The sequence below is a fragment of the Nocardioides speluncae genome (assembly GCF_003121585.1).
GTDB classification, from domain to species: domain Bacteria; phylum Actinomycetota; class Actinomycetes; order Propionibacteriales; family Nocardioidaceae; genus Nocardioides; species Nocardioides speluncae.
In genome coordinates this window covers 1-54594 of record NZ_QEOO01000023.1, presented here as the reverse complement: position 1 = coordinate 54594, position 54594 = coordinate 1, and the positions used below count along the sequence as shown (strand labels likewise).

Here is a 54594-nt window from a genome sequence, read left to right as displayed (position 1 = left end):
CAGCAGCTCCTCGCCGAGGGTCCGGCCCAGCTCGTCGACGTGCCGGTCGAGCGCCCAGCCAGCCTGGGAAAGCAGCACATGCCGGACCAGGGAGTAGCCGTTGGAGTGCAGCCCGCTGGCCTCCATCGCGATCACCACGTCGCCGGCCCGGACCCGGCCGGACCCGAGCACCCGGTCGGCCTCGACCACGCCGGTGGTCGCGCCCGCGACGTCGTACTCGTCGGGATCGAGCAGGCCGGGGTGCTCGGCGGTCTCGCCGCCCAGCAGCGCGCAGCCGGCCGCCACACATGCCTCAGCGATGCCCTTGACGATCGCGGCGATCCGGTCGGGTACGACGCGGCCGGTGGCGATGTAGTCGGTCATGAACAGCGGCTCCGCGCCGCACACCACGATGTCGTCGACAACCATCCCGACCAGGTCGAACCCGATCGTGTCGTGCTTGTCCATCGCCTGGGCGATGGCGACCTTGGTGCCGACGCCGTCGGTGCTGGTCACCAGCAGCGGCCGGTCGTAGGCCTTCAGCGCGCTCGCGTCGAACAGCCCCGCGAAGCCGCCGATGCCGCCGACCATCTCCGGCCGACGGGCCTTCTCGACCCACTCCTTCATCAGCTCGACGGCTCGGTCGCCGGCCTCGATGGACACACCGGCGGCGGCGTACGCGTTCTCGGTCACGATTCTCCTGGGTTGGGGGATGAGGCTGATCCTACGGTCATCGCTGCCGGTTGATCAGTACTGCCGGAGGTCGTTCGTCAACCGGCACGTGACGCGTCCGCCAGCCGACCTCGCAGGATCGATCGTGTTGGTGCAGCCGCGGCGTCACCGTTGTGCGATCCAGGTCACCGCCGGGCAGCCTGCGTAAGGCTGTTGCCAAGATCTCGGCGGCCATCACACCAAGGTCCTGGACGTTCTGCTGCCGGTCCCCCCGCCGGCCGAGATCGACCTGCGCGATGGCATTCAGGCCGTGCAGCGCGTAGGTATCGGTGAGCGTGGCGAACTCGACCCCGTAGCCGACCGGCACCGACAAGGTCTGCAGCAGGCTGCGCCGAATCGCCCACTCACCCGCCAGGGGCTGTACGACGCCAGCCAGCTCGGGCCAGTACAGGTTGAGCAACGGCCGGGCCACCAACTCAGTGACTCTGCCGCCTTGCGGCACTCGCTCCCCTGACGAGGCGGGATGCCCATCGGCAAGCCGGTCGTAGAAGCCCTTGACCAGCAGCACGCTCTCGTCGGTCAGGAGCGGACCGATCAGGCCCGTGACGAAGTGCGGACCCCACGCCGTCAGGTCGGCGTCGATGAAGGCGAGCACGTCACCTGAGGTGACGAACTGCGACTTCCACAGCGCCTCCCCTTTGCCCGGCAGGGGCGACGTTCCGGCCTCGATGGTGTGCGCGGCGTACACGGTCGCGCCCGCTCGCCTAGCGACGGCAGCTGTGCCATCGGACGAACCGGAGTCGATCACGACGAGTTCATCCACCAGCCCGGTCGTCAGCAGCGAGCTCCGAAGCTCGCTGACGACCTCGCCGACCGTGTCCGCCTCATTGCGCGCCGGTACGACGACGCTCACGCGGATGTTCTGCTTCGCGTCACGCAGAAGCTCCTCACCGAAGTCCTCGGCGGACCAGCGGCGCGCAGCGAACCAGCGTCGTGCAGCGTCGTCCATGGTCGCCGACCGTAGCCCTCTCACACCTTTCCGTATCGCTAGGATCGCCGCCCGTGACCACTGAGTCTCCGTCCGTCTCGGCTTGGACCGTCAGCTGGTTTCGCGCCTACGACCTCGGCGATCTGGCGATACGGCAACCCCGCGAGGTGCTCGCCAGCGGCCAGCCACCAGAAGCGCGGAACCGCGACCTGGCACTGAACGAGTGCTTCGACGTCCAGGCGCTGCGTCAGGGCCACGCCGCACGGGCGTTGCTGAGGCACGTCGAGGTCACCGGCCTCCCGGGCCTCGATCCTGGGGTGACCGGCCGGGTTGCGGTGCATGGGCTCGTGCATGCCTCCGGATTCCTGGGGCTCCGGCCCACGGTGGTGTCGAGCACGCTGAGCGCCGAGGTGAGCGACGTACGCACACTGCTCGCCGCCCTGGATCAGGCGTTCTGGAATCTGGACCAGCCGCTCTCGTGGCATGTGGGCGAGGGCACTTCCTTCGTCGGAGGCGTCCGGGCGCTGATGAACTGGGTCTTCCTCGACATCTACGAGCGAGCTCACGGCCGCACGCCGACCAGTGGCCAGCTCAGCTCCTGGGCCAGCGAGGGCCAGCACGGCTGCGAGCGCCTGCACGAGCTGACCGTGCAGCGCCGGCTGCACTTCCCGTACCCGGTCAGCTTCGGCACCCAGTTCGAGGTCGTGGCGCCCGACATCAGCGGACCGCAGCGGCGTCTGCTCGCTCGCGCCCTCCTGCACCCGGAACAGCCGGCTGCCGACATCGCGCCGATGAACCTAGCCGGGACCGCGGCCGCCCAGTGGTACCTCACCGAGAACCACGCGCTGACGCTGGCCACCCACGGCGAGGTGTCGCCCACGCTCGACGTGATCGGAGTCGACCGCACCCAGCTCCTGGAGGCGCTGACGATCCGGCGCGGCGCGCTGCGCGGCGTACAACGAGATACCCAGCGCGTGCTCACCGAACGACGGCGGGTCTCGCTGGACAAGGTTGACCGGTGGCATCACGTGGTGGCGAGTACGACGGACAACTACGTGCTGCACGACCGGCTGGCACGCCTGATCGAGCCGGTACGTCGGCACAACGTCGAGCAGATCCTGATCCGCGACATCGGCGACCTCGAGCGCCAGGTGCGCGACAACCTCGCGTGGTTCCAAGGCCGCATCGACGCGCGGTCGGACTGGACGAGCGCACTGGTCGGGGCATCGGTCGGCACCGCGGCGATGGTCCTCAGCCTCCAGGAACCCATCAAGGCGCTGATCGGCCGGACCGCAGGCGGCACGCCCGAGCAGGCCGTCGCCGACCATGCCGTCATCTTCGTGGTCGTGGTGGTCGCACTGATGATCGTGTCGTTCGTCGGATCGGCGTGGCTGATCCGCAGGCTGACCGACCAGTTCAGCCTGTTTCCCGCGACCCGGCCGATGGACTAGCGAGTTTGGCTAAGGCCGGTTGAGGGCGTCGGTGGCACCGCCGCCCGGCACCGAGACGGCCAGACCGTCCGCGTCCAGCCTGACCTGGTCGACGGGCAGCGGCTCGGCCTCGAGGAGGTTTTTGCCGAGCAGCTCGGGCTCGGGAAGCGGGATGGGGTACTCGCCGGTGAGGCAAGCGGCGCACAGGCTGGTCTTCGGCAGCGTGGTGGCCTCGACGAGGTCCTCCAGCGAGATGTAGCCGAGGGAGTCGGCGCCGATCGAGCGGCAGATCTCCTCGGTGGTGAGGCCGTTGGCGATCAGCTCGGCGCGGGTGGCAAAGTCGATGCCGTAGAAGCACGGCCACTTGATCGGCGGGCTGGAGATCCGGACGTGGATCTCGCGGGCCCCGGCCTCTCGCAGCATCCGGATCAGCGCGCGCTGGGTGTTGCCGCGCACGATCGAGTCGTCGACCACGACCAACCGCTTGCCCTCGATCACGTCGCGCAGCGGGTTCAGCTTGAGCCGGATGCCGAGCTGCCGGATCGTCTGGCTCGGCTGGATGAACGTACGGCCGACGTAGGAGTTCTTGACCAAGCCGGTGCCGTACGGGATGCCGGACGCCTCGGCGTACCCGATCGCGGCGGGGGTGCCGGACTCGGGCACCGGGATCACCAGGTCGGCGTCGGCCGGGAAGGCCTTGGCCAGCTTGCGGCCGATCTCGACCCGGACGCTGTGCACGCGCTGGCCGCTCATCACCGTGTCCGGGCGGGCGAGGTAGAAGAACTCGAAGAGGCAGTGCTTGGGCGCCGGCTCGGCGAACTGGCGGCTGCGCAGGCCCTCCTCGTCGATCGAGATCAGCTCGCCCGGCTCGACCTCCCGGATGAAGCTGGCGCCGACGATGTCCAGCGCCGCGGTCTCCGAGGCGACCACCCAGCCGCGCTCCAGCCGGCCGATCACCAGCGGCCGGATGCCCTGCGGGTCGCGGGCGGCGTACACGGTGTTCTCGGTCATCCACACGAACGAGTAGGCGCCCTTGACCTTGGGCAGCAGCTCCGCGGCGCGCTCCTCGACGGTGGTCCCCGGGTGGTGCGCCAGCAGCGCGGTGACCAGGTCGGTGTCGTTGGTGGCACCCATGTCGGGAAGCCGCATGTGCAGGTCGAGCTCGCCGGCCAGGCCGATCTCGTCGACCATCTTCGCCAGCTCGGCGGTGTTGATCAGGTTGCCGTTGTGGGCCAGCGCGATCGAGCCGTCCGGCGTCGGCCGGAAGGTCGGCTGCGCGTTGTGCCAGGTGCTGGCGCCGGTCGTGGAGTAGCGCGCATGGCCGACAGCGACGTGACCCTTGAGCGCCTCCAGCGTGGACTCGTCGAAGACCTGGCTGACCAGCCCCATGTCCTTGTAGACCAGGATCTGGCGGCCGTTGCTGACCGCGATGCCGGCCGACTCCTGGCCGCGGTGCTGGAGGGCGTAGAGGCCGAAGTAGGTCAGCTTCGCGACGTCCTCCCCCGGCGCCCACACTCCGAAGACGCCACAGGCGTCCTGGGGTCCAAGATCGTGAGGATCGAGGGCAGCGGTCAGCCGCCCGTCTCCTCCCTTGCGCGCGCTACTGGGTGTGGGCACGACCCTGATTCTAGATTGGCGACGGGTGGTACGCCGATTCGGCGCGGCCGCAGCCTCCCACCAGCCCACCCCACCCTGTTTACCTATGCGAACGTCTGGGAAGGTGTCCGCGCCGTCAGCCCGCTATCTCGGAACGGAACCGATCCTCGTGCGTCGTCGTACCACCACGATGTTGTCCACACTGACCGTCGCGGTCGCCCTGCTCGTCTCGGCCTGCAGCGGCGGCTCGGAGGACAAGCCGTCCCCCGACAAGACGCCGCCGGCCGGTGCGGCCACTCTCGAGCCGGCGTGGGAAGAGTCCGGCGGGCAGCCGGTCTGGCTCACCGACGACTTCGTCGTCACCAACAGCCAGAACACCCTCGTGGCGCTCGACCTCGACGACGGCACCGAGCAGTGGAGCACGCCCGCACCGGACGGCCTCACCATCTGTGCCACCTCTCCCGAGGTGAACGACGACGGGCTCGCGGGCCTGTTGCTCGGCAACCCCGGACAGGCGTGCGAGACCGCCGCCGCGATCGACACCTCCACCGGCGACGTGAAGTGGACACAGCAGTTCGAGAACCCACTCGATCTGGAGCAGCCCACCGACGCGGTTAGCGTCGGCGACGACGCACTCGTCGCCGTGTCGTGCGCAACCGCACGGTTCTCGCTGGCCGACGGCGGCGAGCTGGAGCCGTTCTTCGAGGACGACACAGAGTGCGTCTACCACGAAGCGGTCGCTGCCGAGGGAACGGTGATCATCAAGGAGCCCGACGGCGGGGAGAGCAACATCGACCTCGTGGCGTACGACGGCGATACCGGCGAGGAGCTGTGGCGGCGGCCGGCCGACCGCTCCGACGAGCCTTACGAGATCGTCAACCTCGAGCCGCTGGTACTCGACATCCTTGAGGAGGGCGTGCCAGCTATCCGCACGGTGGATGACGAGGGCAACCTCGGCGCCGAGCTCGGTAGGCAGAACGAGGGCTACAGCGGGCAGCGCGCGGGGATCGCGAAGGTCATCGACAACAAGGTGGTCGTCGCAGAACTAGGAAAAGGCGACCGCTCGATGACCGTCTACGACATCGCCACCGGCGATGAGGTCGGGTCCCGCGCACTGGGCAAGGACGAGCGGCTGATCGGACTGTACGACGACGGCATCCTGACCGAACGACCGGCGGCCGACGACTCCCTTTTCGCGGCGGAGCTTCTCTACAGCGAGCTGACGGACCTCGATCAGGTGAGCCTCCTCGGCAGAGGCGACTGGCGACCAGGCTTCTCGTCCTACGCCGTGGCCGGCGACCGCCTGATCGTGTCGCCACCCAACACCATCGCGGCAATCCCGATCCCCGCTGAGGAGGGGCGGAAGCCGGTCGACGCCCCCTAGGTGACCGACCAGGCTTGGTTCGGTGCCCGGGTGCAGGTCCACAGCTGCAGCCGGGTGCCGTTGGCGCTGTTGTTGCCGGTGACGTCGACGCACTTGCCGGACACCGGGTTCACCAGCTCGCCGACCGCGGACCGGGTGAACCGCTGGTTGGCGCCGCCGCTGCACGACCAGATCTGGAGCCGACTGCCGTTGGCCGTGCCGTGGTCGACGACGTCGAGGCACTTGCCCAGCGCCCGGATGGTGCCGTCGCCGGGCAGGGTCCACTGCTGGGCGCCGGTGCCGTTGCACTCCCACAGCTGTACCGCGGTCCCGTTGGCGGAGCTGGCGCCGGCGACGTCCATGCACTTGCCGGCCAGTCCGGTGATCTGGTCCTGGCCGGGGCTCGAGGCGGGCGTCCCCGACCAGGTGAAGGTGGCCGTCGTACGCGCGGGCAGGGTGTAGACGAAGGACTGGTTGCCCCAGTTGACCTTCACCGACTGGGCCGAGGTACCGCCGTTGTGCGCGATCAGCGCCTTCGAGCCGTCCGGGTTCCGGTAGGCGACGTTCCGGATGGTCGCGTTGGCGGTCGAGGCGATCCGATAGGCGCCGGGGCGGACGAACTTCGTCAGGTGGCCGGTCGTGTAGTACTCGACGGTGTAGTCCACCTGGCCCGCTCGCGGGCCGCCCTCCTGCACGGTGATCAGGCCGGTGCAGACTCCACAGCCGCCGTTGTGCGGGCCTTGGAACTGGTTCAGCGCAAGACTCCACTTGACCAGGCTGCTGCTCCAGTTTCGCGCGTAGCTGACGATGTCGGTGAGGTCCTCGTTGTGCTGGTTGGCGATCCAGTTGCCGCCGGAGTGCTCGGTGCTGAACTGCCTGACCTGCGGGTACTGGTCGTGGACCTGGCTGCCGGTCGCCGGGTCGCCGAAGTAGCCGTGCCAGGCGATGCCGCCGAACAGCGGATCGTTGCGCACCCCGGCGTCGGCGAGGATCGGGGAGCCGAAGTTGGGGTAGTCGCCGTAGTTCCAGTCGTGGACCAGCACCTTGGCGTCGATGCCCGCCGCACGGAACGCCGGGTACACGTGGTTCTTGGTGAGCTCGACCAGGCCGGAGGCGTTCCAGCTCATGCCGGGGTAGTTCATCGCCGTCGGGTTGCCGGCCTGACAGCAGTTCGGCTCGTTCTGCACCGAGATGTAGTCGACGGGGACGCCGGCAGACTCGTAGCTCTGGATGTACTTGACCAGGTACGCGGCGTACGTCGGGTAGTGCTCCCACTTGAGCCAGCCCATCTGGTCCATCCGCCCGTTGTCCTTCATCCACCCCGGCGCGCTCCACGGCACGCCCTTGACCCGCAGCGCCGGGTTGAGCTGCTTGGCCTGTTGGGTCAGCAGCCGGACGTTGGTGTCGTAGCCGTTGCTACCGAAGTCGCCGAGGTCGCAGCAGGTGTCGTCGAGCGAGACCATCCCCGGCCGGGACAGGTCGGAGGCGCCGATCGGGTTGCGGACGAAGGAGAGCCCGATCCCGTCGGTCGGCGAGAACAGCTTGCGCATCACCTCGTTCCGGGTCGCCTCGCTTACCGCGCCGCCGCGCAGGAGGTACGCCGTGGTGTCGGTGATCGACGCGCCGCCGCCCTCGAACTGCTGGTACGTCGTGTTCTCGTCGACGGTGATCGTGTGCGCGGCGCTGCCGCCGGACCCGAAGGTGATCGGGGTCTGCCGCTCCAGTCCGCGGGTGACCGTTCTGCCTCCGGTGTCGGACGTCGTCGTGAGGTGGATGTTGACGGTCTCCCCCGCCGCCGCAGCGGGCGGGGCGGAGGTCGTGGCGACGGCGGTCAGGGCGGTCGCGGCCAGGGCGGTTGTGGCACCGAAGCAGGCGACCCGACGCAGGGTCGTGGGCATGGGCGGACTCCTAGAGAACTGTCCGGGACCGGCGCGCGCACATGGCGGACCGGTCCCGCCGAGAGGGACAAGGTCTAACTAGAAACGGGAGCGAATATCCGCAGGAACAGAGGACCACCTGGCGAAATTCAGCGTCAATGCCCCACGAGGCATGAGTTCGTTCTGCCTACGTCAGAACTAATAGGCCGACGGTCACGTCACGGTGAGGTCGGCCAGAGGCCGACGACGGCGCCCATGTCCTCGAACAGGGTGCCGAGGTCGGTGCCGAACGCAAAGACGCCGGCGACGATGACGAGCGCGATGAAGGCGACGAGCAGCGAGTACTCGGTCGCGGTGGCGCCCCGCTCGGACCTGCGCTCGGCACGCACGTCGGTCAGGAACAGGTGGATCTTCTCGAGCATGGCAAGCCTTTCCGGTTCGCTTGTCTGTCCAACAAAGATGGCCGGCCACCGCACCCCCTGCGATGACCGGCCACGATCGTGGTCTCCCGAATCAGGGAGCGACCCAGGTCTCGACCTCGTTGCCCAAGGCGGTGAACCAGGCGCTCAGGTCGTTACCGAAGGCGGTGACGCCGACGATGATGATGAACGCGATGAACGCGACGAGCAGCGAGTACTCGGTCGCGGTGGCGCCTCGCTCGGTCTTGCGCTCGGCGCGCAGATCGGTGAGAGACAGGGTGATGAAAAGCAGCTTCTCGAGCATTGGAAACCCCTCCGGATTGTCGTTCTCTGACGAGATCTGAGATTGGGCCCCACGCCCAACTACAACCAGTCTTGGTCGTCGGGCTCGTTGCCGGTATCGGTCGATCGGTCCGTGCCGCTGACCGAACGGTCGGCTCCTGGCCCCAAGTGACTAGGCCGGCCTAGTCATCCGCTCATCGGCGTGAGCAGGCCGGCACGAACGGCGTGCATGATGGCCTGCGCGCGGTTGGCGGCGCCGAGCTTCTCGTAGATCCGCGAGATGTGGGTCTTCGCGGTGGACTCGGAGATGTAGAGCTGGCGGGCGATCGGTCCCACGCCGAGGCCCTCGGCAAGCATGACCAGGATCTCCTGCTCCCGCGAGGAGAGCACCGGGCCCCTCGGCTCGGCACGGCGCTGCATGGCGCCGGCCAGGTCCCGGGTGGTGAACGAGCGGGGTGCGACCGCGGCATGCCGGGCAGCGGCTACCACGTCGTCGCTCGGCGCGGCCTTGCTGACGAACGCGGATGCGCCCGACTCGAGGGCGGCGAAGAGTGTGTCGTCGCCGGCGTACATCGTGAGTACGACGATGCCGATCGACTCATCCGCCTGGCGCAGGGTGCGGGCGAGGTCGATCCCGGTGCCGTCAGGGAGGTTGACGTCGGTGACGACGACCTGGGGCCGGGTCAGGCCGGCCAAGCGGCGGGCGTCGGCCACGGTGCCGGCCTCGGCGACGACTTGGAAGCCGTTGCGTTCGAGTGCCCGGCGCAGACCCTGGCGGATCAGCTCGTGGTCATCGACGAGCAGCACGGTGATCGGCATGGTGTTCTCCTTGGGCGGGTGCTGCTTGGACGCGGGACTGCACGGTCACGGCCGTGCCGCCATCGGGTCGTTCGCTGATCGTTAGGTCGGCGTCGATACGCTCGGCGCGCTCGCGCATGGTGTGCAAGCCGTAGTGACCGGCCCGCGGGGCCGGCGAGCCGACTCCGTCGTCCTCGATCGCCAGGCGCAGCCGGTTGTCCTGGGTAGTGAGGGTGACCCAGAGGTTGACGGCGTTGGCGTGCTTACGCACGTTCGCGATCGCCTCCTGGGCGATCCGGAGCAGCTCGTCCTCGGTGCGGGCGGGCAGCGGCGCGCCCTTCTCGTCGAGAAGCAGGTGCACCCGGAGACCGCTGCGCGTGCATACCTCGCGGACGTACTCCGCGAGGGCGCCGGAGAGGCCGCCGGCCTCCTCCACGCCGTGCCGCAGGTCGAAGATCGACTGCCGCAGCTCGTTGCCGATCCGGGTGACCTCGCGCCTGAGGTCGGCAGCGGCCCGCAGCGTGGCCGGATCGTCGGTCTCGGCCGCGAGCTCGTCGACCAGGTAGCCGAGCGAGGCGACCTCCTGGCCGACGCCGTCATGGATCTCCCGCGCCAGGCGGTTCCGCTCGTCGACGGTGGCCAGCGACCTGACGTCGTCGAAGAGCATCGACGTGTCGAGCCGAAGGCCGTGCTCATCGACCATCCCCTGCAGGCCGGATAGGCCGCGGCGGTGTTGGCCGGGATCGCAGAGCACCACGGCGCCGAAGGTGTCCTCGGCGACGCGGACCGGCAGGGCCACCATCCGCCCGGCCTGTACGGCGCGGCCGGTGCGCGCGCAGCGGCGAGCGATCCCCTCCTCTCCGAGCGGCCGATCCGTGCCGGTCGCAGCGAGCGCGACCAGCTCGGCGCCGTCGACGCGAACCAGGAGTGCGGTGCGCACGGCACCGGAGTCGGCGTGCAGCCGGTCGACGAGATTGCGAGCGACGCTGGCGGTATCCAGCCCCCCTGGCAGATTGTGGGCCACCGTGTGCAGCTGGCTGAGCAGCCGGTGCGCCTCGACGTACGGCGCCTGAGACTCCTCGAGAGCCCGGACCGACCGGGTCTGCCGCGCCGCCAGCAGGCCGGCGCCGAGGCCCAGCACCAGCCAGGGGACCGCGGCCGCGACGTTCGGCGCCGAGATGTCCAGCGCCCGCGCCCCGAGCACCTCCCCGATCAGCACAATGCCCATCGCCAGCGAGGTGTTGGCGACCGTGACCCAGCCGGTGCGGAGGCCCGCAACGACGGGCGGCACCGCAAGGTAGACCAGCAGCGGGGTCGCCGCGGCGCCGGCGCTGACGGTCAGCGTCGTAGCCAAGACGCCCTCCCCGATCGGGGCCAGCCGGGCGGTCGTGGGCGACGGATGCAGGTCGAGGGCGCACGCCGAGGCGGCCAGCACGCCGAGCGCGATCAGCACGACGGCCGCGGGCTCGAGACTGCCTGCGCTCAGCGCCTGGCCGATGGCGAAGGCGAGCGCGAACACTCGCGCAGCTGTGGTCAGCCGCCACGAGCGCGCAGGGGGCGGCGTGGTCGGGCGCTGGAACACGGGCAGGGTGGTCATGAGCCGAAGAAGTCCGTGATTTCCATGGCCACCGGTCCGATGATCACGATGAATAGGCAAGGCAGGATGAAGAAGATCAGCGGGAACAGGATCTTCACCGGCACCTGCTGGGCCTTCTCCTCGGCGCGCTGCCGCCGCTTGGTGCGCATCTCCTTGCTCTGGACGCGCAGCACCCGGGCGATCGGGATGCCCAGCGCGTCGGCCTGCACCATGGCCAGGCAGAAGGACTTCAGGTCCTTGATCGTGGTCCGCTCGCCCATCGCCCGCATCGCCTCCATCCGGCCGACCCCGATCTGGATCTCCTGCAGCAGCCGGGAGAGCTCCTGGGCCAGCGGGCCCTTGGTGTTCTTGGCCACCCGGTCGAGGGCCGCGTCGAAGCCGAGACCAGCCTCGACCGAGATCGTGAGCAGGTCGAGCGCGTCCGGCAGCGCGTTCTGCATCAACAGCTCTCGCTTCTGGCCGGCATTATTGAGCAGGATGTTCGGCAGCACGAAGCCGAACGCGCCCGCGCCGACCGTGATCAGGACCAGCTTGGGAAGCGCCGTACCTTGGCCGATCAGGTAGACGAACCCGACCCCACCGATGACGGCCATCGCGAGCACCTTCAGCCCGATGATCCGGTTGACGTCCCAGCCGGGCGGGTTGCCGGCGACGTCGAGCTTGTGCCGGATCCGGTCGGCCGTGTCGGCGCGGGTGAGCTTCTTACCGATGCCGACGAGTCGCTCGCCGAGCGGGGCGATCACCCGCTCGGAGAACGGGCGCTCGAGCTCCTGCTTGAGTACGTCGGGTGCCTTGTCCATCGCCTGGATCGCGGCCAGCGAGCGAGCCACGCCGCGCTTCTCGGTGGTCAGGACTCCCACGATCGACAGAGCCAGGGCAGCGCTGGCGAAGAGCAGCGCGCCGCCGAGGAGCAGGATCAGGTTTGCGGACATGTCAGACCTCGACCTTCACGAGCCGGGACAGGGTGAAGAAGCCCAACATGAGCAGGCCGATTGCTGTGGCCAGCAGCACCAGTCCCGTCAGCTCGGTGTACAACGGGCGGACGAACTCGGGCCGAACCAGCAGCATGTAGACGAACATCACCGGCGGCAGGGCGCCGAGGATCCAGGCCGAGAACCGCCCCTCGGCGCTGAGCACCTTGACCTGGCGGCGCAGGAACTCCCGTTCCCGGAGGGTGTCGGCGACGGTGTTCAGCAGTTCGGCAAGATTGCCGCCCACCTCCCGCTGGATCCGGAGCGCCATCACCACCCAGGAGAAGTCCTCGCTATCCATTCGCCGGGCGACACCGTCGAGCGCGTCCGCGATGTCGACCCCGAGCCGCGATTCGGCCAGCGCCCGGCGCAGCTCGCCGGCCATTGGCTCGTGCCCCTCGCGGACGACGGTGTCGACCGCCTGGGGCATCGAGAGGCCGGCCGACAGGCCGCCCGCCATCAGGGTCAGCGTCTCCGCCAGCTGGGCGTTGAACGCCGCCAGCCGACGGCCGTGTTTGACCTTGAGATAGACCCATGGCAGCAGCCCGCCGATCACGAGGAGCACCAGGGCGAGTGCCGCCCCGCGAATCACGAAGCCGACAAATGCTGCGCCGACGGCGATGCCGGCGTGCAGCAGCAGCCACTCCGCAGCGGAGATCTTGCTGCCCGCGCCGTACAGCTTCGTGGCGAGCCGGGTCTCGAGGTCGCCCTTGACCAGCTTCTCGGTCAGCGACACCGCGCTGTCCTTGAGGCTGGGGGCCGTCGGGCCGGGGAGGCTCCGGACCGACTTCCCACCGTGCTCAGCCTGGCCGGAGAAGTAGGCGATCTGCTGCTGGACCAGAGTCGGCCTGCGCGCGCCGATCAGCACTACGGCCAGGATGCCGGTCAAGCCGAGACCGAGGGCCAGGCCGCCGACCAACAGGCCTGCGGGCCCGATCAGCGGCTTGACGCTGGGCAGCGCGCTCGCGCCTGTGTCGATGGACGCCAGGGTCACGAACGCGCTGTCGCGGTAGGTCGTACCGCCGGCGGTCACTGTGACCGCCACAGACGCCCCGCCACTCGTGCCCTTCGGCTGCGGGAAGGTGACCAACAGCTGGCTGGACAGCGCGTAGGCCTGGGCGGTCAGCACCTTCGCGAGCGCGGACTGGTCGGCGTCCACGACGGCGCCGCCACTGCTGTCGGCGATCCGGGCGAGCAGCGCCAGGTGCTCGGGTGCCTGGTTGATGGCGACGGCGTCCACGACCACCGCGTTGTCGGTGGCTGCCTTGATCGCGTCCTCGATCGGCGCGCCGCGGCCTTCGTCCTGGCCGTCGGACAGCACCAGGACCGAGCGGGCGCCGTCGTTGCCGGCGACCTCGACCGCCTCGACCACGGCGTCGTACACCTGGGTGCCGGCGGTCAGCTCGATGTCGTCGATGGCCCCCACGAGCGCGGCGTGGTCGGCGGTGGGCTGGCTGACCACCCGAACGTCGCCGGCGAACGTCACCAGGCCGATCCGTACGTCGGACGGCGCGGCGGCGAGGAACGCCTTCGCGGCGGCCTTCGCCGCATTCCAGCGCGGCCCGCGCATGCTGTTGCTGGCGTCCAGCGCGAGGACGGTGGTGCGCTCGATCTCGCCGGCCTTGACCTGCTTGGCGGTGGCCGTGACGGGCGTGCCATCGACCGTGACCTCGACGCTCCCTGGCTGCGGCTTGGCCCCCGCGGGGATCCCGTCTACCGCCAGCAGGACCGACACGGTGCCGTCGACGGCGACCTCGACGTGGTCGATCTGCGTCTCGTCCGCGGCGTACGACGGGCCCGCCAGGCCGCAGAGCGCTGCGGCCGCGGCAGCAGCGACCGCGCGGAGAGCCCCTCGCCTGGTCACCGGTAGGCCCTCTCGTTCAGGAAGATCGTCGGGTCGACGGACACGTTGTGGTCCTGGAGCCGGTCCAGGAACTTCGGCCGCAGCCCGGTCGACTGGAGGTGGCCCAGCGCCCGGCCGTGCTCGTCGAAGCCAGCGCCATAGTCGAAGAGGAAGACGTCCTGGAGGGTGATCATGTCGCCCTCCATGCCGACAACCTCGGTGATCGCGGTGATCCGCCGGGTGCCGTCCTTGAGCCGGGTCTGCTGGAGCACCAGGTCGATCGCGCTGGAGGCCTGCTCCCGGATCGCCCGGACCGGCAGCTCCATCCCGGCCATCATCACCATCGTCTCGACGCGGGCCATCGCATCGCGGGGAGAGTTGGCGTGCACGGTGGAGATCGAGCCGTCGTGACCGGTGTTCATCGCCTGGAGCATGTCGAGCGCGGCGGCGTCGCGGATCTCGCCGACGACGATCCGGTCGGGCCGCATCCGGAGCGCGTTGCGGACCAGGTCGCGGATCTGGACCGCGCCCTTGCCCTCAATGTTCGCGGGGCGCGACTCGAGCCGGAGCACGTGCTCCTGGTGCAGCCGCAGCTCGGCGGCGTCCTCGATGGTCACGATCCGCTCGTCGGACGGGATGAACGACGAGAGCACGTTCAGCGTCGTGGTCTTGCCGGCGCCGGTGCCGCCCGAGACCAGGATGTTGAGCCGGCCCCGGACGCACGCCTCGAGCAGCGCGGCCGAGCCGGGCGTCAGGGTGTCGAACGAGATCAGGTCCTCGACCGTGAACGGGACCGCCGAGAACTTCCGGATGGTCAGCTTCGAGCCGTCCAGGGCGAGCGGCGGGATGATCGCGTTCACCCGGCTGCCATCGGGAAGCCGGGCGTCGACCATCGGGCTGGTCTCGTCGACCCGACGCCCGATCTTGGCCACGATCTTGTCGATGGTGCGGCGCAGGTGCGCCTCGTCGGTGAAGGTCGCGCTGACGCGCGAGAGCCGGCCGTCGCGCTCGACGAAGATGTCGTGGGCGCTGTTCACCATCACCTCGGTCAGCGCCGGGTCGTGCAGGAACGGCTCTAGCGGGCCGTAGCCGAGGATGTCGTCGGCGATCTCCTGGGACAGCCGGGTCCGGTCGGCCCCGGACATCGGCCGCTCGGAGGCGGACATGGCGGTATGCAGCGCCCCGCGGACCAGCAGCTCGAGCTCCTCCTGGGTCATGTTGATGTCGTAGAGCTTCGGGCCGAGGGACTCGACCAGCTGGGCGTGTACGACGCGCTTGACATCGGCGAACGGGTCGGTGGGCGCACGGTGCCGGGTTCGGCGGGCTGCGGTCGCCGCGGGGCTGCCGTTGGCCGCCGAGCGGGCGTCCGCGAGTCCGTTCTGGGCTTGTGCGATGCGTTCGGAGAGGGTCATGATCAGTGCACCTGCTTCGACCGGAGCCGGCGGGAGCCGCGGCCCTTGGAGCTCTCGGGATGGTCGGCCGGCGGCCGCTCGACCAGACTTCGCGCCAGCGCGATGAAGGTCCGGCTCACCGAATGCTTAGGTTGTGCCTGGACGATCGCCTCGCCCCGGTTGACGGCGGCCAGGATGTCGCGGCTGGACGGGATCGACGCCACGATCTCCAGCCCGAGGGTCTCCTCGACCTCCTTCGGGGAGAGGCCGACTTTGGCGTCGGCGCGGTTCAGGACCAGCCGCCAGTCCTCGCGCGGGATGTTGAGCAGGTCGAGGGTGCCGGTCGCGAGCTTGAGGTTCTTCAGCGACGGGATATCCAGCGTGCCGACCAGGACCAGGAGGTCGCTCTGGTCGAAGGCGTCCAGCGCGAAGTCGTCGAACTGGCCCGAGGTGTCAACGACCACCACGTCGAACAGCTGCTTGAGCATGTGCAGCGCCGGGGTCACCGCCGCGGCCGAGACCTGGTCCTTGGCGTCGATGGTGAGCGGTGCGGCCAGCACGCAGAGCCGCTCGGAATGCTCGGTGAGCACCGACTCGACCCCGCCCTGGTCGACCGTGCTCAGGCTCGCGAGGTCGGACAGCGACCGGGTCGGGAACAGCTGCAGCATGATCGCCACGTCGCCGCCGTGGACGTCGAGGTCGACCAGGCACACCCGGTGCCCGTGGTCGGCGAGCGCGGTGCCGAGGTTGGTGGCGACCGTGGTCTTGCCGACCCCGCCCTTGGTCGAGAAGACCGTGACCAGGGTGCCGGTCGGCCCGGGAGCCGGCTCGGCCGCGCCCGGGGTGGCCAGGCCGGCGACCGCCTGCGACACCTCGTGCACACGGCGTACGGCGACGGCCAGGCCGGTCAGGTCGCGAAGCTCGACCACCTCCCGCATCCCGGATCGCAGCGCGTCGCCCAGGATGTTGCTGTCGACACGGGAGCGGACCAGGATCACGCCCAGCGCCGGGCGGGTGATCCGCTGGTTGTGGGCGAAGCCGGTCGCGGCGTCTAGCTCGACGCCGGCGCCGAGCACCACGGCGTACTCCCGCGGGTGTGCGGCCAGGTGCCGCTCGACCGCGTCGAAGCTGCCGACCACGGTCGCGCCGCCGCCGAGGGCGGCCTGGAGCTGCTCGGCCTGGTCGGGGTCACGCTCGAGGATGACGGTCATGACAGGCCTCCGAATGCCTCGGGAAGGATGTCGATGGCGGTGATGCCCCGGGCATCGGAGACCTTCGACTTGTCGTTCAGCAGAGCGAAGGAGAGCTCGCCGTTGCGGGCGGCGAAGATGACCTTCTGCGCCTGCTTCTGGTCGGCAGCGAGCGTGAGGATGGTCCGCGGGATCTCCTCGGTGGTCTGCTCGCCGTCCTCGTTGGTCGTGGTCCTCGACGAGACGGTCGTCGTACCGACGCCGATCACCTGGATGTCGGGCAGCAGCAGCCGGGTGACCGGCGGGAGCTTCTGGGTGCTGCCGTCAGCCCTGATCAGCTCCGGGTCCGCCGACACGAAGATCGCCACCCGCGAGCCCGGGTTGACGAAGCCCGCCACCCGCGCGGGGTTGGTCAGCTCGACGCTGATCGCCAGCTTGTCGTCGGGGATGCGCAGCGTCTCCTCGGAACCCGGGTCGCCGAACTTCTGGCTGATGATCTGCTCGCCCGGGAAGATCGAGCCGACGGCGACCTGGTCGTCGATCGACGACACCGAGGTCAGCGCGCCGTCGACCATCGAGTCGCGGGCGACCTTGATCTTCTCGAACTTGCCCGCGCCCTGGGCGTCGGCAACGGACTCGCCCGGTTCGATCGTCTCGGTCGCCGTGAGCACCTCGACCAGCTCCTGGCCCTGGGTGGCGCGAGCGTTGATGCCCGAGACGTACATCAGGATCAGGGCAGTGCCGAGGCCGGCGATGAGGAAGGCCACCAGAAGGAGGATCGGTCGTCGTGCCATGAGAGGTTCCTTACCTTGCGTTGTTGCGGTGGTGGCGTCAGTCCGTGAGGACGATGACCTTGGTGCCGACACCGAGGTAGTCCATGACCGGACCACCGGAGATCGACTCCGGAAGGGCCTTGGGGTTGAAGAACACGACCTTGACCGAGCGCAGCGACTTCGCGCTGCCCTGGGTCTTGAAGCCGAGTCCGTTGTATTCGTCGGGACCGTCGGGTCCGGTGATGAAGGCCGGCCGAAAGTCGATGATCTGCCAGCGCTGGCTGCCGCCCGGGCTGGCCGCGATGCCGAACACCGGCACCCAGAAGTACCTGGGCGAGGCGAAGATGTCCTTGGAGATCACCGCCGGGCCGCTGTACCCGGGCGTCTGGTACGACGTCGTCGCGCCACTGGCGACGAAGCAGGCCAGCGTGTCGTTGTTGAATGTCCTGGAGCCGATGCTGCCGCCGAAGTCGATGGTCTGGTCCGGGCGGCCACAGTCGGGGTTCGTGGGCTTGGCCAGCCGCGCCGGCGCCGAGATGCCCTTGCCCGTGAGCAGCCCGGCCTCGGTGTCGGAGGCCGGCAGACCGGTGTCGGTGTCCACGCAGTTGGTGCCGTCGTTGGGCGCGAGTACGGCGCTGCCGTCGCCCGCGGAGCAGGTCCAGCCCGGGTGCGGGTTGGGGTAGGTGGTGAGCGTGAAGTCGAGGCTGGTGGCGATGTTCATCGCCAGCCAGTCGCTCGGGGTGCCGCTGTCGCGCGGCAGCCTGAGCGCGCCGAAGTTGCCGTCAGTCACCGTCGACGCGCATTCGAGGATCGACTCACCGACCTGGAACGGCAGCGCCGCGGACCAGGTGGTCCCGTTGTCCTTGGAGACCCGGACGTACCACGTCTCCTGGATCGAGCGCACGGTCGCGGGGATGTCGCTCAGCGTGACCAGCTTCTTGGCCGCCGTGGTCCTGGGCACGGTGATGTGATGGTTCGACCCGTTCTCCGGTGTGCTGAACGCGATCGTGGTGACGTTCTCGAGGGCGTTGTTCCCAGTGATCGACAGCGCGATGGTGCCCGGCTGGTTGAGGTCGATCCGGTCCGGCGTCAGCGAGTCGATAGTGAGTGTGTTGTCGATGGGGCTGTCCTGCTGCAGGTCCGGCGTGGGCAGCGGCGTCGTCCCGCCCGGCGAGTTGTCGAGCAGGGTCTGCTGGCCGTAGTCGCAGCCCGCGGCCGCGAACGCCGGCATCATTCCGCTGGCGGGCGAGTAGACGCCGGCCTCGGCGTACGCCGGGACGTCCACGCCGTCGTTGTCGGGCGACAGCGCCTTGGCCAGGCCGAAGTTCACGCGCGCCGCGGGCGCCCACAGCTCGACCTTCCAGCCGTCGCACTGGATGAAGCCGTCGCCGTCGTCGCTGGAGCCGCCGAGGTCCACGTCGAACGGGTCGCCGTCCTGGTCGATCCAGTTCTCCTCGAGGTAGCTCTCGGCGGCGGCGACGGCCTCCGCGGAGCAGTCGCCCGAGCCGTCGAGCTTGGCGGCAGCGGCGAGCACGGCCAGGTCGGCGGCGCTCTGGAGCGAGGACCGCTTGGCGTAGACCTGCCCCATGTCGATCGCCACCGCGCCGACGCCGAGCAGGACCAGCGCCAGCACCGCCACGAGGACCGCAGTGGCGCCACGCTCGTCGCGCTGCGCGCCCATCCGGGCGGTCACGGCGTGCACCCCGAGACGTCTTCGACCCGTGCTGTCGCCGACTTCGTGATGGCAGGCAGCGAGATCAGGTCGCCGATGTTGGGCGCGGAGTAGGTCACCGTCACCGTGACCGAGTCGCCGGTCTCGGGGCCGGCGCCGGTGTTGCCGCTGCCCTTCGCGAAGCTGGATGACACCCCCGGCGCGTTCGCGGCCGCGGCGCCGATCCGATCCACCACGAGCGCGTTGTTGGCGGCGGAGTCACACGGCTGTACGGCGTACCGGCGGGCGCCCTCGCGCGCGGCGTGCGCGCCTACCTGGTAGGACCAGAAGTAGATCGCGAACTGGATGATCCCGATGAGCAGGGTCAGCAGCACCATCGCCACCAGCGCAAACTCCACCGCGGCTGCTCCGGTCTCCCGGCGCGCGCGTGTCAAACGTGCAGCACCCATTGCTGTACCCCAGTTCCCAAGGCCCCCCGGCCAGTCGCCAAGACGCTAAGTCGGGAACGGTGCGACTGAAAGGGTTATGACGGAGTTCAGGCCGGAACAGTGTGACAACCATCACTTGGGACTACCTCGGGGCCCTGGGAGTAGTCCGAACGTGTCAGTTGAACATCAACTAACGGTCAGGCCGTCCCAGCCGTTCAGTTGGCGCGCGCCGACCGCGCGTCGACCTGGCTAGTGGTCGTCTCCCGAAGTTCTTCGAGGGAGCACCCCACTCAAGAACGGTCGCGAGTTGCGTCGACGTGCGGCTCGAACCAGCTCCTGCACCTGCCTCGAGAACGATCGAACCCGTCATGCGGTCGCGCGGGTGGATCGAGCCTGATCGCCGAAGGCTCGGTCGAGCTCGGACTCGGCCCAGTCACGGACCTCGTCCGGCGGCGCCCCCCGGTCGGCATCCCACTCGGCGAACAGGGCATCCATGATCATGCCCGGCTTCAGACGGTCGGCGATGTACGACGACACCGACCGCGCCTCGCCGTCGGCGACTGCGGCCTTGATTGAGTCGATCAGGTCCGCAGGCAGGGTGATCGAGATCTGCCGGGTTTCACTCATGAGGCCATCATGATGGCCGCGGTCTCAGCCGGCGAGGTTGCGGAGCAGGAAGGTCTCGGCGAGGCAGACGCGTTCGAACTCGGCGAGGTGGAGACCCTCGTTGGCGCCGTGGGCCCGGGTGTCGGGGTCCTCGACGCCGGTGACCAGCACGCTGGCCTGCGGGAACGCCTCCAGGAACTCCGCGATGAACGGGATCGAGCCGCCAACGCCCATGTCGATCGGGGCGGTGCCGTCCCAGGCCTCGGTGAAGGCGGCGCGGGCGGCGTCGTACGCCGGGCCGGTGGCGTCGATCTGGGTGGCCTCGCCGGTGTCGACGACGGTGAAGGTGAGGGTGGCGCCCCACGGCACCCGGGCCTGGAGGTGCTCGCGGAGCCGCTCGACGGCGTTGGCGGTGGTGTCACCGGGCGCGATCCGCAGCGAGATCTTGGCGCGGGCCGTCGGGGTTAGGGTGTTCGAGGCGCCGTCGACCTTGGGCGCGTCGAGGCCGGTGATGGCGAGGGCGGGCTTGGTCCACAGCCGCTCGACGGTGGAGCCGGTGCCAATCCACTCGATGCCGGGCGCGGCGCCGGACTCCGCGCGCAGCCGCTCCTCGGGGTACTCCACGTCGGCGGCCGGGCCGCTGTGCAGCCCCTCGATGGCGACGTTGCCGGCGTCGTCGTGGAGGGTGGCGATGAGTCGGCTCAGCGTGATCAGGGCGTCCGGGACCAGGCCGCCCCACATGCCGGAGTGCACGGCGTGGGTCAGCGTGCGGACCTCGATGTCGGCGCGGACCAGGCCGCGCAGGCTGGTGGTCAGCGCCGGCTCGCCGATGTCCCAGTTGCCGGAGTCGGCGATCACGATCACGTCGGCGGCGAGCTCGTCCTTGTGGGCGGCGAGCAGGGCGGGAAGAGTATCGGAGCCGACCTCCTCCTCGCCCTCGATGAACATCGTGACGTTGACCGGCAGGTCGTCGCCGTACACGCGGACCGCCGCCAGGTGGGCCGCGATGCCGGCCTTGTCGTCGGCCGCCCCGCGGGCGTAGAGCCGGCCGTCCCGCTCGGTCGGCTCGTACGGCGGGGAGTCCCACTCGGCGTGGTCGTTCTCCGGCTGTACGTCGTGGTGCGCGTAGAGCAGGACGGTGGGCGCACCCTCCGGTCCCGCCTTGTGGGCGATCACGGCCGGCGCGCCGCCCGCGCTGACGATCTTGGCGTCGAAGCCCTCCTTGGCGAACAGGTCGGCGACCGCCTCGGCACTCCGCTGCACCTCACCCGCCCGCGCCGGGTCGGCGCTCACGGACTCGATCCGGACCAGGTCCTCGAGGTCCTTGCGGATGCCGGGCAGTACGTCGCGCACCTTTGCGCGGAGCTCGTCAGTCATGGCGCCCACTGTAGGACGGCGCTCTGCACGACTCAGCCGCGGGCGGTCGCGACCACCGTCCCCTGAGCGATCGCGCAGACGGTCGTGGTGCCGTCCGGCGCAACCATGGTGAGCTCGGTCGTGCACACCGCCTGGCGGGAGTTGCTGTGGGCAACCCGGGCGTGGGCGCGCAGGGTGCCGTCGCGGGCCGCCCGCAGGTAGCTGATCGTGAACCCGCCGAGCAGCACGCTGGCGCCCAGCCGGGTGCCGCCGGCGTACGCGAGCGAGTTGTCGGCGAGGCAGGCGAGCACGCCGCCGAACACCAGGCCGTACTGCTGGCGGTGCCGATCCTCGATGTCGACCTCGAGCACCGCCTCGCCGTCGCGGAGCGATGTCAGCCGGGCTCCGATGTGCTCGTTGAACGGCTGCGCCGCCAGCACCGCCTGGCCCTGCTCGAGCGTGATCTCACCAGTCATCCGCCGTCTCCTCGTTTCTAGAGTGTCCTCTCTAGAACTCTAGCGCGGCGCAACCACCTTGGCGGCAACCCGGGCAACCAGATCCCGGGCGCGCGCCGGCGGCGCCTCACCCCGCCCGAGGTAGCGGCCCATCACGGCGTACGGGAGGTCGAACATCACCAGCGAGATCTCGTCGGCCGGTACGCCGCCGGCCGAGAGCTTCTTGACCAGGGCTGCAAGCGTCCGGTCACGACCCCGGTCGTGTTCCGCGAGCTCCGCCTGCGCCTCGGCCGACCAGGTGTCGGGGCTGAACGCCTGCGGGCCGGCGTACAGCACGATCGCCTCGCCGAGGTTCTCGCGGCTCCACTCGATCGCCCAGGTCGCCGCGACCACGGCCGCGTCGGCCGCCGGCACGCTCTCGATCGCCGTGAGTACGCCGTCCTCGAACCGGCGCACCGTCCGCAGCCAGAGCGCGGCGAACAGCGCCGGCCGGTCGGCGAACCGGTGGTAGACCGAGCCGCTCGGCGCTCCCGTCTCGCGCGCGACCGCAGCCATCGTCACCGCGCGGGCGCCGCCCTCGGCGAAGAGACGCGTTGCCGCGTCCAGGAAGCTGTCGACGGTGTGCGTCGCCGGTCTGCCCATGAGCCGAGAGTATGGTCTACGCTAGTTTTAGAGAACACTCTCTAGAAAGAGGTGGCCATGAGCCCGCAGATCTTCAACACCCATGCGCGTCCGATCGAGGCGCCCGCAGCGACCGTCGGGGCGCTGATCGACACCTTGGCGTCCGACGACGATCAGCTCTGGCCGGGACGTGGCTGGCCCCGCCTGCGACTCGACCGCGGTCTCGTCCTGGGCTCAACCGGCGGTCACGGCCCGATCGGCTACCGCGTCGCCGGGCACGAACCGGGCCGCAGCGTGACCTTCGAGTTCACCGGACGTCCGGCCGGCCTGCGAGGGACCCACGGCTTCGTCGTCATCGGCGACGATCAGCGCTGTGTGCTGTGGCACCTGGTGCGGATCCGCCCCACGGGACTGACCCGGCTCCTCTGGCGGCCACTGTGGGGACCGCTGCACGACGCGCTGATCGAGGACGCGCTGGCCCGGGCGGACTTTGTCGCCACCGGCTCGGACGACCGACCGGCGTGGAGCGGCTGGGTGCGGCTGCTTCGTTACGGGATTAGGTTGCGCAGCGGCCGGCCGGCGGCGTACCGGCTGACCTGATCGCGCACCAGCGCGGCCATCCGCGGCAGCATCGCGGTGGTGCCGCCGGCGATGTGCGGCGTGATGAGTACGCCGGGCGCGGACCACAGCGGGTGGCCGTCGGGCAGCGGCTCCGGGTCGGTCACGTCGAGGGCGAACCGCAGCCGGCCGGCATGACGCAGAACCGCGTCGGTGTCGAGGACCGGCCCGCGGGCGACGTTGACGACGAGCGTGCCGTCGGTGAGCTGGCCGAGGAAGTCGTCGCCGACGTAGTGGTGGGTGGCGTCGCTGAGCGGGAGTACGACGACCACCACGTCCTGATGCGGCAGCAGGCCGTCGAGATCGCCGGGCCCGCGGACCTCGCCGAGCAGGTCGTCGCCGCGCGGACGGCTCGCCACCCCGGTGACGTGGGCCTTGCACGCGAGCATCCGCTCGGCGACCGACCGGCCGATCGAGCCGTAGCCGAGGATCAGCACCCTGCTGTCGGCGAGCGAGCGGCGCCACAGCGCCTGCTGCCAATTGCCGTGATCGCGTACCGCGTCGTCGATGCCGCGCAGGCTGGCGATGGTCAGGCCGAGGGCAAGCTCGGAGGTCGCATCGTCGTGGACGCCGGCGGCGTTGGCCAGCGCCACTCCCTCGGGCAGCAGCTCCGGGATGCCGTCGTACCCCGCCGCCTGGAGCTGGGCGACCCGCAACCGCGGGAAGGCAGCGATGTGCGCACGGAGCGCCGGGCCCGCGGGGTAGGGCGTCACGAGCAGCTCGACCTCGTCGACCTGCTCCGGCGCGCGGGAGCCGTCCCAGAGCACGAAGCTGACGCCTGGGACCTCGCCGACCGCGTCGCGGAGCCGGGCGGTGGGCAGGCAGACGACCGTCATCGTGACGCCTCCAGGGGTAGATAGGGAGTGAGGTCGGCACGCTCACCACTGGCGTGGACCCGGCCGGCCTGCTCAGCGTCGGCCCAGGTCAGCGAGCCGGTGGCCAGCTCGACCCAGACGTCGGCAGCTAGCTCGACGACCGCGGGCGGCGTACCGCGGGTGTGCCGGACGCCCTCGACCACCTGGACCGCGGCGTACGGCGGCACCCGCACCTCGACCGAGGCGCCGGGCGCGCGCTCCTGGAGCAGCGCGAGATAGTGCTTCACCAGCAGCCGCAGCTGCGTGGAGTCCCGCTCACCCGCGCGCCAGCCGTGAAGCGCGGCGGCCACCGCGGCCGGGTCGGCGGGAGCGAGTCGGCGAGGCACGCAGCCATTCGACCACGGACGGGCAAGAGGTCAGGGGTCAGTCAGGGGTGATCCCGGTTGCCGAGCGAGACCGGTTTCGGTTCACTTGAGCACATGGCTCTGTCGACCATCCCGTCCGCCGCCGCCATCGACGAGTATGCCGACTCGCTCGGCGCCGCGCTCGTCGGTCCGCGCCGGGTCAAGCGAGGGATGGTCGACGAGGCTCGCGACCACCTGGTGGACGCCACCGACGCCTACACCGACGCCGGGTACGACGAGCACGAGGCCGCCGAGATGGCGGTGGCCGACTTCGGTCCGGTCGAGGAGATCGCGCCGGCCTTCCAGACCACGCTCGCGGTGGCCGAGTCCCGGCGTACCGCCTGGGTGATGCTCGCGATCCTGGCCGCCCAGCCGTTCATCTGGGACGGCGGCATCAAGCTGGCCGAGAACGCCAACGCGCACCCGCCGTCGATGGCGCTCTACGCGTTCCTCGACGCCGCGATCGAGATCGTCGGCGCGGTGATGATCGTCGGCACGATCGCGATCCTGGTGCTGACCACGATCGGCAACCGGTGGTTCCGGGCCGGCAAGGCGATCGCGCGGGGCACGGCGTTCTTCACGATCGCGTCGTGTGTGACGCTGCCGGTGTTCGCGGTCTCGATGAGCCTCGCATCCGACCAGCTGGTCCCGGCCCACGTGGTGGGCGCGCTGGTGCCGTTCCTGGTCGCGCCGCTCTCGGTCGCGGCGATCTCTGCGCGGCGTACTCTCGCCGCCTGCTAGCGCGGCTTCAGCACGCCTTCGATGACCCCGGAGAAGGCCACCCACTCCTTGCGCTTGCCGTTGAGATGACGGCGGCCGGCTGACGAGAGCGTGTAGGTACGCCGCTTGCGGCCGCTCGTCTCGGACCACGCGCTGTCGAGGTAGCCCGCGGACTCGAGCCGGCGCAGCGCCGGGTAGATGGTGCCGGTCGGCAGGTCGAGCTCGCCGCCACTGCGGATCTGGAGCGCCTCGATGATCGCGTAACCGTGCAGCGGTTCCTTCTCGACCACAGCCAGGATCAGCGAGTCGAGGTGTCCACGCAGGGCATCGGCCTTCATGTAGACAGGCTACACAACACGTTGTTAAGTTGGCTACCTACCTGTAGACGCGCTACCTATAGATTCGCTACACAAGGGGCTGACGATGACCACTATTGAAACACCACGAACGGCGGCCGTGCCGCCGGACAACCGGATGCAACGACTGGCCGGCTGGGCGCAGCGACACCGCTGGACCGCGGTCCTGCTGTGGGTCGTCGCCATGGTCGGGATCACGGCGGGCTCGATGGCCGTCGGCGACGCGTACGAGATGGACAACAGCATCCCGGGCTCGCAGTCGCAGAAGCTCGTGGCGGCGATGGAGCGGCACCAGCCGGAGGCCGACGGCGACACGATCATGATCGTGCTCTACGACGAGGGCGGGCTGGACGCCGACCAGGCGGCGATCAAGGCGCTGGTCGACGACGTGGCCGCGCTCCCGCACGTGGCCTCGGTGACTGCGCCAGATCCGCGCGGCGGCACGCTGTCGCCGGACGGTACGACGGGCATCGCCGACGTCGTACTCGACGAGGTCGCCACCAAGGTCGACATCTCGGACATCAAGGCGATCATCGACACCGCCAAGGACCACGAGAAGGGCGGGTTCGAGGTCGACCTGACCGGCGACTCGGTCCGCGAGGTCCAGGAGAGCGACGCGGGCGGCGGCGGTGAGGGCGTCGGCATGCTGGCTGCGCTGGTCATCCTGCTGTTCATGTTCGGCTCGCTGCTGGCCGCGAGCCTGCCGCTGATCACCGCGATCTTCGCGGTCGGCACCACGCTGAGCCTGGTGATCCTGGCCTCGCACTTCGTCAAGATCCCGGACTACACCGCGCCGGTGCTGATCCTGGTCGGGCTCGGCGTCGGCATCGACTACGCGCTGCTGGTGTTCTCGCGCTTCCGCTCCGAACTGCTGGCGGGCGCTGACCGTGACCAGGCGACCAGGACGGCGCTGGACACGGCCGGGCGGTCAGTTCTGTTCGCCGGCGCGACCGTGATCATCGCGCTTCTCGGGCTCTATGTGCTGGGGCTGGGCGCGATCCAGGGAATCGCGGTCGGGGTGACGATGACCGTGCTGCTGACGATGGTCGCCTCGCTGACGCTGCTGCCGGCGCTGCTGTCGCTGTTCGGCAACCGGATCGAGAAGGTGGTCCGCAAGCACGCTGCCAAGAAGTCGCGGCCGTCCGGGCACGGCTGGCGGGTCTGGGCCGGCTGGGTGCAGCGCTACCCGTGGCCGGCGCTGGTGGTCTCGGTGGCCGCGCTGGGCGCGCTGGCGGTGCCGGCGTTCGGGATGCAGCTCGGCTTCGCCGACGCTGGCACCGACCACCCGAGTACGTCGAGCCGGCAGGCCTACGACCGGGTCTCCGAGGCGTTCGGTCCGGGTGCCAACGGCCCGCTGTTCGTCGTGACCGAAGGGACTGAGACGCAGGCGCAGGCGGCGTACACGAAGCTGGACGGGTTCGAGGGGATCGCCGAGGTGACCCCGCCGCAGCCGTCGGAGGACGGCGAGATGTACACCTCGCTGGCCTTCCCGACCACCTCGCCGCAGGACACCGAGACCGCCGAACTGGTGAAGTCGGTCCGGTCAGAGCTGGGCGACGAGCACCTGGTTGGAGGTGCGACGGCGGCCGCGATCGACTTCTCCGACGCTGTCGACCGGAAGTTCCCGCTGTTCGTGGCCGTGGTCGTCGGCATGTCGGCGCTGCTGCTGATGATCGTGTTCCGGTCGATCCCGGTCGCGATCAAGGCGGCCTGCCTGAACCTGCTGTCGATCGGCGCGGCGCTCGGCGTGATGAAGCTGGTCTTCCAGGACGGGCGGTTCGGGGCGCAGGAGGGTCCGATCGAGGCGTTCGTGCCGGTGATGACCTTCGCGATCGTGTTCGGCCTGTCGATGGACTACGAGGTCTTCCTGATGTCGCGGATGCACGAGGAGTGGACCCGGACGAAGGATGCGACGCGGGCGGTGCGCGAGGGGCTGGCCACGACCGGCGCCGTGATCACCGCCGCCGGGGCAATCATGATCGTGGTCTTCGGAGCCTTCCTGCTGGCGCCGGACCGGTTCCTGCAGCAGTTCGGGCTGGGCCTGTCGGTCGCCGTACTCCTCGATGCGGTGCTGATCCGCTGCCTGGTCGCACCCGCGATCATGCGGATCCTCGGCGAGCGCGCCTGGTGGCTGCCTGGGTGGTTGGACAAGATCCTGCCGCACGTCGCCATCGAGCGGCCTGAGCTTGAGAAGGCCGCCGAGACCAAGCCGGCCGGGGTCTGAATCGGCCACCTGGCAGGCACTTCCTGCACTGGGCAGGCGTTGCAATGCCTGCCCAGTGCAGGTTTCCCCGGGCGCCCGGGGAAACCTGCACCAGCTCCCACGACTCAGGTGTGCTGGCCTTCAGGCGGAGGCGGCGAGGCGGGCGGCGGTGGCGGTGACCAGCTCGCGGAGCTCGGCCGGCTCCTCGACGGTGAAGGGGGCGTCGATGCCGGCGATCATCATCAGCGGCCAGTCGAGGTGGTCAGCGTTCATGATCATCACGCTGCCCTCGCTGGACGCCTCGACGGTGGCCCAGTGGCCGGTCGCGGCCTGGATCGTCTCGACGGGAGCGTCGAACCACACCCGGACGGCGTACCGCATCGGCATGCTGGCGATGCCGCCCTGGACGTACTCCAGCGCGTCGGTCGCCGGCAGCTCGCGCTGCCGGAACCGGGCACCAGTCAGCTCCGGGTCGGACAGCCGGTCGACACGGAACGAGCGCCAGTCCTGCCGGTCACGGTCGTAGCCGACCAGGTACCACCGCCGGCCGAGCGAGACCAGGCGATGCGGCTCGACCCGGCGCTGGGTCCGCTCACCCCCGCGGGCGGTGTAGCCGAAGCGCACCTCCTCGTCGTCGCGGCAGCCCTGCGCGAGCGTGGTGAGCGCGCCGGCGTCGATCGTCGGGCCGCGCATCGGCGCCGGGACCGTGTACGACTGCAGCGCGTCCATCCGCCGGCGCAGCCGCGGCGGCATCAGGTTGAGCACCTTGGTCAGCGCGTGCACCGAGGTCTCCTCCAGCCCCTGTACGGCGCCGGCCGCGGCCGTCCGCAGCCCGACCGCGATCGCGACCGCCTCGTCGTCCTCCAGCAGCAGCGGCGGCAGCGACCCGCCCGCGCGCAGCTGGTAGCCGCCCGCGACCCCGCGGACGGCGTCGACCTGGTAGCCGAGCTCGCGGAGCCGGTCGATGTCGCGGCGCAGGGTGCGCGCGCTGACCTCGAGCCGATCGCTGAGCTCGGTGCCGGGCCAGTAGCGGTGGGTCTGCAGCAGCGAGAGCAGCCGCAGCATTCGTGCGCTCGTGTTCGCCATGAATCTCAAACTAAATCAGATTGAGGACAGAAAGTGGCCTAAAGCGATTCCAGACTGAAGACATGACGAACTCAAACCTGACAAACACCGTGGCAGGACCCGTGATCCAGCCTGTGATTCAAACTAGGGGACTCACCCGGACCTTCACGGCGCGCAAGCAGACGGTCGAGGCGGTCCGTGGCCTCGATCTGGAGATCGCCCAGGGCGAGCTCGTGGCCTTCCTTGGACCGAACGGCGCAGGCAAGTCGACCACCCTGCGGATGCTGACCACGCTGCTGCCGCCCACGTCCGGCTCGGCGAGCGTCGCCGGCTTCGACGTGGCGACCCAGTCGCGACAGGTGCGGCAGAGCATCGGGTACGTCGGCCAGGGCAACGCCGCCGGCCACCAGCAGCACGGCCGCGACGAGCTGGTCAGCCAGGCCCGCGCGCACGGACTGAGCCGGATGGAGGCCCGGGCGCGGGCCGAGGAGTTGATCGCCGACTTCGACCTGGCTGCCTGCGCGGACCGCAAGGTCTCCACGCTGTCGGGCGGCCAGCGCCGCCGGATGGACATCGCGATCGGGCTGGTGCACCGGCCGCGGGTGCTGTTCCTCGACGAGCCGTCGACCGGCCTGGACCCGCAGAACCGGGCCAACCTGCAGACCCAGATCCAGCGGCTGCACGCCGAGACCGGCTCCACGATCGTGCTGACCACCCACTACCTGGAGGAGGCCGACGCGCTCGCCGGCCGGGTGATCGTGGTCGACCACGGACAGGTCATCGCCGACGACACGGCGTACAACCTGAAGAGCTCGCTCGGCGACCTGATCACGCTCGGCTTCTACGACCAGGCGACCGCGGCCGCCGCCGCCCATCGGGTTCGCCGTAGCGCGCCCGAGGCCCAGATCAAGACTCTCGGCGACGAGGTCACGATCCGGGTGGCCGGTGGCCGCGAGCTGGCGCCGGCGCTGGTCGCCGACCTGGCCGTCGCGGGCGACCGCGTGCACCGGATGGAGGTCGCCGGGCCGACGCTCGACGACGTCTTCCTCAACCTCACGGGCCGCAGCCTGCGGGAAGACAACGACACCGCGACTGACACCGCCCTGGCCAGCACCGACGAGACCCTCGAGGAGATCGCAGCATGAGTACGACCTTCGCCGCCGACACCTGGAACGTGATGACCCGCGAGCTGAAGCCGATCAAGCACGAGCCGGCCTCGATCCTGTTCGCGATGGTCCAGCCGCTGGTCTTCCTCGCCCTGTTCGCACCCCTGCTGCCGAAGCTCGAGAGCGGCTCGGCACTCCAGTGGTTCGTGCCGGGCATCATCGCGATGACCTGCCTGATGGGGGCGTCGTTCACCGGCGCCAACCTGATGGAGGAGATGAACACCGGCTCCCACGAGCGGCTGCTGGTCTCGCCGCTGTCCCGCCCGGCGCTGCTGGTCGGCCGGGCTCTGAAGGAGGTCGTGCCGATGCTGGCGCAGACCGCGATCATCCTGGTCGTGGTCACGCCGTTCAGCTTCGACCTGCACGTCGGCGGCGTACTCGTCGCTCTTGGGATCCTGGCGGTCTTCTCGATCGGGGTCGGCGCACTGTCGTTCGCACTGGCGCTGGCCTCGGAGGGGCAGGACTGGATGTTCTGGACCATCCAGCAGACGCTGCTGTTCCCGGTGCTGCTGCTGGCCGGGATCATGCTGCCGATCGACGGCGCGCCCGGCTGGCTCCAGGTCGCCTCCGACCTGAACCCGCTGACCTACGTCGTGGAGGCCGGCCGCGAGCTCTTCGCCGGCCAGTACGACCTCTCCACGATCGCCTCCGGCCTCGCCGGCGCCGCCGTCGTCGCCGCCCTCGGCCTGGTCGTCGGCGTCCGCACCATGCAGAAGTCCCGCTGACCAGAGGCAGGCTGTGGTTTAGACCCGCGTTTGGTCTCGACCGCATCAAGCTCACGGTGACCCGGCCCGTGTTGACGCTCCTGCCGTCAACACGGGCCGGGTCAGCGCGAGTCGAGGACGGCGAAGGTGCGGGTCCAGGCCTCGGAGTCCGGGTCGAGCATCACGAAGTGGTCGCCTTCGACCTCCACCAGCTCGGCCTGGGCGCCAGCGGCGGTCGCCCGCTTCACGTAGTCGCTGGACTGCGACAGCGGCACGATGTCGTCGGCGCGGCCGTGTACGCACCAGACCGGTACGTCGAGCGGCAGCTGCTGCGTCGGGTCGACGGCCGCGTCGTCCGCGGTGGGCGGCCGGCCCAGGAGCGCCTCGACCGCGCCGCCGCCCAGCCGGTCTGCGTGCGCCTGCCGGAGGTCGAGCACTCCGGCGTGGGAGATCACCGCGGTCACCGGGACCCGCGCCGGCTGCCACTGCTCGAACCGGTCCCGCCCCGCGGCCCACGCGGCCAGGTGTCCGCCCGCGGAGTGACCGATGGTCACCACTGTCGACAGGTCCAGCCCGTCGACGTCGGCCAGCGCGTCGATCCCGGCCGCGACGTCGTCGAACGTCGCCGGCATCCCTCCGCCGTTGCCGACCCTGCGGTACTCCAGGTTCCACGCCGTCCAGCCCTCGGCGGCCAGACGCCGGGCGAGCGGGTCGCCCAGTGAGGCGTCGTACATCGACTTCCAGAAGCCGCCGTGGATCACAACCGCGACGCCGCGCGAGTCGCCGTCAGGGCGATGCAGCTGCGCGTACTGCGCCGGGTCGTCGCCGTACTTGATCCGCTCCATTGACGCTCCCCTAGATGGCTCAGGACGCTCGGGCCGGTTGTCGTCGCCGCAGGCCGCGAGCGCGCCCAGTCCAAGCGCGCCCAGAGCGATACGACGGGTCAGCACCGCCTCAGGATGGCAGGTGGATCCGGGGTCAGACCCGCGCCTTGATCTGCGCCGCGTGGTCGGTGAGCGAGTACAGCACTTCCTTGCCGACCCGGCGCCGCTCCACCAGGCCGCCGCGGTGCAGTCGGCTGAGGTGGTAGGACACGGTCGCCGCGGAGACCCCGAGCCGCGACGCCAGGGCGCGCCCGGAGTGCGGCTCGGTGAGCGCCTCAATCACCCGCAGCCGGGTGGCGCCGACCAGGTCGCTGAGGCCGGCGTCGACATCGATATCGTCCGCCCGGCCGCTGCTGAACGGCCCGGTTGCGACGCCGTGCCCGCGACACGGGTAGCCGAGGTAGAGGTCGTTCGGCGTCGGCGCGCATAGCAGCGCCAGCGGCGGCAGGGCGTCGAGCACGCACGGCGCGAAGACGATCACTCCCGTCCGGTGGCTCAGGTCGGCCTCGAGCGGGGTGTCCAGCTCGAGGGTGGAGCCGTTCCAGCGGTCGCCGCCGAGCAGGTCGAGCACCGCGTCCTGAACACCGCCGACCGAGATCTGCCGGACCCGGTACCAGATGTCGGCGTCGAGTACGCCGCGCATCAGCGGCCAGCTGGGTTCCATCAGCAGCGACCACGCCTCGGCGAGCGCCTCGGCCGTCGGCTCGGTCAGCGCCCGCGGGTCCTCCCAGGCCGCTCGCTCCAGCTCGGTGGGAGTACGCCGCCGGGCGTCCGCCTCAGCGACGGTCACGCCGCGCGCGGCGGCGTACTCCGGCGTCACCGGACCCAGCCGCACCGCGCGGCCGAGCTCCTCGCGCAGCCGCTCGTGCGGGGTCGCGCAGACCGCCGCCAGCTCGTCGTCGAGCGACGGCCGGTCGGTCCGCGGGTACGGGTTGATGAAGTCCGGGATGTAGCCGGTCGCCGGGCTGACCAGGTGCTCCAGCAGCGCCCGGTTCCCCGGCGACAGCGAGCGCCAGCGCTGCGGCAGCCACGGTCCGGGGTTCGAGCCGGGCGTGCGAATCCGGATGATCGCCATCGACAGCTGCAGCAACGGCGAGATCGCAAACCGCGCGTTGGCGAGCTGGTCACTGGTCAGGCTGATGCGAATCATCGGCGTCCCTTCAGGCGCGGCTGCGTCTCGCCAGCCATGCTGCCCGCCGGCCGGAGGGTTCTCCAGGCGACGTTCAAACCGTTCTCGAATCGTTGGCGGCGACCGGTCGGCGCGGGCTGGACTCAGCGCACAGACCACTCGAAGGAGACGAGAAGATGAGACCCATCAGGATGCTGGTCGCCACCGCGGCGGCGAGCACGCTCGCGCTCGGCCTGACCGCCGGCACCACGGCGTACGCCGACCGCCAGCCGGACCGCCAGCAGGACGGCAAGCACGACACGGGGCGGACCGGCTCGACCGCCTGGACCGGCTTCAGCCTGTGCACCAAGCCCGCGCTCACGGCGTACCGCTGCGGCACGCTGACGGTGCCGCTCGAACGGTCCTCGCGGCACCGCGAGGGCCGCACGCTCGACCTGTCGGTGCTCGAAGGCGGCAACCCGAACGCGTCGCGGACGATGCTGTTCCTGACCGGCGGACCCGGTCAGCCGGGCCCGGACCTAGCCCCGCGGATCCTGCAGGCGCTGTCCGGGGTAACCGACCAGTACCGGGTGATCTTCCTCGACCAGCGGGGCACTGGCGACCGGCCGCTGGTCTGCCCCGAGCTGCAGGCACAGCGCGGCTTCTCCGACCTGCGGGTGCCGACCCGGCAGGCGATCCGGGACTGCGCGGAGCTGCTCGGACCCGACCGGGCCCACTACTCCACGACCGACTCGGTCGCCGACTTCGAGGCGCTGCGGCGCGCGCTCGGCGTACAGCGCTGGGCCGTGAACGGCGTCTCCTACGGCACCTACACAGGCCAGCGGTACGCCGCCGTGCACCCCGACCGGGTCAGCCACCTGGTGCTCGACTCGGTCGTCCCGATCGCCGGGTTCAACGGCACCCTGGTCAGCTCGTACCCGGACTACACGCGGGTGCTGCGCGACGTCTGCGCCGACCCCGCCAGGGCCTGCCCGGGTGACATGGCCAACGACCTGCGCACGATCCTGCGCCGGGAGCCGGCGCGCGGGCCGATGATGTTCGACTTCGTGACCACCGTCGCGTACGCCGACGCGGAGACCTTCCTTGACCTGCCGCAGTGGCTGCACGACGGCGCGGCCGGCAACATGGCGCCGATCGACCAGACCTACGCCGAGTGGCACGAGGCCTTCGCCGCGACGCCGTCCCAGTACAGCCAGGGCATCCAGGCCTCGACCTTCTGTGCCGACTCGGACTTCCCGTGGGGCGGCGCGGACTCGTGGGAGCAGACCCGCGACTGGAAGGCGGACCGCGCCGTCAGCCGCTACTCGTCGCGCGAGCTGTTCCCGTTCAACGCCGAGGCCGCTCGGGGTAACGGACTGATGACGCTGTGCGAACACTGGCCGCGGGTGCGTGACGAGGAGGTGCCGGACGACGAGCTGTCGCTGGCCGGCGTGAACGCGCTGATCATCAACGGCGAACGCGACCTCGGCACCCCGCTGCACTGGGCCAAGGCCGCCCATCGGGCCATGCCGGGCAGCGAGCTGATCGTCGTACCCAACGCCGGCCACTCGATCCAGATCGGCCGGCACTACCCCGAGGTCAACCAGGCCGTGGCCGACTTCCTGCTCGACCGCTGACGGGGCGGCGGGCAGTTTCTCTAGGTACCTAGTGAATTTGTCCCACCCCGTCGGAAACTTCCCGCGGAATGGGCAGTTTTCGACGGGGAACCCGCCCTCAATTAGGCGAGGGCGGTGGGGAGGGTGGCGGTCCAGGCGTCGCGGAGCTCGGTGACGGGGACTGTGAACTGGCCCTCGACCTCGAGGGTGTCGCCACCGGTCTGGCCGAGCGGGGTGATGGGTACGCCGTGCTCGTGGGCGAGCGCGACCAGCGCGTCGGCACCGGACGCCGGCACCGTCACCAGGGCCCGGGCCGTCGACTCGGCGAAGAGGGAGACGAACGGGTCGCCGTCGACCGCGACCGAGGCGCCGATGCCGTTGCGGATCGCCGACTCGGCCAGCGCCTGGGCCAGCCCGCCGTCGGAGAGGTCGTGCGCCGAGCTCACCACGCCTACGGCCGCCACCAGGAGTGCGGCCAGTGCCTTCTCCGCAGCCAGGTCGACCTGCGGCGGCAGGCCACCGAGGTGCCCGTGTACGACGTGTGCCCACTCCGAGCCGGACAGCTCCTCGGCCGTCGTACCCAAAAGGAACACCCGCTCACCCGGCGCCACGAAGCCGCTCGGGGTACGCCGGCGTACGTCCTCGATCACGCCGAGGATCGCCACCACCGGCGTCGGCAGGATCGCGGTCTCACCGGTCTGGTTGTAGAGCGAGACGTTGCCGCCGGTGACCGGAATGCCCAGAGCAAGGCAGGCGTCCTTGAGCCCGCGGCAGGCCTCGGCGAACTGCCACATCACGCCCGGGTCCTCCGGCGAGCCGAAGTTGAGGCAGTCGCTCATCGCCAGCGGCGTGGCGCCGCCGGTCGCGACGTTGCGGTATGCCTCGGCGAAGGCGAGCTGGGCGCCGGCGTACGGGTCGAGCTTGGCGAACCGGCCGTTGCAGTCGGTCGACAGCGCCACGCCCAGGTGGCTCACCTCGTCGATCCGGATCATCCCGCTGTTCTCGGGCTGGGCGAGCACGGTGTTGCCGCGCACGTAGCGGTCGTACTGGTCGGTGATCCAGGACCGGTCGCAGAGGTTCGGCGAGGCGACCATCTGGAGCAGGGTGGCGCGCAGCTCCTCGCCCGAGGACGGCCGCGGCAGCTTCTCGGCCACGTCGGCCTGCAGCGCGTCCTGCCAGTCCGGGCGCTCGAAGGGGCGGTGGTAGACCGGGCCGTCGTGGGCCACCGAGCCCGGCGGTACGTCGACCACGCGCTCGCCGTGCCAGTCGATCTCAAGCCGGCCGGTGTCGGTGACCTCGCCGATCACCACCGCCTCGACGTCCCACTTGGCGCAGATCGCGAGGAACTCCTCGACGTGGACCGGCTCGACGACCGCCATCATCCGCTCTTGCGACTCGCTCATGAGGATCTCCTCGGGAGCGAGCGTGGAGTCACGCAAGGGAACGCGGTCAAGGTTGCAGTGCATGCCGCCGTCACCGGCGCTGGCCAGCTCGGAGGTCGCGCAGGACAGCCCGGCGCCGCCGAGGTCCTGGATGCCGTTGACCACGCCGGCCTTGAAGAGCTCGAGCGTGCACTCGATCAGCAGCTTCTCCATGAACGGGTCGCCGACCTGGACGCTCGGCCGCTTGGCCGGGCCGGTGTCCTCGAAGGTCTCCGACGCCAGGATCGAGACGCCGCCGATGCCGTCGCCGCCGGTGCGGGCGCCGTACAGGATCACCTGGTTGCCCTTGCCGGCCGCCTTGGCGAGGTGCAGGTCCTCGTGCCGGAGGACGCCGACGGCCAGCGCGTTGACCAGCGGGTTGCCGAGGTACGTCGGGTCGAAGACCGCCTCGCCGCCGATGTTGGCCAGGCCCAGGCAGTTGCCGTAGCCGCCGATGCCGGCGACCACGCCGGGAAGCACCCGGTGGGTGTCCGGCGCGTCGAGCGGACCGAACCGCAGTGGGTCCATGACCGCGACCGGCCGCGCGCCCATCGCCAGGATGTCGCGGACGATGCCGCCGATGCCGGTCGCGGCGCCCTGGTAGGGCTCGACGTACGACGGGTGGTTGTGCGACTCGACCTTGAACGACACGGCGTACCCCTGGCCGATGTCGAGCACGCCGGCGTTCTCACCGATGCCGGCCAGCATCTTGCCGCGCGGCGTCTCCTGAGGGAGTTCACTGAACTGCTTGAGGTGCACCTTCGATGACTTGTAGGAGCAGTGCTCGCTCCACATCACCGAGTACATCGCCAGCTCGCTGCTGGTCGGGCGGCGGCCGAGGATCTCGCGGATCTTGGCGTACTCGTCCTGCTTGAGTCCGAGCTCGGCCCAGGGCTGCTCGCGCTCCGGGTCCTTGGCGGCGACGGCGACGGTGTCGAGGAGGGGGGTGTCAGGCACGAGCCGAATTCTAGGCTGCTGGACTCCGGTCGGGGATGGCGGCTAGCCACGTGTCGAGCGCGGTGGTGATGACGACCAAGAGCGCGACGATGCCGAGAAGGACTACTGCCGGTCGGTCATGGGAGATAAAGAAGATCGGGCTTGCGATCGCTATCGACAGGCGGGTGTCCCAGCCCTTGAGCCGACAGCGCAACATAATCGCGGCCAACGCGAGGAAATAGAGCGCGGCACCGCCGGCCAGGCACACGGCTGCGACCGCGCTCAGCGGCTCGTCGGGATGCGCGAGCGTCTTCTTCAGCCCGAGCGCAACCATCACCACACCGAACACCAGCGGGATGTGCAGGTAGCTGTAGACGTCGCGGGCGAGCCGCGCCCGGCGCTCGTCGGCAGTGTCGTGCAGGCGTTGCTCGACCCTCTCCCCCGTCGCGTCGAAGTACGACCACCACAGCGCGCTGATCAGCAGCAGCGCGAGCAAGACGGTGACGATGGTGCGTGCGTCGAAGTGGATCTCCCCTGCGCCTGCGCCGGCCGCAACGATCGACTCACCGAGGGCAATGATTACGATCAGCCCGTGCCGCTCGGCGAAGTGAGACGGCGAGATCGAGAAGCCGCCGACGCCCCAGATGTAGGGCGTGGCGTAGGCGATCACGGCCGCCAGGATCAGCAGCACCTGGGCGAGCGTCCCGTCCGCCGCCGCGGCGCCGAACAGGACGCCGCCGGCCACTAGATTTCCGGCGCCGATCTGGATGACCGCACGCGGCGTGGTACCGCCTTGCTTGGTCGTCAGCCAGAACAGCAGCGCGTGGAGCACCATCACGACCGTCCAGCCGGCCGCGAAGACCCAGGCTCCGGCGTCGTACGCGGTCGGCACCGCGAAGGCCACCAGCAGCATCGCAGCCATCGACACGATGACGACGAGCCGAGCTGCACGATGCGCCGTCTCCAGAACCGTGGTCAGCCACGCGTACGCGCCCCACGCCCACCAGAGCAGCAAGAACACCGCAAAGCCCTTGCCCAGCCCCTCATAGGTGGGGTCCTTGGAGAGGCCGAGCGTGACTTGGGTGAAGGCGAAGACGAAGACCAGGTCGAAGAAGAGCTCAAGAGTGGAGACTTTGCGGGAGTCTTCGCCGGTCACGCTCGGAGTCTAGGGAGTGGCCGGTGAGGTCGATGCGGATGGTCAGCAGCTCGGTGCCGAGGGTGCGGACCGTGATCGCGTTGAACCAGCGCAGCGGCCGCCAGCCGCACACCAGTCGCTGCCGCCGGAGCGGGTCGTCGTCGGGCAGCACCGTGGCGACGCCGTCGAGCCAGACGAACCGCAGCCCGCGGCGCAGCTTCACCCTCACGCGCGGGTCGGCCCGCAGGTTGCGCACATAGTTGGCCTGGGCGCCGTGCTCGGCGATCACCCAGAACGTGTCACCGACCAGGCCGTTGCTGACCGGCGTCTGCCGCGACTTCCCGGACCTACGGCCACGGGTCTCCAGTAGGGCGAAGCCGAACGGCACGAACCCGATCCGGAACAGCGTGCGGACCAGAGGGTTGACCGCGCGGCGCTGAACGAAGGCCACCAGCGCCCGCTTCGCGCTGGGTCGCGCCGTGGTGAGGACGACGTTCGCGGTGAGCAGTGCGGTGACGGCAAGAGGCTGGGCCGGCGAGGCCGGCGCGGTGGGGTCGGCCAGCCACCAGATCCAGGTGAGTGCGATGGCGGCGAGGGAGCCGGTCGTGACGGCGCGGGCAATCTTCATGGTTTCCATACGACTGTATGGTTCCATACGAGTGTATGGTCTGTCTATGGTTCGTCAGTACGCCGCCACCAGTCCCGAGGCCCTCACCGAGGCACTGTTCGACGTCGCGGCGGAGAGCGGCCTGGACGCGGCGACGGTCCGCGTCGTCGCCGCCCGCGCCGGCGTCTCCATCGGCGCCGTGCAGCACCACTTCGCGACGAAGGACCAGATGTACGCCGCCGCCTTCGCCGCGCTGGTCGCCCGGGTGCGGGCCCGGATCGGGCGGGTCGACCTCACCGCGCCGCTCCCCGAACGGCTCCTGACGGTGCTGGCCGAGCTGCTGCCGCTCGACAAGGCGCGGACCCGCGAGGCTCGGGTGATGGCGGCCTTCGCAGCCCGCGCAGCGACCTCGCCCTCACTGGCCGCGATCCAGGCCGCGCAGCTCGCCGAGATCCGCGCCGAGCTCACCGAGGCGCTCGGCGATCTCGACCACGCCGAGCAGCGGGCCGCCGTACTCTTCGCCGCCGTCGACGGGCTCGCCCTCCACGCGGTCAGCAGCGGCGGCGGGCTGAAGCGCCATCAGCTGACCGCCGCACTTGAGGAGCTGGTGCGGCGATTCGTGTGACCAATGTGGCGTATGCGGCCTATGGTGAATGAGATCCAACCCCGATCCTGGAGCTGAGTCACGATGCGCCGCCGTACCCTCGCCGTACTCACCTCGCTCGCCCTGATCGCCGTAGCCTGGACGGCGGCCAGCCCGCCCGCAGCCGCCGAGAACCGGGTCACGCCCGGTAGCTTCACCGGCTTCGGCTTCGACCAGTGCGACGCGCCGACCCAGCAGAAGATGGACCGCTGGCTGACCCACTCGCCGTTCACCGGGGTCGGCATCTACATCTCCGGCAAGTCGCGGGCGTGCCGCGAGCAGCCCAACCTCACCCCCACCTGGGTCCGCACCCAGCTCAAGCGCGGCTGGCGGCTGCTGCCGATCGCGCTCGGCCCGCAGGCGGGCTGCCACCCGAAATACCCGCGGCACGGCGACGACCCCAAGATCGACCAGTCGCCCGGCGCCGACGGCGGCTACCGCAAGGCCCGCCGGATGGGCGCGGAGGAGGCCACGAGGACGGTCCGCGACGCCGAAAGGCTGGGCATCGCCAAGCGCAGCACGCTCTGGTACGACCTCGAGGGCTTCGACATCACCAACCGGCACTGCCGCGAGTCCGCGCTTCGTTTCCTCAGCAGCTGGGTGAGCAACGTCAAGCGCCTGGGCTACGCGACCGGCGTCTACTCGAGCGCCTCGTCGGGGATCAAGATGCTCGACGACGCGCGGATCAAGCAGACGCCGGGCATCGTGCTGCCCGGCTACATCTGGATCGCGCGCTGGGACGGCAAGGCCAACACCTCGACCTCGCACATCAGCGAGAAGGGCTGGCGGCCGGGCCGCCGGATGAAGCAGTACCTCGGCCCGCACGACGCGACCCACGGCGGCGTCACGATCAACATCGACCGGAACTTCCTCGACCTCGGCCGCGGCTCGGTGGCCCCGGCGGAGCCGAAGCACTGCGGCGGGGTCAAGATCAACTGGTGGGTCTACCCCACCCTTGCCGCCGGCGAGCGCGACGAGCCCGGCAAGGTGAGGGCGCTGCAGTGCCTGCTCCGCGAGAAGAAGCTGTACGACGGGCGGCTGCACGGCGTCTACAACCGCACCACCATCAGCGCCGCCCGCGCCTGGCAGAAGCGCGTCGGGATGACCCCGACCGCGACCTGGAACCACCGGCACTGGATGTCGCTGCTGGCCAGCGGCCGCTGGCAGATCCTGAAGTACGGCTCGGCCGGCGCCCCCGTCCGCCGCCTGCAGCGCACCCTCAACGCCGCCGGCGCCGGCGAGCTCGACATCACCGGCGTGTTCACCAGCCCGACCATGCACGCGCTGCGCCGCTGGCAGAAGCGGGTCGGTCAGCCGACGACCGGCACGGCGTACAACCAGACCTGGAGCCTGCTGGTCCGCGGCCGGTCGTGACCCGGTCGTGACCCGGTCACGCCGATGAACGATCGGGAAAGACCTCACTGGGTCGCTTGACCAAGTCCGCTACCTCCCCCGACACTCAGTGCCATGCCGACCGTCCCCCGTCGTACCGTCCTCGCCGGTGCCGCTGGCCTGGCCGCGGCGAGCGTTGCCGCCGACGTACTCGCTCCGGCCCACGCCGCCGCTACGACCCATCCGCTGATGGGCGGTCCCGCGGCGCGGCTGGCGGCGTGCCCGGTCCCGACGCCGAAGCTGCCGATGCCGGTCACGCGGTACCCGAACGTGCTGGTCACCGGCGACGCCGGCAGCGGTACGGCGACCCAGACCGCGGTCGCGGCGGCCGCGCGCAAGCTCAGCCAGACGATCCCCATCCATCTGGCGGTGGGGCTCGGCGACAACGTCTACGAGTTCGGCGTCACCGGGACCTGTGACGACGACTTCAAGGCCAAGTTCGAGCAGCCCAACGCCGGGATCGACGTCCCGTGGCTGATGGTCCAGGGCAACCACGACAACTCGTCGTTCCTGATCCCCGGCGACGGCGGCGACCTCACCCGCGGCGACCACGAGGTGGCCTACCACCAGTACTCCGCGAAGTGGTTCATGCCGGCTCGCTACTACTCGGCGACGATTCCGGACCCAGCAGCGGACGCCGCTGGCGCAGTTCATCATCCTCGACGAGAACCCGGTGACGTCGTACGTCCCGCAACTGAACCCGTACTGGTGGCCGCGCGGCCCGTTCATGACCGCCCAGCGTGAGTGGCTGCGAACGCAGCTCGCGAACAGCAATGCTCGCTGGAAGTTCGTGCTCGCCCACCACCCGTACAAGAACAACGGCAAGCACGGCGAGGCCGGCTCGTACGACGGGATCACCTTCCTCGACCCGGCCAGCGGGCGGTACTTCAAGGAGCTGATCGAGCAGGACGTGCTCGGCAAGGCCGACTACCTGCTCGCCGGTCACGACCACTCGCTGCAGCACCTCAGGCTCGGCGCCGAGATGAAGGGCACCGGCATGATCGTCAGCGGCGCCGCCGGCAAGGTGAGCGGCGCGAGCGCGACGACCAGGCCCAACCTGGCGTACTGGGAGAACTACGACAACGCCGGGTTCTTCCTGCTCCAGCCGCGTGCCGACAAGCTGGTGATCAAGGCCTACACGGTGAACGTCGCGACCGCCACGGCCACGCTCGCCCACAGCCGCACCATCGCGCGATAGCCGCCACCGCCGTTGTGGCGAGCGGCGGCGCCACTAGCGACCTGCGAGCGTGCGCAGCTCACCGGGCAGCCACGGGTAGGGATCGGTGAGGGGACGACGCTCGTGACGTAGCCGGTTTGCGAGCCGACGCAGCTCGCCGCCGGCAACGTAATAACGACCGCGGGTCTGGCCGCGAGCCTCCAGAAGACCGGTCGTAACCAGGCGAGCGAGATCCCGGCTTGCGGTCCGCTCCTCCACGCCGGTGCGTCGCACATAGGTCTGGCGGCGCACCCGCAGAAGGTTCACAGCGTCGAAGAGGGCATCGGCCAAGCGGTCCGGTATCGAATGCTGCGACATGAGCTCGTCGAGTGCCAGGAGCGTGGTGTCCGCCTCCCGGAACCGGCGTTCGAGGGTCTGCGCCTGCATGTGGTGAGCACGCAGGTTGAACTTCACCCAGAGGGATGCATCGTTTTCCGGCTGCCAGGATCCGCGGCCGGTGATCGCGAGCACCCGGTAGTAGTCATCGGTGTTGTGCCCAAGCCATTCCTCAATGCTGGAGAACGTCGGCTCGAGCACCTGGTCCTGGGCGAGAACCAGAGTCTGTAGTGCTCGTGCCATCCGCCCGTTGCCGTCTCGGAACGGATGGATCATGACGAGATTCAGGTGGGCCATCGCTCCGTCGACCATCGGCTCATCACTGCCAGCCTGGATGTCTGCGGCGAGCAACTCGACGAGTCGTGGGACCAATGCGGCGTCCGGACCTTCGTAGACCGTGGTCCCGGCAGCCTCGTCGCGGACGTAGACGGTGCCGCGACGAAACTCTCCAGGATCCTTGGCCAGGTCGTGTTCCAACAGCATGAAGTGCAGAGACCGCAGCGTGAATGGCCGCATCACGAACTCTGGGTCCGCGGCCATGCGCAGGACGAAGGTCAGAACCCGCCGATAGCCGATGATCTCGGCCCAGGTTCGCTGATCGGCGGTGAGCGGTTCCTCCTCGTCAACCGCCGCGACGGCGTCCTGGTCGGACACGGTGTAGCCCTCGATGGTGTTCGAGCCTTGGATGGCGCGAGCCTGCGTCGTTCGGCGAAGCCCACCAGCCCATCGCCGTGGCGCGCGAAGGACGTCGGCGAGCGATGACCGCATCGCTCGGATCTCGTCGAGGACGCGGGCGTCCTCAAGGTCGATGTCAGGCGGTTGAAAGAGCTGGTCCACGTCTCGATGTCCTTATCATTAGGACAACACCATAGCGAATGTCTCCATAATCAGGACATCGGGACGTGCAGCGGGTGCTCAGCCGGCGGGCGGGCCGACCGCGAGCGCCGCGGCGGTCAGGAGCGCGACGGCGACGGCTCCGGTCACCGCGGCCTTCGCCGGGTTGCCGATCAGCCATGCGGCGAGCCGCTCGACCGAGCCGGAGGCCGGCTCGTCGCGCAGTCGCCACGCGTCGGCCAGCAGCCCGCGCCGCTCGGCGTGCCAATCGAAGAGCACGGTGGCGAACGGCGGCACCGCCGATGCCAGCGCGAGTACGCCGCGCCCGGCCGGCCACCGCTGGTCGACCCAGATCAGGGCCGTGACCAGGCAGAACGCGATGAAAACAACGCCGTGGACCATCCCGAACACGCTGACCGCGCGCTCACCGAGGTCGTGGTTGACGGTGCGCAGCGCCATGCTGGACAGCAACAGCGCCCAGGTCACCGCCTCGGCGATCGCGACCCGGCGGAACAGCGGCCGGGGCGTCATGCGCTGAGCGTCGCGGCAGCGAGCGAGGTGAAGAAGCCGAGGCCGTCGGTGCCCGGGCCGCAGAGGTCCTCGATAGCGTGCTCGGGGTGCGGCATCAGGCCGACCACGTTGCCGCGCTCGTTGGTGATGCCGGCGATGTCGCGCAGCGAGCCGTTGGGGTTGACGTCGACGTACCGGGCGACCACCCGGCCCTCCCCCTCGAGCCGGTCCAGCGTCTGGTCGTCGGCGACGTAGAAGCCTTCCTGGTTCTTCAGGGGGACCACGATCTCCTGGCCCTCCTGGTACGACGCGGTCCAGGCCGTCCGGCTGTTCTCGATCTTGAGCTTCTGGTCGCGGCAGACGAACTTGCGGTGGTCGTTGCGGATCAGCGCGCCCGGCAGCAGGTGGGACTCGCACAGGACCTGGAAGCCGTTGCAGATGCCGAGGACCGGCAGCCCGCCCTTGGCCGCGGCGACGACCTCGGTCATCACCGGCGCGAACCGGGAGATGGCGCCGGCCCGCAGGTAGTCGCCGTACGAGAACCCGCCCGGCAGCACGACCGCGTCCACGCCGCGCAAGTCATGGTCGCCGTGCCACAGCGGCACCGCCTCGTTGCCGCCGATCCGGACCGCGCGCTGGGCGTCGACGTCGTCGAGCGAGCCGGGGAAGGTGACCACCCCGACCTTCACTGGGACGCGCCTTCGACATGCACGGTGAAGTCCTCGATGACCGGGTTGGACAGCAACGTCTCGGCCATCTTCCGCACCTCGGCCAGCGCCTCGTCGGTCGCTTCGCCGGCCAGCTCCAGCTCGAACCGCTTGCCCTGCCGGACCTCGGTCACGTCATCGAAGCCGAGCCGCGGCAGCGCACCGAGCACCGCCTTGCCCTGCGGGTCGAGAATCTCGGGCTTGGGCATCACGTCGACGACGTAACGGGCCACGGTGCGGCTCCTTGCTGGGGGTGTGCGGGACACGGCCCAGTCTAGGAGCCACCACTTCCGTCTCAGCCTCCACCCCGACCCACCGTCAGTACGGCGTGTCGCTGCCCGCTCGTCGGCGAAACGGGGGCCGCCGCTAACGGTCCGCTCGGCTAGGGTTTGCCTGTCCGGAATCGGAGGCTTGTCTCGACGGATTGTGGCGGTGACCAAGGTCGGCAAGATCGTGAAGTTGATCTCTGGTGGCCAGCAGTCCTGGTGGCCAGCCGGCAGTTGAGGAGGCACATGTCGGGCGCCGAGGAGTTGATCCGCGCGTTGCGCGCGGCGGAGGCGGAGGCTGTCAGGGCGGCTGGATCCAGTGCGGAGGCATTGGCTGGTGTCGACCGGATACGCCAGACCGTGGAGACCGTGGCGGGCCGACGACCACCCGCACCGCTGAAGGAATCCTTGGCTGAGCTGGACGACGCCGACAGGCTCTTCCGCAACGCCGAAGCGAATGCGCTCGATGCGTTGGCCGGCATTCGGGGCTACCTCGCGGAGCTTGAGGGAGGTGGATCAGCCGGTTCCTCGGCTTCGCCAGGCGCCGTGACGTCGATTGCCTCCGCCGAAGAAGCGACCGGCGGCCAGGTCCTGCGGCTGTCATCCTCGGACCCGGCCCACGTACGCCGCCTCAACCAACCGCCCGCCAATGCGACCATCGTGGTCGACGGGCGGTTCAGGTACGAGACCGACGAGCACGGCCGGGTCGTCAAGGCGACCGCCACCCTGGAGACCATCGACCTGGAGCACCCACGCTCCGAGCACGCCCAGAAGACACTCTCCGGCAAGCTGCCCGGCGACGATGCCGGGCACCTGTTCGCGCGGATCTTCAAAGGCCCCGGCCAGAAGATCAACCTCGCACCGATGGAGTCCCTTGGCGTCAACCGCGGCGAGTACGGGCGTCTTGAGCGGCTATGGCGCGAGAAGATCGAGGCAGGTGAGCGAGTCGAGGTGGAGGTGCGACTCGTTTACTCAGACACAGACGAGCGCAGGCCAACAAGCTTCCGGATACGCCATCGACACACGGACGGCGGCGAGTTCGCCCGGGTCTGGAAACGTGTCAACATCGACAACACGCCCGCGGAAAGGTGAGCGCATGATTACCGAGTCCCAGCCACTGGTCGAGGCGATCGGCAAGGGCATCCTCCGCGCGGCTCCAGAGTCGGCCTGGGCCTTCATGGAACTCCAGCTGACCGCGGCGGGCAGGATGCTCGAATCCGGTCTCGCCGTCATCGCGAATGACGGATCGTTGGACCAGGCCGTCGAGATCGATGACGACACCGAGGACGCCTGCGTCGCGCTCCGGAAGGCGATGTATCAGCCCGGCACCGGAACTTGGTACAACGCTCAGTTCAAGGTGACGCCCGAAGGTGCCATCGAGGCCGACTTCGACTATGACACCCCTCCCTTCCCAGGAGAGGAGGTCGCGGATCTGCTCCAGCAGGACCAGGAGCGGTTCCCTAGAGACCAGGAGCACCTGCCGAACTGGCACCCGTCGAAGGCGGCAGGCTAGCGCCGCTGCCCGCGCAGCCCGACGATCATCAGCGCCACACCGAGGCCAGCGACGATCGGGCCGACAATCGCCCATACCTCGACACCGGACATCGGGCTGCCGCCGACGTAGTCCAAGCCCTGCATCGTCCACAGCGCGCCCACGACGAACATCACGCCGCCGACGGCGACGGCGAGCGTGCCGCGCATCAGCTGAGCTCGCGCTTGAGGATCTTGCCGGTGGCGGTCATCGGGAGCGCGTCGACGAACGCGACGATCCGCGGGTACTTGTACGCCGCCATCTGCTCCTTGCCCCAGGCGACCAGCTCGTCCTCGGTGACACCTGCGTCCGCGTTCCGGATCACGAACGCCTTGATCTCCTCGCCGTGCGACTCGTGCGGTACGCCGCTCACCGCGGCGAGTGATACGTCCGGGTGGGTCATCAGGACCTCCTCGATCTCCCGCGGGTACACGTTGAAGCCGCCGCGGATGATCATGTCCTTGGACCGGTCGACGATGTAGTAGAAGCCGTCGTCGTCCTTGCGGGCCAGGTCGCCGGTGCGGAACCAGCCGTCCTTGATCACGGCCGCGGTGGCGTCGGGCCGGTTGTAGTAGCCCTTCATCACGTTGTAGCCCTTGATCGCGATCTCCCCGATCTCACCTGACTCAGTGTCGGACCAGTCGTCCTTGATCAGCTTCATCTCCACGCCGGCGATAGGTACGCCGATCGAGCCGACCCGCACCTCCTCCCCGCGCGGCGCGAAGCTGGCCACCGGGCTGGTCTCCGAGAGGCCGTAGCCCTCCAGGATGGTGACGCCGAACTTCGCCTCGAAGTCCTTGTGGACCTCCACCGGCAGCGCCGAGCCGCCGGCCACGGCGATCCGAAGGTTGTCGCGGATCGCGGCCACGTCCACCGAGTCATCGAGGGCGCCGAGCAGGCCCCAGTACATCGTGGGTACCCCACCGAAGAAGGTCACCTTCTCCTTCTGCATCAGGCCGAGCGCCGGCGCGGCCTCGAAGCGCGGCAGCAGCACCACGGTGCCGCCGTACGCGAAGGCGCCGTTCTGGATCACCGTCTGTCCGAAGGAGTGGAACAGCGGCAGCACGCATAGGTAGGTGTCCGGCCTCGACTCGTTGGCGCCGAAGAGCGGCTCGCCGCTGAGTGCGTTGCCGTGCATGTTGGCGTGCGAGAGCTCGGCGCCCTTGGCCTGGCCGGTGGTGCCGCTGGTGTAGAGGATGACCGCGGTGTCGCCGTCGTCGGTCGCGGCCGTCTCGAAGGTCGGCGCCTTGCCGGCCATCCCGGCACCGAGGGTCGTCGTTCCCTCGATCGGGCTCGGCGCGGCCGGGTCGGCGGTGATCACGAAGAAGTGCTCACACCCGTCGGTCTCCTGGAACCCGGCGTACCCCTCGGCGCCGATCGGCAGCTCGGGCGTGCCCTGGAAGCAGAAGTAGGCCTTCGCCTCGGAGTCGGCAAGGTGGTAGGCGACCTCGCGGCCCTTGAGCAGCACGTTGAGCGGGACCACGACCGCGCCGGCCTTGAGGATGCCGTAGTAGACGATCGGAAAGTACGGCAGGTTCGGGCAGCTCAGCGCGACCTTGTCGCCCGGCCGGATGCCGCTGTCGACCAGCAGGTTCGCGACCTGGTTGGCGGCGCCGCTGAGCTGGGCGTAGTTGAGTCGGGTGTCGCCGAGGACGACAGCGTCGCGGGTCGGGTACTTGCTGGCAGAGTCCTCGAGGAGGGACGACAGGTTCGGCATGGCCAGCAACTTAGTGGAGGAGTGAGGCTGCCGTCCTCAGGTCGCGGCGTACCACCTCTGGTCCGACCGCGGCCATCCCCCAGCCGACCGGGTGCCGCCAGGTGGGGGCGGCGATGGTGACGTTGGCGCGGACGACGGTCTCGCGGGCGCCGGTGGGCGCGAACTCCAGCCGAAGGCCGGCCACGAAGCCGAGCCACTCACCGACCTCAGCCCAGACCTTGCCGTGCTCGAGCTCGGTGACCTCCATCAGCGGTCGCGGCCCGAACGCGAGTACGTCGTACCACCGCTGGCCCACGGCGGGCTCGGGATCACCGACCAGCTCCACCGCGCGCAGACCGCCCTGCCACTCGGGGCGCCGCTCCACGTCCGAGAGCAGCGCGTAGACGTCATCGAGTGACCGCGTGAACGGCACCACGACCGAAAAGTGCATGCCCCAGCGTCCTTATTAGATCGGCGACCCGCGTCCTGAGCCTACCGACCGAGTGAACGCGGTCGGCTCCGACGCCGCGACTGCCCGTCGCAACCGACCGGTCAGCGAGTCGGTCGGCGCTCCAGTGGCTTCTGCATCCGCACGATCGGTACCGGTACGCCGCCACGGCTGTCGACCAGGCGCTCTACCTCGGTGAAGCCGTACGCCGCGTAGAGCGGCTCGCCGGACAGGGTGCCGGCGAGCTCCAGGAAGTGGAAGCCCTCGGCGGCCGCGGCCCGCTCGCACTCGTCGAGGATCATCCGGCCGACGCCGCGGCGGGCGAAGTCCGGGTTGGTGTACATCGCTCGCACCCGGGCCGGCTCCAGCGCCGGGTCGAGCAGCCGGTCGCTGCGGCCCGGGGTGTAGTCGCTGCCGTAGAGGGTCGCGCGCCGGCTCCAGCCGCCGCACCCGGCAATCGCGCCGCCGATCTCCACGACGTAGTAGGTGCCGTCGTCGATCAGCCGGGTGTCCAAACCCATGAACAGGCGACTGGCCTCGATCTGCTCCGGGCTGAGGAAGTCGCGCTGCAGCTCCAGGATCGAGTCCTCCATGACCTCGTGCAGCAGCGGTACGTCGTCGTGGGACGCCAGCCGGATCGACAGCTCCATGCCTGCCAGCATGGCGCGCGCCGGACGCCGCCGTACAGGCATCACCCCCGATCGTTGGCCCCGATTTCGACCATGGCAGGGTGTGGTCATGCCGGAGTCCGCAGAGCAGGTATATGCCCGGGTCGTCGAGCTCGTCGGCGAGAAGGGCCGGTTGCCGATGTCGCCGGTCCACGAGTGGGACATCTTCCCGTGGGAGGTTGTCGACGGCGAGCTGCAGCCGAAGATCCTGCTGCCGCCGTACGCCGAGGCGGAGCCGGCGCGGGCCGGCGTCGGCGGGGTGGACTGTGACCTTTGTGACGACTCCGACAAGGGCACGAAGATCTGGGAGAGCTGGAACTTCCACGTCAAGCGTCCCGCCGTTCCCAAGGGCATGCCGCTGGTGCTGTGGCTCAACGCCAACGAGCACATGGACTACCCCGACATGAGCGACGACTTGGCCGCGGAGTACGGCCGGATCTCGGTGTGGCTGTGCCGGATCATGGAGCGGCTGCCGAACATCGGACGGGTCCACGTCAGCCGCTGGGGCGACGGCTCGGAGCACCTGCACTCCTGGTTCATCGCCCGCACAGCCCGGCTGCCCAACGTCAAGGGATCCACGGCCGTCGAGTGGGACGAGATGCTCCCGCCGGCACCCGAGGACGTCTGGCAGGACGACATCGCCACCGTGGCCCGCAAGCTCGCCACCCACGACGGCCGCGCGCTGGTCTGAGCCTGGTTGGAGCTCGTCCGCGCTGCCAGTAGGCGATCTCAGGCGCCGAGCTCCGCACGGAGGTCGAAGGTCGCGGCGTCCTCGCGTGAGCCTGCCACGGCATGCAGCTTGGTCTCGTTCGCGGAAAGCGTGAGCGACCAAGCGCCGTCGTCGGAGCAGGAGCAGGGCGGAAGCTCCAGGCACAGCGCATAAGCCTCATCGACGTTGAGTGCGTGCACAAACGAGTGATGCGGATCCCGGTACAGGGTGAACACCCACTCGCCTGACGCTGTGGTCGCCCTGGCCTTCGGAGCACCGGTCATGTCGGTCTCCAGGTTGGCCTTGTCGGCGATCGGCTGCGGCCGAAGCTTCCCGGTGCGCAGGTTGAAGAGCCGGACCCGGTAGTTCTCCGATCCCGCTGGTGGCCGGTGCTCGACTAGGTAGAGGAGGCGGCCGTTGCTGGAAAGTGCGTCGAACGTGAACCGCCCGGCGAGCCGGTGCCTGCTGCCGTCAGCGGCAGTGATCGTCGTGCGGTCGCCGTCCGGCTCGACTCGGACGCCGCGCATCTCCTCGGCGGGGACCTGGTACGCCGCCGCACTCGCTGCTGGCCGCGGCCGCTCGTCGCTCCGGCGCTCGTCATTGCGGCGCTCGCCGCCGGCCGCCGTACACGCGGTCGCGAGGGCCAGCATCAACGCGATACAGATGATCGCTCGTCTCATGCCCGGTCTACACCGCGGGAAGTGCGAGGGTTCCCGGCGACGCGGGTCAGACCTTCTTCTCGATCAGGTAGGTCAGCGAGGTCTGGCCGGCCGCGCCGCCCTCGCCGCCGGACAGGACGGCGGTGAAGGCGGGAGAGGCGAGCTTCGCGGTCCGCACGTCGCCGAGCTTCTGGTTGTACTTCACCTTGAAGCCCGCGCCCTTGAGCTTCTTGAGCGCGGCCTGGAACGCCTTGGCGTACGACTTCGTCGGCGCGACCGTCACGTGGTAGCCGCCCTCCTCGGTCGCCAGCGCGCTGACCACCTCGGCATCGATGAGCGGGATCTTCTCGGTCGGGAAGTCGGCCGGCAACTCCCCGGTGACGCCGGGCGTGGTCTCCGCCACCGGGTCCGGCGCGGCCGCGGCGGGGTCGTCGTCACCACCTGAGCAGCCTCCCAGCCAGGGCGCGGCGGCGATGAGTACGACGGCGGGCAACAACCTCAAACGCGACATGGAACAGCCTTCCCTCCGAGTAGGACCGCGGAGATTCAACCAGGGGTCCTAGGGTTAAGGCCATGCCCGTTGTCAGGATCAATGCCATCTCCGTCCCGCCGCAGGCCGGCGCCGAGCTGGAACGCCGGTTCGCCGCCCGCGCGGGGACCATCGAACAGTCGCCCGGCTTCCTCGGCTTCCAGCTGCTGCGGCCGACCGCGGGCGAGGAACGCTACTTCGTGGTGACCCAGTGGACCGACGAGGAGTCGTTCGCGGCCTGGCGCGACGGGACCGGCCGGGCCGCGCACGCGACACCCGAGGGCGAGGCGCCCCGCAAGCCGGTCTCCACGGGCGCCGACCTCCTGGAGTTCGACGTCGTACTCGACGTGAAGCCGGCCCAGGACTCCTAGAGGATCTCCCCCGGGGCGTACGCCGCGGCGTCCGGGTGGCTGGCGACCAGCTTCTCGACCCGCGCCACCACCGCGCGCACCTGGTCGACCGCAGCACCGGTGAACGTGATCGGGTCGGCGACGAGGGCGTCGATCTGGTCGCGGGTCAGGCCCAGCCGCTCGTCGGCCGCGAGCCGGTCGAAGAGGTCGTTGACGGCCAGCCCCTGCCGCATCTCCAGCGCGACGCCGACGGCGTTCTCCTTGATCGCCTCGTGGGCGACCTCGCGGCCGACGCCGTTGCGGACCGCGCTCATCAGCACCTTGGTGGTGGCCAGGAACGGCAGGTAGCGGTCCAGCTCGCGCTGGATCACCGCCGGGAAGGCTCCGAACTCGTCGAGCACGGTCAGGAAGGTCTGGAACAGCCCGTCGGCGGCGAAGAACGCGTCGGGCAGCGCGACCCGGCGTACCACCGAGCAGGAGACGTCGCCCTCGTTCCACTGGTCGCCGGCGAGTTCGCCGACCATCGACAGGTAGCCGCGGAGGATCACCGCGAGCCCGTTGACCCGCTCACAGGAGCGGGTGTTCATCTTGTGCGGCATCGCGGACGAGCCGACCTGGCCCTCCTTGAAGCCCTCGGTCACCAGCTCGATGCCGGCCATCAGCCGGATCGTGGTGGCCAGGTTGGAGGGGCCGGCGACCAGCTGGACGAGCGACGAGACGGCGTCGAAGTCGAGCGAGCGCGGGTAGACCTGGCCGACGCTGGTCAGGGTGTGCTCGAAGCCGAGGTGACCGGCGACCCGCTGCTCCAGGTCGGCGAGCTTGGCCGCGTTGCCACCGAGCAGGTCGAGCATGTCCTGCGAGGTGCCGACCGGTCCCTTGATCCCGCGCAGCGGGTAGCGAGCGAGCAGCTCCTCGATCCGCTGGATGCCGATCAGCAGCTCGTCGGCGATGGTCGCGAAGCGCTTGCCGAGCGTGGTCGCCTGGGCGGCGACGTTGTGGGAGCGGCCGGCCATCACCGTCGCCTCGTGCTCGGCGGCGAGCCGGGCCAGGCGGGCGGCCGCGGCGATCGCGCGGTCGCGGATCAGCGCGAGCGACTGCCGGACCTGGAGCTGCTCGACGTTCTCGGTGAGGTCGCGGCTGGTCATCCCCTTGTGGATGTGCTCGTGGCCGGCCAGCGCTGAGAACTCCTCGATCCGCGCCTTCACGTCGTGCCGGGTGATCCGTTCCCGGGCGGCGATGCTGGCGAGGTCGACGTTGTCGACGACCGCTTCGTACGCCGCGACCACGCCGTCCGGGACCTCGACCCCGAGGTCCTGCTGCGCCTTGAGTACGGCGATCCACAGCTGCCGCTCCAGCACGATCTTGTGCTCCGGCGACCAGATCGCGGCGAGGTCCGGCGCGGCGTACCGGCTGGCCAGGACGTTGGGGACACTCATGCTTCGGTCGCTCCTCTGCCTTCGACGACACCGAGCGGCTCGGCGGCGATATCGGTGCGGTGCTGGGCTCCGGGGAAGCTGATCGAGGCGACCCCTTCGTAGGCCTTGGCCCGGGCGTCGGCGATGTCGCGACCCACGGCCCGGACGGCGACCACCCGGCCGCCGGCGGTGACCAGGCTGCCGCCCTGGCCCGCGGTGCCGGCATGGATGACGTCGACGTCGAGTTCCTTGTCGAGCGTCTCGGTGCCGATGATGACGTCGCCCTTGGACGACGACTCGGGGTAGCCCTTCGACGCGAGGACGACGGTCACCGCGGCGCCGGCGGCGAACCGCGGCGGCTCGACCTCGCCCAGGCGACCCTCGGCGGCCGCCTTGAGCAGCGAGCCGAGTGGGGACTCCAGCAGCGCCAGCACCGGCTGGATGTCCGGGTCGCCGAAGCGGCAGTTGAACTCGATCACCCGCGGGCCGGTCTTGGTGATCGAGAGGCCGACATACAGGCACCCGCGGAACGGCGTGCCGCGGCCGGCCAGCTCGTCGAGGGTCGGCTGGACGACGGTCGTCATCACGGTCTCGACGAGGTCCGGTTCGGTCCAGGGCAGCGGCGAGTAGGCGCCCATGCCGCCGGTGTTCGGTCCGCGGCCGCCGTCGAAGATCCGCTTGAAGTCCTGGGCCGGCTGCAGCGGGTACGCCGTACTCCCGTCGCAGACCGCGAACAGCGAGACCTCCGGGCCGTCGAGGAACTCCTCGACCACGACCCGGTCGCAGGTCGCGGCGTGGGCGAGCGCCTCGGCCCGGTCGGCGGTGACCACGACGCCTTTGCCGGCGGCCAGCGCGTCGTCCTTCACGACGTACGGCGCACCGAAGTCGTCCAGCGCCGCCTCGACCTCGGCGGCGGTCGTGCAGGCCCGCGAGCCGGCTGTCGGCACGCCGGCAGCCGCCATGACCTCCTTCGAGAACGCCTTCGAGCCCTCGATCCGCGCGGCCGCCAGCGACGGGCCGAAGCAGGAGATCCCGGCATCGGTCACCGCGTCCGCGACCCCCGCGACCAGCGGCGCCTCCGGCCCGACCACGACCAGCCCGGCGTCCAGCTTGGTCGCGAGTGCGGCGACGTCCGCGCCGTTCATCGGGTCAACGTCGTGCAGCGTCGCGACCTGCGCCATTCCCGGGTTGCCGGGCGCCGCATGCACCTCGGACACCTGGGGATCGCGGGCAAGGGCAAGAGCGAGGGCGTGCTCACGGCCACCGGTGCCGATGACGAGCGCCTTGAAGGGGGTATCCACGGGCGTCCATCCTATCGGCCGCCCGGTCCGGAGAAGTGCCCCCAGGCATGGGTCGACAGCGCCGCTTTCTAGTAGCAGGGTGGTTCACGGACCAGACCACTTCCCAACTCGATCCCTTGGAGGAAGCGGCCTACTCATTCAAGGAGGCCCACTGTGTTCATTCAGATGGTTCAGGGAACCTGCACCCGCGAGGACGAGATGCACAGCCTCGTCGACAGCTGGTGCGCCACGATGTCGGAACGGCCGGGCTGGCTGGGCGGCACCTACGGGTTCACCGACGACAGTCGGTTCGTCGGCGTGGTGCGCTACGACTCGGAGACGTCGTGCCGCGAGAACTGCAGCCGCGAGGACGCCGGTGCCTGGTGGGCACAGGCCGAGATGCTGTTCGACGGAGCACCTGAGATCCACCAGTCCGAGGACGTCTCGATGATGCTCGACGGCGGCTCCGACGACGCCGGCTTCGTGCAGGTGATGCGCGGCCGGGTGCTGGACGCCGACAGGTTCCGTCACTTCAACACCGACACCGAGATGACCAACATGCTCCACCAGGCGCGCCCCGAGATCATCGGCTCCACGCTCCTGTTCGAGCCTGACGGGACGTTCACCGAGACGATCTCGTTCACCGACGAGGCCACGGCTCGGGTCGGTGAGAAGCAGGAGATGCCGGCCGAGATGATGACCGACTGGCAGAGCTCCATCGCCGACGTGGAGTACATCGACCTCCACCGGCCGTGGTTCGCCACGCACAAGTAGCCGAAGTCAGCAGAACCGAGCGACCCACCGCCGCTGCCACGGCGTCTCGACCGCGCGGCGGTGGTGGTTCGCCCTGGTCCACGCGATGGCCGCGGCGGCATCGAGACCGGCGAGTACGGCGAGACAGGAGATGACGGTGCCGGTCCGGCCGACCCCGCCGCTACAGGCGACCTCGACCGCCTGCCCACGCCGGGCTCGCTCGTGCAGGTCCTTGATCAGCGAGGTGGCGAGCTCACGGTCGCGCGGGAGCAGGAAGTCGGGCCAGTCGATCCAGGCGTGCTCCCAGGCCAGCGCCGCGTCGTACCTGCGCTGCGACGAGGGGCCGCCGAGATAGAGGCCGTACGCCGGGGCGCCGGCGGGCATCGGGTTGCGCAGCCCACGCCCGCGCAGCACCACACCGTCCGGCAGTTCGATCGTCCCGTCCACTCCACCATCGTGCCTAGTGGGTATCTCCGGAAGTTCTTCGTGGGTATGAGTGGTCAGGGTGCGTGCAGCGCAAGGCGTCGGAGGGAGGCGGGCCGGTGGCCCGTCGACCGACGACAACGCAGCGATGTGCGTGCCCTGGC

General features: G+C 69.9%; 58 protein-coding genes (1 of these 58 only partly in view). 17 read left to right on the top strand and 41 right to left on the bottom strand.

Annotated features, from left to right (window positions below; all coding sequences use genetic code 11):
* Positions 1-672 carry the 5' portion of a phosphoribosylformylglycinamidine cyclo-ligase gene (gene purM / locus DDV73_RS13180; protein ID WP_206050853.1) on the bottom strand. The gene continues 390 nt to the left of window position 1, outside the view, so the window shows 672 of its 1062 coding nt (coding positions 1-672); its start codon is at positions 670-672; the stop codon falls past the left edge of the window.
* 37 nt (positions 673-709) lie between these two features.
* Positions 710-1660 carry a glucosyl-3-phosphoglycerate synthase gene (locus DDV73_RS13175; RefSeq protein ID WP_109507716.1) on the bottom strand — a complete coding sequence of 317 codons (951 nt, stop codon included), beginning with the start codon at positions 1658-1660 and terminating at the stop codon, positions 710-712.
* A gap of 53 nt (positions 1661-1713) precedes the next feature.
* Here DDV73_RS13175 and DDV73_RS13170 point away from each other — a divergent pair, with 53 nt between their 5' ends.
* Positions 1714-3090 carry a hypothetical protein gene (locus DDV73_RS13170; RefSeq protein WP_109507715.1) on the top strand — a complete coding sequence of 459 codons (1377 nt, stop codon included), beginning with the start codon at positions 1714-1716 and terminating at the stop codon, positions 3088-3090.
* 9 nt (positions 3091-3099) lie between these two features.
* On the opposite strand, the gene purF is transcribed toward DDV73_RS13170, so the two are convergent.
* The gene (gene purF / locus DDV73_RS13165) at positions 3100-4686 is read right to left on the bottom strand and encodes an amidophosphoribosyltransferase (protein WP_109507714.1); all 1587 of its coding nucleotides are present in this window, start codon (positions 4684-4686) and stop codon (positions 3100-3102) included.
* Between the two features lie 172 nt (positions 4687-4858).
* On the opposite strand from purF, the gene DDV73_RS13160 reads away from it, so the two are divergent.
* Positions 4859-6049, top strand: coding sequence for an outer membrane protein assembly factor BamB family protein (locus tag DDV73_RS13160; protein ID WP_206050852.1), 1191 nt, complete (start codon positions 4859-4861; stop codon positions 6047-6049).
* On the opposite strand, the gene DDV73_RS13155 is transcribed toward DDV73_RS13160, so the two are convergent.
* The 16 genes from DDV73_RS13155 to DDV73_RS13080 form a co-directional block, all read right to left on the bottom strand.
* Complete coding sequence (locus DDV73_RS13155; protein ID WP_109507712.1) at positions 6046-7926, bottom strand: ricin-type beta-trefoil lectin domain protein; 1881 nt, start codon at positions 7924-7926, stop codon at positions 6046-6048. The two genes, DDV73_RS13160 and DDV73_RS13155, sit on opposite strands and share 4 nt — an antisense overlap.
* A 197-nt stretch (positions 7927-8123) precedes the next feature.
* Positions 8124-8327, bottom strand: a complete 204-nt coding sequence (locus DDV73_RS13150; protein ID WP_109507711.1) for a Flp family type IVb pilin — start codon at positions 8325-8327, stop codon at positions 8124-8126.
* A 91-nt stretch (positions 8328-8418) separates the two neighbouring features.
* On the bottom strand, positions 8419-8628 hold the full coding sequence (locus DDV73_RS13145) for a Flp family type IVb pilin (RefSeq protein ID WP_109507710.1): 210 nt from the start codon (positions 8626-8628) through the stop codon (positions 8419-8421).
* 164 nt (positions 8629-8792) lie between these two features.
* On the bottom strand, positions 8793-9425 hold the full coding sequence (locus DDV73_RS13140; RefSeq protein WP_109507709.1) for a response regulator transcription factor: 633 nt from the start codon (positions 9423-9425) through the stop codon (positions 8793-8795).
* Entirely contained in the window at positions 9397-11001 is a 1605-nt protein-coding gene (locus tag DDV73_RS13135) for a sensor histidine kinase (protein WP_109507708.1), read from the bottom strand. The genes DDV73_RS13140 and DDV73_RS13135 overlap by 29 nt, the downstream gene beginning before the upstream one ends.
* Positions 10998-11933, bottom strand: a complete 936-nt coding sequence (locus tag DDV73_RS13130) for a type II secretion system F family protein (protein ID WP_109507707.1) — start codon at positions 11931-11933, stop codon at positions 10998-11000. Before DDV73_RS13130 ends, DDV73_RS13135 begins: the two co-directional genes overlap by 4 nt.
* Position 11934: 1 nt before the next feature.
* Entirely contained in the window at positions 11935-13836 is a 1902-nt protein-coding gene (locus tag DDV73_RS13125) for a type II secretion system F family protein (RefSeq protein ID WP_109507706.1), read from the bottom strand.
* A complete protein-coding gene (locus DDV73_RS13120; RefSeq protein ID WP_109507705.1) occupies positions 13833-15227 on the bottom strand; it encodes a TadA family conjugal transfer-associated ATPase in 1395 nt (464 codons plus the stop codon). The genes DDV73_RS13125 and DDV73_RS13120 overlap by 4 nt, the downstream gene beginning before the upstream one ends.
* Before the next feature lie 2 nt (positions 15228-15229).
* A complete protein-coding gene (locus DDV73_RS13115) occupies positions 15230-16417 on the bottom strand; it encodes a CpaE/TadZ family protein (RefSeq protein ID WP_109507704.1) in 1188 nt (395 codons plus the stop codon).
* Positions 16414-17190, bottom strand: coding sequence for a Flp pilus assembly protein CpaB (cpaB, locus tag DDV73_RS13110; protein ID WP_109507703.1), 777 nt, complete (start codon positions 17188-17190; stop codon positions 16414-16416). Before cpaB ends, DDV73_RS13115 begins: the two co-directional genes overlap by 4 nt.
* 37 nt (positions 17191-17227) lie before the next feature.
* The gene (locus DDV73_RS27955; RefSeq protein WP_206050851.1) at positions 17228-18871 is read right to left on the bottom strand and encodes a pilus assembly protein TadG-related protein; all 1644 of its coding nucleotides are present in this window, start codon (positions 18869-18871) and stop codon (positions 17228-17230) included.
* A complete protein-coding gene (locus tag DDV73_RS13100; RefSeq protein ID WP_161962377.1) occupies positions 18859-19239 on the bottom strand; it encodes a TadE family protein in 381 nt (126 codons plus the stop codon). The genes DDV73_RS27955 and DDV73_RS13100 overlap by 13 nt, the downstream gene beginning before the upstream one ends.
* Before the next feature lie 396 nt (positions 19240-19635).
* Entirely contained in the window at positions 19636-19896 is a 261-nt protein-coding gene (locus DDV73_RS13095; RefSeq protein ID WP_109507701.1) for a hypothetical protein, read from the bottom strand.
* A 24-nt stretch (positions 19897-19920) separates the two neighbouring features.
* Complete coding sequence (locus DDV73_RS13090; RefSeq protein ID WP_109507700.1) at positions 19921-21252, bottom strand: dipeptidase; 1332 nt, start codon at positions 21250-21252, stop codon at positions 19921-19923.
* Between the two features lie 32 nt (positions 21253-21284).
* Positions 21285-21707 (bottom strand): PaaI family thioesterase, encoded by a 423-nt coding sequence (locus DDV73_RS13085; RefSeq protein WP_109507699.1) that lies wholly within the window; start codon positions 21705-21707, stop codon positions 21285-21287.
* A 39-nt stretch (positions 21708-21746) separates the two neighbouring features.
* The gene (locus tag DDV73_RS13080) at positions 21747-22328 is read right to left on the bottom strand and encodes a TetR/AcrR family transcriptional regulator (protein WP_109507698.1); all 582 of its coding nucleotides are present in this window, start codon (positions 22326-22328) and stop codon (positions 21747-21749) included.
* A gap of 57 nt (positions 22329-22385) precedes the next feature.
* Between DDV73_RS13080 and DDV73_RS13075 the strand changes: the two genes are divergently transcribed.
* The gene (locus DDV73_RS13075) at positions 22386-22907 is read left to right on the top strand and encodes a hypothetical protein (RefSeq protein WP_109507697.1); all 522 of its coding nucleotides are present in this window, start codon (positions 22386-22388) and stop codon (positions 22905-22907) included.
* On the opposite strand, the gene DDV73_RS13070 is transcribed toward DDV73_RS13075, so the two are convergent.
* Both DDV73_RS13070 and DDV73_RS13065 read right to left on the bottom strand, forming a co-directional pair.
* Positions 22856-23761, bottom strand: coding sequence for a 2-hydroxyacid dehydrogenase (locus tag DDV73_RS13070; RefSeq protein WP_109507696.1), 906 nt, complete (start codon positions 23759-23761; stop codon positions 22856-22858). The genes DDV73_RS13075 and DDV73_RS13070 overlap by 52 nt on opposite strands.
* Positions 23758-24126 (bottom strand): sterol carrier family protein, encoded by a 369-nt coding sequence (locus tag DDV73_RS13065; protein ID WP_109507695.1) that lies wholly within the window; start codon positions 24124-24126, stop codon positions 23758-23760. Before DDV73_RS13065 ends, DDV73_RS13070 begins: the two co-directional genes overlap by 4 nt.
* Before the next feature lie 93 nt (positions 24127-24219).
* Between DDV73_RS13065 and DDV73_RS13060 the strand changes: the two genes are divergently transcribed.
* Positions 24220-24885 (top strand): permease prefix domain 1-containing protein, encoded by a 666-nt coding sequence (locus tag DDV73_RS13060; protein ID WP_109507694.1) that lies wholly within the window; start codon positions 24220-24222, stop codon positions 24883-24885.
* Here the strand turns inward: DDV73_RS13060 and DDV73_RS13055 are convergent.
* Positions 24882-25202, bottom strand: a complete 321-nt coding sequence (locus DDV73_RS13055) for a PadR family transcriptional regulator (protein WP_109507693.1) — start codon at positions 25200-25202, stop codon at positions 24882-24884. The two genes, DDV73_RS13060 and DDV73_RS13055, sit on opposite strands and share 4 nt — an antisense overlap.
* A gap of 85 nt (positions 25203-25287) precedes the next feature.
* Between DDV73_RS13055 and DDV73_RS13050 the strand changes: the two genes are divergently transcribed.
* A complete protein-coding gene (locus tag DDV73_RS13050) occupies positions 25288-27444 on the top strand; it encodes an MMPL family transporter (protein WP_109507692.1) in 2157 nt (718 codons plus the stop codon).
* A gap of 120 nt (positions 27445-27564) precedes the next feature.
* Here DDV73_RS13050 and DDV73_RS13045 read toward each other — a convergent pair whose 3' ends face one another.
* Complete coding sequence (locus DDV73_RS13045; RefSeq protein WP_206050850.1) at positions 27565-28509, bottom strand: helix-turn-helix transcriptional regulator; 945 nt, start codon at positions 28507-28509, stop codon at positions 27565-27567.
* A 62-nt stretch (positions 28510-28571) separates the two neighbouring features.
* On the opposite strand from DDV73_RS13045, the gene DDV73_RS13040 reads away from it, so the two are divergent.
* Complete coding sequence (locus DDV73_RS13040) at positions 28572-29633, top strand: ATP-binding cassette domain-containing protein (RefSeq protein ID WP_109507690.1); 1062 nt, start codon at positions 28572-28574, stop codon at positions 29631-29633.
* Positions 29630-30379, top strand: coding sequence for an ABC transporter permease (locus DDV73_RS13035; protein WP_109507689.1), 750 nt, complete (start codon positions 29630-29632; stop codon positions 30377-30379). The genes DDV73_RS13040 and DDV73_RS13035 overlap by 4 nt, the downstream gene beginning before the upstream one ends.
* Before the next feature lie 101 nt (positions 30380-30480).
* Here the strand turns inward: DDV73_RS13035 and DDV73_RS13030 are convergent, their stop codons facing one another.
* Positions 30481-31203 carry an alpha/beta hydrolase family protein gene (locus DDV73_RS13030; protein ID WP_109507688.1) on the bottom strand — a complete coding sequence of 241 codons (723 nt, stop codon included), beginning with the start codon at positions 31201-31203 and terminating at the stop codon, positions 30481-30483.
* Positions 31204-31336: 133 nt separating this feature from the next.
* Positions 31337-32392, bottom strand: coding sequence for an ArsR/SmtB family transcription factor (locus DDV73_RS13025; RefSeq protein ID WP_109507687.1), 1056 nt, complete (start codon positions 32390-32392; stop codon positions 31337-31339).
* A gap of 155 nt (positions 32393-32547) precedes the next feature.
* Here DDV73_RS13025 and DDV73_RS13020 point away from each other — a divergent pair, with 155 nt between their 5' ends.
* On the top strand, positions 32548-33987 hold the full coding sequence (locus DDV73_RS13020; protein ID WP_109507686.1) for an alpha/beta hydrolase: 1440 nt from the start codon (positions 32548-32550) through the stop codon (positions 33985-33987).
* 101 nt (positions 33988-34088) lie between these two features.
* On the opposite strand, the gene purL is transcribed toward DDV73_RS13020, so the two are convergent.
* From purL to DDV73_RS13005, 3 genes are read right to left on the bottom strand one after another with little or no spacing between them, the layout of a single operon-like run.
* Positions 34089-36344, bottom strand: a complete 2256-nt coding sequence (gene purL, locus DDV73_RS13015) for a phosphoribosylformylglycinamidine synthase subunit PurL (RefSeq protein ID WP_420818476.1) — start codon at positions 36342-36344, stop codon at positions 34089-34091.
* Between the two features lie 10 nt (positions 36345-36354).
* Entirely contained in the window at positions 36355-37479 is a 1125-nt protein-coding gene (locus DDV73_RS13010; protein WP_109507684.1) for a low temperature requirement protein A, read from the bottom strand.
* Positions 37442-38086, bottom strand: coding sequence for a nitroreductase/quinone reductase family protein (locus tag DDV73_RS13005; RefSeq protein ID WP_109507683.1), 645 nt, complete (start codon positions 38084-38086; stop codon positions 37442-37444). The genes DDV73_RS13010 and DDV73_RS13005 overlap by 38 nt, the downstream gene beginning before the upstream one ends.
* 46 nt (positions 38087-38132) lie before the next feature.
* Between DDV73_RS13005 and DDV73_RS13000 the strand changes: the two genes are divergently transcribed.
* The 4 genes from DDV73_RS13000 to DDV73_RS12980 all read left to right on the top strand — a co-directional run bounded on the left by DDV73_RS13000 (position 38133) and on the right by DDV73_RS12980 (position 41298).
* Entirely contained in the window at positions 38133-38690 is a 558-nt protein-coding gene (locus DDV73_RS13000; RefSeq protein ID WP_161962376.1) for a TetR/AcrR family transcriptional regulator, read from the top strand.
* 63 nt (positions 38691-38753) lie between these two features.
* Entirely contained in the window at positions 38754-40082 is a 1329-nt protein-coding gene (locus DDV73_RS12995; RefSeq protein ID WP_109507681.1) for a glycoside hydrolase domain-containing protein, read from the top strand.
* 93 nt (positions 40083-40175) lie between these two features.
* A complete protein-coding gene (locus DDV73_RS27950; RefSeq protein WP_154402756.1) occupies positions 40176-40844 on the top strand; it encodes a metallophosphoesterase family protein in 669 nt (222 codons plus the stop codon).
* On the top strand, positions 40828-41298 hold the full coding sequence (locus tag DDV73_RS12980) for a metallophosphoesterase family protein (RefSeq protein ID WP_109507678.1): 471 nt from the start codon (positions 40828-40830) through the stop codon (positions 41296-41298). Before DDV73_RS27950 ends, DDV73_RS12980 begins: the two co-directional genes overlap by 17 nt.
* Positions 41299-41331: 33 nt before the next feature.
* On the opposite strand, the gene DDV73_RS12975 is transcribed toward DDV73_RS12980, so the two are convergent.
* The 4 genes from DDV73_RS12975 to purS all read right to left on the bottom strand — a co-directional run bounded on the left by DDV73_RS12975 (position 41332) and on the right by purS (position 43936).
* Positions 41332-42489: a Fic family protein gene (locus DDV73_RS12975; RefSeq protein WP_206050849.1), complete on the bottom strand. Its 1158-nt coding sequence runs from the start codon at positions 42487-42489 to the stop codon at positions 41332-41334.
* 78 nt (positions 42490-42567) lie between these two features.
* Positions 42568-43017 carry a DUF3817 domain-containing protein gene (locus tag DDV73_RS12970; protein ID WP_109507677.1) on the bottom strand — a complete coding sequence of 150 codons (450 nt, stop codon included), beginning with the start codon at positions 43015-43017 and terminating at the stop codon, positions 42568-42570.
* A complete protein-coding gene (gene purQ / locus DDV73_RS12965; RefSeq protein WP_109507676.1) occupies positions 43014-43685 on the bottom strand; it encodes a phosphoribosylformylglycinamidine synthase subunit PurQ in 672 nt (223 codons plus the stop codon). The genes DDV73_RS12970 and purQ overlap by 4 nt, the downstream gene beginning before the upstream one ends.
* A complete protein-coding gene (gene purS, locus DDV73_RS12960) occupies positions 43682-43936 on the bottom strand; it encodes a phosphoribosylformylglycinamidine synthase subunit PurS (RefSeq protein ID WP_109507675.1) in 255 nt (84 codons plus the stop codon). Before purS ends, purQ begins: the two co-directional genes overlap by 4 nt.
* Before the next feature lie 279 nt (positions 43937-44215).
* On the opposite strand from purS, the gene DDV73_RS12955 reads away from it, so the two are divergent.
* Positions 44216-45061, top strand: coding sequence for a DNA/RNA non-specific endonuclease (locus DDV73_RS12955; RefSeq protein WP_109507674.1), 846 nt, complete (start codon positions 44216-44218; stop codon positions 45059-45061).
* A gap of 4 nt (positions 45062-45065) precedes the next feature.
* Positions 45066-45482, top strand: coding sequence for a hypothetical protein (locus DDV73_RS12950; RefSeq protein WP_109507673.1), 417 nt, complete (start codon positions 45066-45068; stop codon positions 45480-45482).
* Here DDV73_RS12950 and DDV73_RS12945 read toward each other — a convergent pair.
* From DDV73_RS12945 to DDV73_RS12930, 4 genes are all read right to left on the bottom strand, one after another.
* Complete coding sequence (locus DDV73_RS12945) at positions 45479-45670, bottom strand: hypothetical protein (protein ID WP_109507672.1); 192 nt, start codon at positions 45668-45670, stop codon at positions 45479-45481. The two genes, DDV73_RS12950 and DDV73_RS12945, sit on opposite strands and share 4 nt — an antisense overlap.
* Positions 45670-47217, bottom strand: a complete 1548-nt coding sequence (locus DDV73_RS12940; protein ID WP_109507791.1) for a long-chain-fatty-acid--CoA ligase — start codon at positions 47215-47217, stop codon at positions 45670-45672. The genes DDV73_RS12945 and DDV73_RS12940 overlap by 1 nt, the downstream gene beginning before the upstream one ends.
* A 10-nt stretch (positions 47218-47227) precedes the next feature.
* The gene (locus DDV73_RS12935; RefSeq protein WP_109507671.1) at positions 47228-47647 is read right to left on the bottom strand and encodes an SRPBCC family protein; all 420 of its coding nucleotides are present in this window, start codon (positions 47645-47647) and stop codon (positions 47228-47230) included.
* A 101-nt stretch (positions 47648-47748) separates the two neighbouring features.
* Positions 47749-48294 carry a GNAT family N-acetyltransferase gene (locus tag DDV73_RS12930; RefSeq protein ID WP_109507790.1) on the bottom strand — a complete coding sequence of 182 codons (546 nt, stop codon included), beginning with the start codon at positions 48292-48294 and terminating at the stop codon, positions 47749-47751.
* An 88-nt stretch (positions 48295-48382) separates the two neighbouring features.
* Between DDV73_RS12930 and DDV73_RS12925 the strand changes: the two genes are divergently transcribed.
* The gene (locus tag DDV73_RS12925; RefSeq protein ID WP_154402754.1) at positions 48383-49003 is read left to right on the top strand and encodes a hypothetical protein; all 621 of its coding nucleotides are present in this window, start codon (positions 48383-48385) and stop codon (positions 49001-49003) included.
* A 38-nt stretch (positions 49004-49041) separates the two neighbouring features.
* Here the strand turns inward: DDV73_RS12925 and DDV73_RS12920 are convergent, their stop codons facing one another.
* Positions 49042-49701, bottom strand: coding sequence for a hypothetical protein (locus DDV73_RS12920; protein ID WP_154402753.1), 660 nt, complete (start codon positions 49699-49701; stop codon positions 49042-49044).
* A 46-nt stretch (positions 49702-49747) separates the two neighbouring features.
* Entirely contained in the window at positions 49748-50191 is a 444-nt protein-coding gene (locus DDV73_RS12915) for a hypothetical protein (protein WP_154402752.1), read from the bottom strand.
* 62 nt (positions 50192-50253) lie between these two features.
* Between DDV73_RS12915 and DDV73_RS12910 the strand changes: the two genes are divergently transcribed.
* Complete coding sequence (locus tag DDV73_RS12910; protein ID WP_109507667.1) at positions 50254-50580, top strand: antibiotic biosynthesis monooxygenase family protein; 327 nt, start codon at positions 50254-50256, stop codon at positions 50578-50580.
* On the opposite strand, the gene purB is transcribed toward DDV73_RS12910, so the two are convergent.
* Positions 50577-51995, bottom strand: a complete 1419-nt coding sequence (gene purB, locus DDV73_RS12905; protein WP_109507666.1) for an adenylosuccinate lyase — start codon at positions 51993-51995, stop codon at positions 50577-50579. The genes DDV73_RS12910 and purB overlap by 4 nt on opposite strands.
* Complete coding sequence (gene purD, locus DDV73_RS12900) at positions 51992-53275, bottom strand: phosphoribosylamine--glycine ligase (RefSeq protein ID WP_109507665.1); 1284 nt, start codon at positions 53273-53275, stop codon at positions 51992-51994. The genes purB and purD overlap by 4 nt, the downstream gene beginning before the upstream one ends.
* 153 nt (positions 53276-53428) lie before the next feature.
* Between purD and DDV73_RS12895 the strand changes: the two genes are divergently transcribed.
* On the top strand, positions 53429-54028 hold the full coding sequence (locus tag DDV73_RS12895; RefSeq protein WP_109507664.1) for a hypothetical protein: 600 nt from the start codon (positions 53429-53431) through the stop codon (positions 54026-54028).
* 6 nt (positions 54029-54034) lie between these two features.
* Here the strand turns inward: DDV73_RS12895 and DDV73_RS12890 are convergent, their stop codons facing one another.
* Positions 54035-54454 carry a protein-tyrosine phosphatase family protein gene (locus DDV73_RS12890; RefSeq protein WP_240617267.1) on the bottom strand — a complete coding sequence of 140 codons (420 nt, stop codon included), beginning with the start codon at positions 54452-54454 and terminating at the stop codon, positions 54035-54037.
* Between the last annotated feature and the right edge of the window lie 140 nt (positions 54455-54594).

Coding starts and splice junctions, on each gene's coding strand:
- DDV73_RS13030 (WP_109507688.1), bottom strand. CDS start 31,203: ATGGAGCGGATCAAGTACGGCGACGACCCGGCGCAGTACGCGCAGCTG.
- DDV73_RS13090 (WP_109507700.1), bottom strand. CDS start 21,252: ATGACTGACGAGCTCCGCGCAAAGGTGCGCGACGTACTGCCCGGCATC.
- DDV73_RS13095 (WP_109507701.1), bottom strand. CDS start 19,896: ATGAGTGAAACCCGGCAGATCTCGATCACCCTGCCTGCGGACCTGATC.
- DDV73_RS13135 (WP_109507708.1), bottom strand. CDS start 11,001: ATGACCACCCTGCCCGTGTTCCAGCGCCCGACCACGCCGCCCCCTGCG.
- DDV73_RS13085 (WP_109507699.1), bottom strand. CDS start 21,707: ATGACTGGTGAGATCACGCTCGAGCAGGGCCAGGCGGTGCTGGCGGCG.
- DDV73_RS13150 (WP_109507711.1), bottom strand. CDS start 8,327: ATGCTCGAGAAGATCCACCTGTTCCTGACCGACGTGCGTGCCGAGCGC.
- DDV73_RS13020 (WP_109507686.1), top strand. CDS start 32,548: ATGAGACCCATCAGGATGCTGGTCGCCACCGCGGCGGCGAGCACGCTC.
- DDV73_RS13025 (WP_109507687.1), bottom strand. CDS start 32,392: ATGATTCGCATCAGCCTGACCAGTGACCAGCTCGCCAACGCGCGGTTT.
- DDV73_RS13035 (WP_109507689.1), top strand. CDS start 29,630: ATGAGTACGACCTTCGCCGCCGACACCTGGAACGTGATGACCCGCGAG.
- DDV73_RS13140 (WP_109507709.1), bottom strand. CDS start 9,425: ATGCCGATCACCGTGCTGCTCGTCGATGACCACGAGCTGATCCGCCAG.
- DDV73_RS13005 (WP_109507683.1), bottom strand. CDS start 38,086: ATGAAGATTGCCCGCGCCGTCACGACCGGCTCCCTCGCCGCCATCGCA.
- DDV73_RS12920 (WP_154402753.1), bottom strand. CDS start 49,701: ATGAGACGAGCGATCATCTGTATCGCGTTGATGCTGGCCCTCGCGACC.
- DDV73_RS13070 (WP_109507696.1), bottom strand. CDS start 23,761: ATGACGGTCGTCTGCCTGCCCACCGCCCGGCTCCGCGACGCGGTCGGC.
- DDV73_RS27950 (WP_154402756.1), top strand. CDS start 40,176: ATGCCGACCGTCCCCCGTCGTACCGTCCTCGCCGGTGCCGCTGGCCTG.
- DDV73_RS12925 (WP_154402754.1), top strand. CDS start 48,383: ATGCCGGAGTCCGCAGAGCAGGTATATGCCCGGGTCGTCGAGCTCGTC.
- DDV73_RS13075 (WP_109507697.1), top strand. CDS start 22,386: ATGAGCCCGCAGATCTTCAACACCCATGCGCGTCCGATCGAGGCGCCC.
- DDV73_RS13040 (WP_109507690.1), top strand. CDS start 28,572: ATGACGAACTCAAACCTGACAAACACCGTGGCAGGACCCGTGATCCAG.
- DDV73_RS12940 (WP_109507791.1), bottom strand. CDS start 47,217: ATGCCGAACCTGTCGTCCCTCCTCGAGGACTCTGCCAGCAAGTACCCG.
- DDV73_RS12930 (WP_109507790.1), bottom strand. CDS start 48,294: ATGGAGCTGTCGATCCGGCTGGCGTCCCACGACGACGTACCGCTGCTG.
- DDV73_RS12995 (WP_109507681.1), top strand. CDS start 38,754: ATGCGCCGCCGTACCCTCGCCGTACTCACCTCGCTCGCCCTGATCGCC.
- DDV73_RS13080 (WP_109507698.1), bottom strand. CDS start 22,328: ATGGGCAGACCGGCGACGCACACCGTCGACAGCTTCCTGGACGCGGCA.
- DDV73_RS12915 (WP_154402752.1), bottom strand. CDS start 50,191: ATGTCGCGTTTGAGGTTGTTGCCCGCCGTCGTACTCATCGCCGCCGCG.
- cpaB (WP_109507703.1), bottom strand. CDS start 17,190: ATGGCACGACGACCGATCCTCCTTCTGGTGGCCTTCCTCATCGCCGGC.
- DDV73_RS13115 (WP_109507704.1), bottom strand. CDS start 16,417: ATGACCGTCATCCTCGAGCGTGACCCCGACCAGGCCGAGCAGCTCCAG.
- DDV73_RS12950 (WP_109507673.1), top strand. CDS start 45,066: ATGATTACCGAGTCCCAGCCACTGGTCGAGGCGATCGGCAAGGGCATC.
- DDV73_RS13145 (WP_109507710.1), bottom strand. CDS start 8,628: ATGCTCGAGAAGCTGCTTTTCATCACCCTGTCTCTCACCGATCTGCGC.
- DDV73_RS13155 (WP_109507712.1), bottom strand. CDS start 7,926: ATGCCCACGACCCTGCGTCGGGTCGCCTGCTTCGGTGCCACAACCGCC.
- DDV73_RS13050 (WP_109507692.1), top strand. CDS start 25,288: ATGACCACTATTGAAACACCACGAACGGCGGCCGTGCCGCCGGACAAC.
- purB (WP_109507666.1), bottom strand. CDS start 51,995: ATGAGTGTCCCCAACGTCCTGGCCAGCCGGTACGCCGCGCCGGACCTC.
- DDV73_RS13060 (WP_109507694.1), top strand. CDS start 24,220: ATGGCTCTGTCGACCATCCCGTCCGCCGCCGCCATCGACGAGTATGCC.
- DDV73_RS12910 (WP_109507667.1), top strand. CDS start 50,254: ATGCCCGTTGTCAGGATCAATGCCATCTCCGTCCCGCCGCAGGCCGGC.
- DDV73_RS12945 (WP_109507672.1), bottom strand. CDS start 45,670: ATGCGCGGCACGCTCGCCGTCGCCGTCGGCGGCGTGATGTTCGTCGTG.
- DDV73_RS13120 (WP_109507705.1), bottom strand. CDS start 15,227: ATGACCCTCTCCGAACGCATCGCACAAGCCCAGAACGGACTCGCGGAC.
- DDV73_RS13055 (WP_109507693.1), bottom strand. CDS start 25,202: ATGAAGGCCGATGCCCTGCGTGGACACCTCGACTCGCTGATCCTGGCT.
- DDV73_RS13000 (WP_161962376.1), top strand. CDS start 38,133: ATGGTTCGTCAGTACGCCGCCACCAGTCCCGAGGCCCTCACCGAGGCA.
- DDV73_RS13045 (WP_206050850.1), bottom strand. CDS start 28,509: ATGGCGAACACGAGCGCACGAATGCTGCGGCTGCTCTCGCTGCTGCAG.
- DDV73_RS12935 (WP_109507671.1), bottom strand. CDS start 47,647: ATGCACTTTTCGGTCGTGGTGCCGTTCACGCGGTCACTCGATGACGTC.
- DDV73_RS12970 (WP_109507677.1), bottom strand. CDS start 43,017: ATGACGCCCCGGCCGCTGTTCCGCCGGGTCGCGATCGCCGAGGCGGTG.
- DDV73_RS13130 (WP_109507707.1), bottom strand. CDS start 11,933: ATGTCCGCAAACCTGATCCTGCTCCTCGGCGGCGCGCTGCTCTTCGCC.
- DDV73_RS13175 (WP_109507716.1), bottom strand. CDS start 1,660: ATGGACGACGCTGCACGACGCTGGTTCGCTGCGCGCCGCTGGTCCGCC.
- DDV73_RS12980 (WP_109507678.1), top strand. CDS start 40,828: ATGACCGCCCAGCGTGAGTGGCTGCGAACGCAGCTCGCGAACAGCAAT.
- DDV73_RS12955 (WP_109507674.1), top strand. CDS start 44,216: ATGTCGGGCGCCGAGGAGTTGATCCGCGCGTTGCGCGCGGCGGAGGCG.